Origin of the sequence: Agrobacterium sp. DE0009, from assembly GCF_007680755.1 — a bacterium.
GTDB classification, from domain to species: domain Bacteria; phylum Pseudomonadota; class Alphaproteobacteria; order Rhizobiales; family Rhizobiaceae; genus Agrobacterium; species Agrobacterium tumefaciens_B.
The window spans coordinates 1,184,924-1,240,440 of sequence record NZ_VEIU01000001.1 but is presented as its reverse complement, the minus strand read 5'-3'; the positions used below and the strand labels follow the sequence as shown (position 1 = coordinate 1,240,440).

59 protein-coding genes (1 of these 59 cut by a window edge) are annotated in these 55,517 nt (G+C 60.2%); 31 read left to right on the top strand and 28 right to left on the bottom strand.

The genetic code is table 11. The annotated features are described in order from the left end of the window. Nucleotides 1–191, top strand: partial view of a response regulator gene (locus tag FS804_RS06370; protein WP_186376736.1) — the end only. The gene continues 1,429 nt to the left of window position 1, outside the view; 191 of the gene's 1,620 nt are visible here — the last part of the coding sequence; the start codon falls outside the window, past its left edge; its stop codon occupies nt 189–191. Nucleotides 192–276: 85 nt separating this feature from the next. Continuing rightward, nucleotides 277–1,629, top strand: coding sequence for a bifunctional diguanylate cyclase/phosphodiesterase (locus FS804_RS06365; protein WP_144575670.1), 1,353 nt, complete (start codon nt 277–279; stop codon nt 1,627–1,629). Nucleotides 1,630–1,678: 49 nt separating this feature from the next. On the opposite strand, the gene FS804_RS06360 is transcribed toward FS804_RS06365, so the two are convergent. The 4 genes from FS804_RS06360 to FS804_RS06345 are packed head-to-tail and all read right to left on the bottom strand — an operon-like array spanning nt 1,679 to nt 4,900. After that, a complete protein-coding gene (locus FS804_RS06360) occupies nt 1,679–2,566 on the bottom strand; it encodes an SMP-30/gluconolactonase/LRE family protein (RefSeq protein WP_144575668.1) in 888 nt (295 codons plus the stop codon). Between the two features lie 4 nt (nt 2,567–2,570). Continuing rightward, the gene (locus tag FS804_RS06355; protein WP_144575666.1) at nt 2,571–3,200 is read right to left on the bottom strand and encodes a 2-dehydro-3-deoxy-6-phosphogalactonate aldolase; all 630 of its coding nucleotides are present in this window, start codon (nt 3,198–3,200) and stop codon (nt 2,571–2,573) included. A 15-nt stretch (nt 3,201–3,215) separates the two neighbouring features. Then, nucleotides 3,216–4,130 carry a 2-dehydro-3-deoxygalactonokinase gene (locus tag FS804_RS06350; protein WP_144575664.1) on the bottom strand — a complete coding sequence of 305 codons (915 nt, stop codon included), beginning with the start codon at nt 4,128–4,130 and terminating at the stop codon, nt 3,216–3,218. Beyond that, the gene (locus FS804_RS06345; protein ID WP_186376677.1) at nt 4,130–4,900 is read right to left on the bottom strand and encodes an SDR family NAD(P)-dependent oxidoreductase; all 771 of its coding nucleotides are present in this window, start codon (nt 4,898–4,900) and stop codon (nt 4,130–4,132) included. The genes FS804_RS06350 and FS804_RS06345 overlap by 1 nt, the downstream gene beginning before the upstream one ends. Nucleotides 4,901–5,010: 110 nt before the next feature. On the opposite strand from FS804_RS06345, the gene FS804_RS06340 reads away from it, so the two are divergent. The 15 genes from FS804_RS06340 (at nt 5,011) to FS804_RS06265 (ending at nt 19,431) form a co-directional block, all read left to right on the top strand. Further along, nucleotides 5,011–5,850 (top strand): IclR family transcriptional regulator, encoded by an 840-nt coding sequence (locus FS804_RS06340; RefSeq protein WP_144575660.1) that lies wholly within the window; start codon nt 5,011–5,013, stop codon nt 5,848–5,850. Between the two features lie 208 nt (nt 5,851–6,058). After that, entirely contained in the window at nt 6,059–6,799 is a 741-nt protein-coding gene (locus FS804_RS06335) for a LuxR family transcriptional regulator (RefSeq protein WP_063947727.1), read from the top strand. Between the two features lie 77 nt (nt 6,800–6,876). After that, nucleotides 6,877–8,100, top strand: coding sequence for a CmpA/NrtA family ABC transporter substrate-binding protein (locus FS804_RS06330; RefSeq protein ID WP_144575658.1), 1,224 nt, complete (start codon nt 6,877–6,879; stop codon nt 8,098–8,100). A gap of 119 nt (nt 8,101–8,219) precedes the next feature. Then, nucleotides 8,220–9,392, top strand: a complete 1,173-nt coding sequence (locus FS804_RS06325; protein WP_144575656.1) for an Mrp/NBP35 family ATP-binding protein — start codon at nt 8,220–8,222, stop codon at nt 9,390–9,392. A 336-nt stretch (nt 9,393–9,728) separates the two neighbouring features. Next, nucleotides 9,729–10,706 (top strand): magnesium transporter CorA family protein, encoded by a 978-nt coding sequence (locus FS804_RS06320; RefSeq protein WP_144575654.1) that lies wholly within the window; start codon nt 9,729–9,731, stop codon nt 10,704–10,706. 15 nt (nt 10,707–10,721) lie between these two features. Beyond that, complete coding sequence (locus tag FS804_RS06315; RefSeq protein WP_063947731.1) at nt 10,722–12,641, top strand: potassium transporter Kup; 1,920 nt, start codon at nt 10,722–10,724, stop codon at nt 12,639–12,641. A 365-nt stretch (nt 12,642–13,006) separates the two neighbouring features. Continuing rightward, complete coding sequence (locus FS804_RS06310; RefSeq protein WP_186376676.1) at nt 13,007–14,170, top strand: cell wall hydrolase; 1,164 nt, start codon at nt 13,007–13,009, stop codon at nt 14,168–14,170. 270 nt (nt 14,171–14,440) lie between these two features. Continuing rightward, nucleotides 14,441–14,806: an AtpZ/AtpI family protein gene (locus FS804_RS06305; RefSeq protein WP_063947733.1), complete on the top strand. Its 366-nt coding sequence runs from the start codon at nt 14,441–14,443 to the stop codon at nt 14,804–14,806. Nucleotides 14,807–14,867: 61 nt separating this feature from the next. Continuing rightward, complete coding sequence (locus FS804_RS06300) at nt 14,868–15,617, top strand: F0F1 ATP synthase subunit A (RefSeq protein ID WP_004440258.1); 750 nt, start codon at nt 14,868–14,870, stop codon at nt 15,615–15,617. A gap of 72 nt (nt 15,618–15,689) precedes the next feature. Further along, entirely contained in the window at nt 15,690–15,917 is a 228-nt protein-coding gene (locus FS804_RS06295) for a F0F1 ATP synthase subunit C (protein ID WP_003494147.1), read from the top strand. Between the two features lie 81 nt (nt 15,918–15,998). Beyond that, nucleotides 15,999–16,640: a F0F1 ATP synthase subunit B gene (locus FS804_RS06290; RefSeq protein WP_063947734.1), complete on the top strand. Its 642-nt coding sequence runs from the start codon at nt 15,999–16,001 to the stop codon at nt 16,638–16,640. A gap of 1 nt (nt 16,641) precedes the next feature. Next, a complete protein-coding gene (locus FS804_RS06285; RefSeq protein WP_063947735.1) occupies nt 16,642–17,127 on the top strand; it encodes a F0F1 ATP synthase subunit B in 486 nt (161 codons plus the stop codon). 177 nt (nt 17,128–17,304) lie between these two features. Further along, a complete protein-coding gene (locus FS804_RS06280) occupies nt 17,305–17,997 on the top strand; it encodes a permease (protein ID WP_246665854.1) in 693 nt (230 codons plus the stop codon). Between the two features lie 48 nt (nt 17,998–18,045). After that, the gene (locus FS804_RS06275) at nt 18,046–18,543 is read left to right on the top strand and encodes a pyridoxamine 5'-phosphate oxidase family protein (RefSeq protein ID WP_144575648.1); all 498 of its coding nucleotides are present in this window, start codon (nt 18,046–18,048) and stop codon (nt 18,541–18,543) included. A gap of 315 nt (nt 18,544–18,858) precedes the next feature. Continuing rightward, on the top strand, nt 18,859–19,431 hold the full coding sequence (locus FS804_RS06265; RefSeq protein ID WP_144576350.1) for a peroxiredoxin: 573 nt from the start codon (nt 18,859–18,861) through the stop codon (nt 19,429–19,431). A gap of 51 nt (nt 19,432–19,482) precedes the next feature. Here FS804_RS06265 and FS804_RS06260 read toward each other — a convergent pair whose 3' ends face one another. Further along, nucleotides 19,483–20,139 (bottom strand): ribonuclease HII, encoded by a 657-nt coding sequence (locus FS804_RS06260; protein WP_144575646.1) that lies wholly within the window; start codon nt 20,137–20,139, stop codon nt 19,483–19,485. Nucleotides 20,140–20,581: 442 nt separating this feature from the next. After that, the gene (locus FS804_RS06255) at nt 20,582–21,739 is read right to left on the bottom strand and encodes a PA0069 family radical SAM protein (RefSeq protein ID WP_186376675.1); all 1,158 of its coding nucleotides are present in this window, start codon (nt 21,737–21,739) and stop codon (nt 20,582–20,584) included. A gap of 286 nt (nt 21,740–22,025) precedes the next feature. Here FS804_RS06255 and FS804_RS06250 point away from each other — a divergent pair, with 286 nt between their 5' ends. After that, the gene (locus FS804_RS06250; RefSeq protein WP_063947741.1) at nt 22,026–22,544 is read left to right on the top strand and encodes a hypothetical protein; all 519 of its coding nucleotides are present in this window, start codon (nt 22,026–22,028) and stop codon (nt 22,542–22,544) included. Here FS804_RS06250 and FS804_RS06245 read toward each other — a convergent pair. From FS804_RS06245 to FS804_RS06235, 3 genes are all read right to left on the bottom strand, one after another. Continuing rightward, on the bottom strand, nt 22,527–23,987 hold the full coding sequence (locus FS804_RS06245) for an FAD-binding oxidoreductase (RefSeq protein ID WP_144575644.1): 1,461 nt from the start codon (nt 23,985–23,987) through the stop codon (nt 22,527–22,529). The two genes, FS804_RS06250 and FS804_RS06245, sit on opposite strands and share 18 nt — an antisense overlap. 46 nt (nt 23,988–24,033) lie before the next feature. Next, nucleotides 24,034–25,011 carry an L-threonylcarbamoyladenylate synthase gene (locus tag FS804_RS06240; RefSeq protein ID WP_144576348.1) on the bottom strand — a complete coding sequence of 326 codons (978 nt, stop codon included), beginning with the start codon at nt 25,009–25,011 and terminating at the stop codon, nt 24,034–24,036. A gap of 63 nt (nt 25,012–25,074) precedes the next feature. Then, nucleotides 25,075–25,683 (bottom strand): DUF6656 family protein, encoded by a 609-nt coding sequence (locus tag FS804_RS06235; protein WP_063947743.1) that lies wholly within the window; start codon nt 25,681–25,683, stop codon nt 25,075–25,077. Nucleotides 25,684–26,016: 333 nt separating this feature from the next. On the opposite strand from FS804_RS06235, the gene FS804_RS06230 reads away from it, so the two are divergent. The 4 genes from FS804_RS06230 to FS804_RS06215 all read left to right on the top strand — a co-directional run bounded on the left by FS804_RS06230 (nt 26,017) and on the right by FS804_RS06215 (nt 29,718). Next, nucleotides 26,017–27,261 carry an aromatic ring-hydroxylating dioxygenase subunit alpha gene (locus tag FS804_RS06230; protein ID WP_063947814.1) on the top strand — a complete coding sequence of 415 codons (1,245 nt, stop codon included), beginning with the start codon at nt 26,017–26,019 and terminating at the stop codon, nt 27,259–27,261. 7 nt (nt 27,262–27,268) lie between these two features. Further along, nucleotides 27,269–28,351, top strand: a complete 1,083-nt coding sequence (locus FS804_RS06225; protein WP_144575642.1) for a hybrid-cluster NAD(P)-dependent oxidoreductase — start codon at nt 27,269–27,271, stop codon at nt 28,349–28,351. Nucleotides 28,352–28,523: 172 nt separating this feature from the next. Then, a complete protein-coding gene (locus tag FS804_RS06220; RefSeq protein ID WP_144575640.1) occupies nt 28,524–28,985 on the top strand; it encodes a BA14K family protein in 462 nt (153 codons plus the stop codon). Nucleotides 28,986–29,202: 217 nt separating this feature from the next. Continuing rightward, entirely contained in the window at nt 29,203–29,718 is a 516-nt protein-coding gene (locus FS804_RS06215; RefSeq protein ID WP_144575638.1) for a BA14K family protein, read from the top strand. 59 nt (nt 29,719–29,777) lie between these two features. Here FS804_RS06215 and FS804_RS06210 read toward each other — a convergent pair whose 3' ends face one another. Beyond that, nucleotides 29,778–30,773 carry a transporter gene (locus FS804_RS06210; RefSeq protein ID WP_144575636.1) on the bottom strand — a complete coding sequence of 332 codons (996 nt, stop codon included), beginning with the start codon at nt 30,771–30,773 and terminating at the stop codon, nt 29,778–29,780. 220 nt (nt 30,774–30,993) lie between these two features. On the opposite strand from FS804_RS06210, the gene FS804_RS06205 reads away from it, so the two are divergent. From FS804_RS06205 to FS804_RS06195, 3 genes are all read left to right on the top strand, one after another. After that, nucleotides 30,994–32,778: an acyl-CoA dehydrogenase gene (locus tag FS804_RS06205; protein ID WP_144575633.1), complete on the top strand. Its 1,785-nt coding sequence runs from the start codon at nt 30,994–30,996 to the stop codon at nt 32,776–32,778. 10 nt (nt 32,779–32,788) lie between these two features. Further along, entirely contained in the window at nt 32,789–33,547 is a 759-nt protein-coding gene (locus FS804_RS06200; protein WP_144575631.1) for a crotonase/enoyl-CoA hydratase family protein, read from the top strand. A 188-nt stretch (nt 33,548–33,735) separates the two neighbouring features. Next, nucleotides 33,736–34,050, top strand: coding sequence for a hypothetical protein (locus tag FS804_RS06195; RefSeq protein WP_144575629.1), 315 nt, complete (start codon nt 33,736–33,738; stop codon nt 34,048–34,050). Here the strand turns inward: FS804_RS06195 and FS804_RS06190 are convergent, their stop codons facing one another. Together FS804_RS06190 and FS804_RS06185 are read right to left on the bottom strand one after the other, a co-directional pair. Beyond that, nucleotides 34,051–35,301: a class I SAM-dependent RNA methyltransferase gene (locus tag FS804_RS06190; RefSeq protein WP_144575627.1), complete on the bottom strand. Its 1,251-nt coding sequence runs from the start codon at nt 35,299–35,301 to the stop codon at nt 34,051–34,053. It lies immediately after the preceding gene. Further along, a complete protein-coding gene (locus FS804_RS06185; RefSeq protein ID WP_144575625.1) occupies nt 35,298–36,050 on the bottom strand; it encodes a TlyA family RNA methyltransferase in 753 nt (250 codons plus the stop codon). The genes FS804_RS06190 and FS804_RS06185 overlap by 4 nt, the downstream gene beginning before the upstream one ends. A 273-nt stretch (nt 36,051–36,323) precedes the next feature. On the opposite strand from FS804_RS06185, the gene FS804_RS06180 reads away from it, so the two are divergent. Continuing rightward, nucleotides 36,324–38,357 carry a methyl-accepting chemotaxis protein gene (locus FS804_RS06180; RefSeq protein ID WP_144575623.1) on the top strand — a complete coding sequence of 678 codons (2,034 nt, stop codon included), beginning with the start codon at nt 36,324–36,326 and terminating at the stop codon, nt 38,355–38,357. Between the two features lie 78 nt (nt 38,358–38,435). On the opposite strand, the gene FS804_RS06175 is transcribed toward FS804_RS06180, so the two are convergent. Then, on the bottom strand, nt 38,436–39,389 hold the full coding sequence (locus tag FS804_RS06175) for a nucleoside recognition domain-containing protein (protein ID WP_371417843.1): 954 nt from the start codon (nt 39,387–39,389) through the stop codon (nt 38,436–38,438). Between the two features lie 129 nt (nt 39,390–39,518). On the opposite strand from FS804_RS06175, the gene FS804_RS06170 reads away from it, so the two are divergent. Both FS804_RS06170 and FS804_RS06165 read left to right on the top strand, forming a co-directional pair. Then, complete coding sequence (locus FS804_RS06170; protein WP_144575619.1) at nt 39,519–39,971, top strand: Lrp/AsnC family transcriptional regulator; 453 nt, start codon at nt 39,519–39,521, stop codon at nt 39,969–39,971. 58 nt (nt 39,972–40,029) lie between these two features. Then, the gene (locus FS804_RS06165; protein WP_144576347.1) at nt 40,030–40,413 is read left to right on the top strand and encodes an ACT domain-containing protein; all 384 of its coding nucleotides are present in this window, start codon (nt 40,030–40,032) and stop codon (nt 40,411–40,413) included. Here FS804_RS06165 and FS804_RS06160 read toward each other — a convergent pair. Together FS804_RS06160 and FS804_RS06155 are read right to left on the bottom strand one after the other, a co-directional pair. Further along, nucleotides 40,398–40,712, bottom strand: coding sequence for a putative quinol monooxygenase (locus FS804_RS06160; protein WP_144575617.1), 315 nt, complete (start codon nt 40,710–40,712; stop codon nt 40,398–40,400). The genes FS804_RS06165 and FS804_RS06160 overlap by 16 nt on opposite strands. A gap of 5 nt (nt 40,713–40,717) precedes the next feature. Further along, the gene (locus FS804_RS06155; protein WP_144575615.1) at nt 40,718–41,512 is read right to left on the bottom strand and encodes a helix-turn-helix domain-containing protein; all 795 of its coding nucleotides are present in this window, start codon (nt 41,510–41,512) and stop codon (nt 40,718–40,720) included. Between the two features lie 108 nt (nt 41,513–41,620). Here FS804_RS06155 and FS804_RS06150 point away from each other — a divergent pair, with 108 nt between their 5' ends. Continuing rightward, nucleotides 41,621–41,983 carry a nuclear transport factor 2 family protein gene (locus FS804_RS06150; RefSeq protein ID WP_144575613.1) on the top strand — a complete coding sequence of 121 codons (363 nt, stop codon included), beginning with the start codon at nt 41,621–41,623 and terminating at the stop codon, nt 41,981–41,983. A gap of 57 nt (nt 41,984–42,040) precedes the next feature. Here the strand turns inward: FS804_RS06150 and dxs are convergent, their stop codons facing one another. The 7 genes from dxs to FS804_RS06115 form a co-directional block, all read right to left on the bottom strand. Further along, on the bottom strand, nt 42,041–43,960 hold the full coding sequence (gene dxs, locus FS804_RS06145) for a 1-deoxy-D-xylulose-5-phosphate synthase (protein WP_063947819.1): 1,920 nt from the start codon (nt 43,958–43,960) through the stop codon (nt 42,041–42,043). Between the two features lie 101 nt (nt 43,961–44,061). Further along, entirely contained in the window at nt 44,062–44,985 is a 924-nt protein-coding gene (locus tag FS804_RS06140; RefSeq protein WP_144575611.1) for a pirin family protein, read from the bottom strand. 101 nt (nt 44,986–45,086) lie between these two features. Next, nucleotides 45,087–45,341, bottom strand: coding sequence for an exodeoxyribonuclease VII small subunit (locus FS804_RS06135; RefSeq protein ID WP_003503059.1), 255 nt, complete (start codon nt 45,339–45,341; stop codon nt 45,087–45,089). A 2-nt stretch (nt 45,342–45,343) separates the two neighbouring features. Next, complete coding sequence (locus FS804_RS06130) at nt 45,344–46,279, bottom strand: histone deacetylase family protein (protein ID WP_144575609.1); 936 nt, start codon at nt 46,277–46,279, stop codon at nt 45,344–45,346. Nucleotides 46,280–46,301: 22 nt separating this feature from the next. After that, a complete protein-coding gene (locus FS804_RS06125; RefSeq protein ID WP_063947758.1) occupies nt 46,302–46,865 on the bottom strand; it encodes a biotin transporter BioY in 564 nt (187 codons plus the stop codon). A 32-nt stretch (nt 46,866–46,897) separates the two neighbouring features. Further along, nucleotides 46,898–47,503, bottom strand: coding sequence for an energy-coupling factor transporter transmembrane protein EcfT (locus tag FS804_RS06120; protein ID WP_144575607.1), 606 nt, complete (start codon nt 47,501–47,503; stop codon nt 46,898–46,900). Then, nucleotides 47,500–48,180 (bottom strand): energy-coupling factor ABC transporter ATP-binding protein, encoded by a 681-nt coding sequence (locus tag FS804_RS06115; protein ID WP_144575605.1) that lies wholly within the window; start codon nt 48,178–48,180, stop codon nt 47,500–47,502. Before FS804_RS06115 ends, FS804_RS06120 begins: the two co-directional genes overlap by 4 nt. Before the next feature lie 112 nt (nt 48,181–48,292). On the opposite strand from FS804_RS06115, the gene FS804_RS06110 reads away from it, so the two are divergent. Further along, a complete protein-coding gene (locus FS804_RS06110) occupies nt 48,293–49,486 on the top strand; it encodes a winged helix-turn-helix domain-containing protein (RefSeq protein ID WP_144576346.1) in 1,194 nt (397 codons plus the stop codon). A gap of 159 nt (nt 49,487–49,645) precedes the next feature. On the opposite strand, the gene ribB is transcribed toward FS804_RS06110, so the two are convergent. The 3 genes from ribB to FS804_RS24905 form a co-directional block, all read right to left on the bottom strand. Then, nucleotides 49,646–50,746 carry a 3,4-dihydroxy-2-butanone-4-phosphate synthase gene (gene ribB, locus FS804_RS06105; RefSeq protein ID WP_144575603.1) on the bottom strand — a complete coding sequence of 367 codons (1,101 nt, stop codon included), beginning with the start codon at nt 50,744–50,746 and terminating at the stop codon, nt 49,646–49,648. 11 nt (nt 50,747–50,757) lie between these two features. After that, the gene (gene aroC, locus FS804_RS06100; RefSeq protein WP_144575600.1) at nt 50,758–51,855 is read right to left on the bottom strand and encodes a chorismate synthase; all 1,098 of its coding nucleotides are present in this window, start codon (nt 51,853–51,855) and stop codon (nt 50,758–50,760) included. Between the two features lie 78 nt (nt 51,856–51,933). Next, nucleotides 51,934–52,278 (bottom strand): hypothetical protein, encoded by a 345-nt coding sequence (locus tag FS804_RS24905; protein WP_186376674.1) that lies wholly within the window; start codon nt 52,276–52,278, stop codon nt 51,934–51,936. A gap of 13 nt (nt 52,279–52,291) precedes the next feature. Between FS804_RS24905 and FS804_RS06095 the strand changes: the two genes are divergently transcribed. Next, nucleotides 52,292–52,552, top strand: coding sequence for a DUF1344 domain-containing protein (locus tag FS804_RS06095; RefSeq protein WP_063947821.1), 261 nt, complete (start codon nt 52,292–52,294; stop codon nt 52,550–52,552). A gap of 251 nt (nt 52,553–52,803) precedes the next feature. Here FS804_RS06095 and FS804_RS06090 read toward each other — a convergent pair whose 3' ends face one another. From FS804_RS06090 to FS804_RS06080, 3 genes are all read right to left on the bottom strand, one after another. Next, entirely contained in the window at nt 52,804–53,397 is a 594-nt protein-coding gene (locus FS804_RS06090) for a histidine phosphatase family protein (RefSeq protein ID WP_063947763.1), read from the bottom strand. A 35-nt stretch (nt 53,398–53,432) separates the two neighbouring features. Then, a complete protein-coding gene (gene fabI / locus FS804_RS06085) occupies nt 53,433–54,251 on the bottom strand; it encodes an enoyl-ACP reductase FabI (RefSeq protein ID WP_063947764.1) in 819 nt (272 codons plus the stop codon). A gap of 131 nt (nt 54,252–54,382) precedes the next feature. Further along, entirely contained in the window at nt 54,383–55,483 is a 1,101-nt protein-coding gene (locus FS804_RS06080) for a DnaJ C-terminal domain-containing protein (RefSeq protein ID WP_063947765.1), read from the bottom strand. Nucleotides 55,484–55,517: the final 34 nt, after the last annotated feature.

The following is a 55,517-nucleotide window of genomic DNA, read 5'->3' as shown; positions in this document are numbered from 1 at the left end:
GGATGCGCGGACTGGGCGGCGACAGGCATATTCCCATCGTTGGCGTCATCACCCACGCCTTCGACGGAGATCTCGATAAATGTCTCGCCGCGGGCATGGACGACATGCTGCTGAAACCCGTGAGCCCGGACATGGTTGAAGCCATTTTCCTGAAGCTGATCGGCGAGGACGCCCTGCGGCTGCACGCCTGAGAATTCCGTTCTTTCAAGGCTATGGCTTTTTTAATACTTGCCCTGCATTGTGTGCGCGTCGACACAGGATTCACGAGATGCAGGAATGAAACGGGCAGAGCCGCAGGCGTTGCAGGTCAGCCAGAATGAGCTGCAGGCCATGGCCTATAGCGATCCGCTGACGGGGCTCGGCAATCGCTACCGCCTGCGGGACAAGATCCGCATGCTTGCGAGCGAACGGTCCAGCGATCCTGCGCCCTTTACGGTCGGTATTGCCAATATCGACGGTTTCAAACCCATCAACGATCTTTTCGGCGTTCAGGCGGGCGATGAAATCCTTTGCCAGGTGGCGCACCGGCTAAAGGCCTGCATTCCCGATGGTGCCATCGTAACGCGCCATGACGGCGACGAGTTTGCCTTCGTGCTGCCGCTGGTTTTCGAGCGCACCGGCGCGGAGCGCATCGGCAACATGATCAAGGACGTGCTGTCGGCCCCTTACGATCTCGGCGACCGCAATGTCCGCCTGTCATCGTCTTTCGGTTTTGCCATCTATCCCTTCGCCGGCGATGAATTCGAGGATCTGCTGAAAAGCGCCGAGACCGCGCTCTACCGCTCGAAACGGCGCGGCCGTGGCCAGATCACCGTCTATTCGCGGGAAATCGCGCAGGAAATGAAGCGCGCCACGCAGCTGGAGCAGGCGCTCAGAAACGCCATCATCACCGATGCGATCGACGTGCATTTCCAGCCCATCGTCCGGCTGGAAGAAGCGAAGGTTATCGGGTTCGAGGCGCTCGCCCGCTGGAACGATCCGGACCTCGGTTTCGTATCGCCTGCCGTTTTCGTTCCGCTCGCCGAAGAACGCGGTTTCATCGATGCACTTTCCGAGACGCTGCTCAGGAAGGCGGCCGAAGCGGCGCTGTTCTGGCCGCGTGAGCTTTTTCTCTCCTTCAACCTGTCTTCGGCGCAGTTGATGGACCCCAGCACGGCGGACAATATCCTGTCCATTCTCGCGCGTGTGGGGCTCGATCCGCACCGGCTGGAGCTGGAAATCACCGAAACGGCCGTCATGACCTCGGCCGATACCGCCCAGCGCATCATCAGCGAGCTACAGGGGGCGGGCGTGCGCATCTCGCTCGACGATTTCGGCACCGGCCAGTCGAGTCTTGGCCGGCTGCGTGACTTTACCTTCGACAAGGTCAAGATCGACCGCGCCTTCGTGTCCCGCATCAGCAGTGACCGTCCTTCCGAACATATCATCAAGGCCATCGTTGCGATGTGCGAAGGGCTTGATCTCGAAGTGGTGGCGGAAGGGATAGAAGAGCGGGCGGAAGAGGAAAAACTGCGCGCGCTTGGCTGCGCTATGGGGCAGGGCTATTTTTACGGTCGCCCTGCCGATGCCGCTGCCACCCAGCGATACCTGCACGAAAACTATCGGGAAATATTGTCGGATATCTCCTGAGATGGTTTGCATCGGGCATTCGCTGGGATGCGCAATGCCCGATCTTCCGTCAGAGTTTGTAGAGCGGCTCGAACCTGCCCTTGACGTCGACACCGAGTTCGAAGGTCAAGCCGTGCTGCGGATTATCGGCAATCGCGTCCTCATCGAGATTCTCACGCGCTGATGTGACGAGCAGGCGCGAGGCATAAGGGCCGATAAAGGCGGGGCAGGTGGTCTGTCCGGCAGGCACTTCATATCGGGCAATATGGTTGCCGTTGGCATCATAGCGATCGACCGCGCCTTCGCCCCAGCGTGCATTCCAGATGTGCCCCTCGGCATCGCAGACCGATCCGTCGACGCCACCATCGGCCTCGCTGGAATCGTTAAAGAGCTCCGCCTTGCCGGTCGGCAGACCGGTCGCGGCATCGAGCGGCACGCGCATCAGCCTGTTGACGTCGGTATCGACGAAATAACCCGTCGCGCCATCAGGCGAGAAGCAGATCGAATTCGGAATGCTGATATCCGAAAACAGCGTTGTCACCGTGCCTTTGGCGACATGATAGATGCTGCCGGCGCCGGTCTCCGCCTTGCGGCCCATGGTGCCGATCCAGAATGCGCCGGAGGGGTGGACGCGTCCATCATTGGAGCGGTTGCCGGGCATGTCGCTTTCAAGTTCTGCATGCAGGCTCAGCACGCCTGTTGCCGTATCCCGCAGGAACAGGCCATCGTCGGAGGCGATCAGTTGCTTGCTGTCGCTCACCTTCGCAAGCGCGCTTCCCATGAAGGGCAGGGTGTGCACGGTCTTGCGGCCGGAGGCGAGGTGCAACTCATGCAATTCGCGGCCTATAATGTTGAACCACCAGGCGGTTCCCGTCGCCGGATCGAAGGTCGGCCCCTCGCCGAGCAGCATGGGGGTATCGTCAAGAACACGTCCGGTGAACGGAAAAACTGTTGCCACGCTGTTATCCTCCAATGGCTGCATCATAGGCTGACAGGGTGACGGTTGCGCGTTCACGCACGTCGGCAGCCGTCATGCCGGGCTTGTAAAGGCTGGTGCCGAGCCCGAAGGCAGTAATGCCGGCCGACGTGTATTCCGAAAAATTCCTGTCGGAAACGCCGCCGACAGCGGCAATCACCAGATCCTTGGGCAGGATGGTCCTGATCGCGTTGATACCCGCCGGGCCGATGATGCTGGCGGGGAAAAATTTGAGTCCGGTGGCACCTGCCTTCGCGGCCACCAGCGCTTCAGTTGGGGTGAGAACACCCGGCATGGTCACCATTCCCTTTTCACGCGCTGCGGTAATGACCTCAGCATCCGCATTGGGGCTTACCATCAGCTTGCCGCCGGCGGCGTCGAGAGAAGCGACGTCGTCGACGCTGAGGACCGTGCCAGCCCCGATCAGGCAATCCGCCGGCGCCATCTTTGCGGCGATTTCGATGGACTGGAAGGGGTCGGGTGAGTTGAGAGGGATCTCGATGGCGCGGAAGCCGGTCTCTATCAGCGCGCCGACGACGCCTTCGGTTTCCTCGGGTTTCAGGCCGCGCAGAATGGCGATCAGCGGATATTTGATGGACGGAAAGGGAATACGCATGGTCGATCTTTCTTCTTATGGCCAGATGGCACTGGCAGCGGCCAGCAATCCGCGCCGCACGGCGTCGTCGGCGTCAATGACCGTATAGTGGATATCAAGCGCGGTGAAGGCGGCTTCGTAAAGCGCGCCAAGCGCACCGGAACCGATCAGAACCACCGGCGTGTCTCGTGTTGCAGCCGAATGAGCGCCAGCGATTTCCAGTCCGATCATGATGCCGGAGAGCTTGGCTTTGGCGTCCGTGGCGGTGAGGCCGTGCAGCAATTGGCCGGAGCGCAGGGTGAAAAGGCGATTGGTCGCAAGCTGCGGCGTGGCGTAGATGTCGCGGACCGCTGCCGTGAAGGCGGCATGCTCGCCGGTAAAGGCGTCGGCGTCTGCCACCGCATGGGAAAGGATGGTCTGCTTCGAAATGACGTCGAAGAGTTCGCCGGTCATGAAGGTGGCAAATTCCGTCACGCCGTCATCCCGGACGGTAACCCATTTGGAATGGGTGCCCGGCATGCAGACCAGCGCTTCACCCGCCCCGGAGGAGGCGAGGGCGCCGAGCAATTGCGTTTCCTCGCCGCGCATCACGTCGGGCGCATCTTTATCCCGTTGCGCCAGCCCCGGCAGAATGCGAACATCCCGCACCTGCTCAGGGACGCGAACCGCGCCATCAAGCACCCGCGAAAGCGATGCCGGCACGTCGATATAGCCCGCTTCAACCCAGCCCTGTCGCGCGCCCGCCATGCCGCAGACAAGAACCGGCAAGCCTTCAGGCGCGCCGATGGCGTCGAGATGCGATTGCAGGACCTCGGCAAAACCGGTCCGCATGGCCGTGGTCATGCCCTCCGAACTTCTGCGTTCTGCCAGCACCGCGCCCGACCGGCTCAGGAGCCAGAGCCGGAAACTGGTCGTGCCCCAGTCGACGGCGATGAAAGCGGGTTCGGACATTATAGGAGGCCTCCGTCTACGATTATGGATTGCGCCGTGATGGCGCCTGATGCCGATGATGCGAGAAACAGGCACGGGCCCGAGAGATCGGCGGCGACGAGCGTGCGCTTCAGGCATTGCCGCGCGGTGGTGGCGGCAATGCCCTCATCCGTGAGCCACAGTTCCTTCTGTCGCTCCGTCACGATCATGCCGGGCAGCAGCGTGTTGACGCGGATATTCTCCGGCCCCAGCCGGCCGGCAAGGCTTTTCGTCAACCCGATGATTCCGGCCTTCGCCGCTGCATAGGACGGCAGTTCGCCCATGTTCAGCAAAAACGAGATCGACGAGAAATTGACGATGGATGCATCCGCCGCCTGTCTGAGATAGGGCAGGGCGGCCTGGACGGTAAAGAACATCTGCTTGAGATTGACGGCCTGATTGGCATCCCAATAGGCTTCCGTCACGGCGTCTATGTCATGACGATCGTCCCAGGCGGCATTGTTGACCAGGACCTTGATGCCATCGGTGGCGGAGGCCGCTGCCTCCACCGTCTTCCCGATCGCCGCTATATCCCGCAGATCGGCTTTGAAAAAATGGACCGGATGCTCGGCCGTCGCCGCAAGCCGCTTGACGAGTGCAACGCTCGGCTCTTCGGCGATGTCAATGAACGAGACCTTCGCGCCCTGCATGGCAAAGGCTTCCACCAGACTTGCCCCGATGCCGGACCCGCCGCCCGTGACCAGCACGCCCGCATCCTTAAGGTCTGGAAATCGGGCTTGTGTCATCGGCATCATCTCATCCAAGAACGCTTGATTGTTCCAATATTCGGAACTAGATTTTAATAAATGGAATTATTCTCTTGGCGTGACCGTCATGTCAAGGCAAATGGCGGTGGATTGTCATGTCCGATCATAAAAACCCCAATGGGCAGGAGCCTGAAGCGGTTCCAACCCCGCGGCAGAAACGCGGGACGGATACCGGCACGCTCGGCAAGGCCGTCTCGTTGCTTGAATTGATCGCCTTTGCCGAAAAACCCATGCGCTTTACCGATGTGGTCGACGCTTGCGGCCAGCCGCGCGGCACGGTCCATCGCCAGCTCTCCCATCTTGTTGCCGAAGGGCTTGTCGATCATGCGGCCGACCAGACCTACGCGGTTGGGCTGAGGCTGTTGCAATTGGCCGCAAAGGCATGGAGCGGCAACGACCTGCGCAGCGTCGCGGGTCCGCATCTGTCTGCCTTGCAGCAGGCGACGCAGGAATCCGTCCATCTCGCCGTGTTGAATGGTAATCAGGTCACTTATCTCGACAAGATGGAAGGTCAGCATACATTGCGCATGCACTCGCAGGTCGGCAAAACCTCACCGGTCTATTGCACCGGGGTGGGCAAGGCAGCGCTGTCGCTGCTGCCCGTTGAAGAGCTGACCCGACTGGCGGCGGAACTGGAGTATCACCGCTTCACCGACAATACGATTGTGACGGCCGAAGCGCTCGTTGCCGATGTGGAAGCGATTTTCCAGAACGGTTACGGTTTCGACCTTCAGGAGCATGAGCTCGGAATTCACTGCATAGCCGCGCCTGTCCGCGCGCCGGGCCGCAACTTCCGGGCGGCGATATCTGTCACTGGTCCCGCCTATCGTGTGGATATCGCCCAGCTTCGACGGTGGGCTCCCCTGTTGCGTCAAACCGCCGATAATATTTCCGCTGATCTTGCCTGCAGATTATCCCCGGTTGCAGGAAATTGAAGAAAACAAGCCGGTCAATCGGCAGACTTCGCTGGTGGAGCAGGCCGCAACGCGCTTCACTGACCATCTTCCAATACTATTTCCGACTATTCGAAATTTATTTTCAACTTTCGTTTGCGTGAATCGTTTTGTTGAGTAACATCCGCAACAATTTCCGCGCAAAGGCAGCCTTTGCAGCGGCATTTCTCTTTCTCGAAGAACAGCTTTCATGCAGAAAACAGAGGCGGCAGCCTTAAAGTCGATTGGTGTTGATTGCGTTCGCGAGATCGCTGGCCTTAACACGCAGTTCGATATTTTCCGCTTTTTGAAGCGGCTGACCGAAGCGTGGGAATTCAAGGCTTTCATGGTGCTTGACCTCTCCACCGAGGTCTCGAGCGAATTGTCGCAATACACTGTCATCACAAGCTGGCCGGCCGAACTGCTGCAACGTTATGATGAAGAAGGGGAGTTGCAGCACAGCCGGGTCATGGCGCAGCTCAGAAAATCCACCGTGCCCTTTTCCGTCTCGCTGGAATTTCTGGTCGAAGGCGAGGGGCACGTGCTGAAGAAAAGCGTGGTCGCGCTTTTCGAACGCTTCGAGATGATCAATTCCGTCTGGTTTCCGGTGCATGATGTCACGCTCACACGCGGTGCCGTCTCCTTTTCCGGCAACAAGACGGTGCTGCCCGAGGCGCGGCTGGCCGAGCTTTTTTACATCTCCGCGCATGTCTTTGCCCGCCTATCCGAGATCCGCCGTCTTGATCTGCGTGTTCCCGAAACATTGAGCGAGCGCGAGATTGACTGCCTGAACTGGACCGCCGCCGGCAAGACCAGTGCGGAGATCGCAGAGATCATGATGTTGTCGGAACACACCATCAATCACTATCTCAATCGAGCCACGAAAAAACTCGATACGGTCAACCGCACCCAGGCCGTTGCGAAGGCCCTGCGCGTCGGCATCATAAAGTAGCGAAACCGTAATTTTTTCATTGTGATAAAGCGCATCCTGGGCGATCCTCCTTCCGAATCACCGGAAAGGAGAAATCGTTGCCGGAACGGCATAGGATTAAAGCGGGATTTTCTCCGACTATCGATTGCGCCGTGCTGATAGCCGCTGCCGAAAAAGGCTTTGCTGCCGATGAAGGCATCGATCTTGATCTCTACAGACAGCCCTCCGCCTCCACTGTGCTGTCGGCACTCGGCAACGACGATATCCATGTTGCCCACCTTCCCGCACCGGTGCCCGTCGGCTCCGCCGTTGGCCTCGATGATCTGCCGGCCAATATCGTCGGCGTTTTCACGCTCTCCCTTGGCGGATCGGCAACGACCGTTTCCCATGATTTTTACGACGAGCTGTATCGCGAGGGGTTGAAGCTGCCCGATCCCGGCGCCTTCGGACGGGCCATGGCCCGCGTCTGTGCGGCGCGACGCACGGAGGGTAGAAAGCCCCCGGTTTTTGCCGTCGAAGACTTTGTTTCGACACCGCTTTACACCCTTCGATATCTGCTTGGCAGCTATGGCGTGCTGCTCGGCCGCGATATGGAAATCGTTGAAGCCTTGCCCAAGGCCATGCCGGGACTGCTGGAAAGTGGCGAGGTCGATGCTCTCTGCGCGGCAGAGCCGGCAGGCAGCGCCGTGGTGCTGGGCGGGAACGGCCGCATTGTTACGACGGGGGCGCTGGTCTGGCACAACGCCCCCGAAAAGATACTGGCGGTGAAAACGCCATGGGCGGAAAACAACGCTGCTGTTCTGGAAGCGCTGCTGCGCGCGCTTTACCGCGCCGGGGAATGGTGTGCGAATACGACGAATATCGAGGAACTCGCCGGCATTCTGGCCGCCCCGCAATATCTCGATGAAAATGGCGAATATCTGCTGCCGGCACTGACGGGCTATATTTCCACCTCGCTCAAGGACATGCAGCGTTTTCAGGAGTTTTTCGTCACCAGCGCCAAGGCTGCCAATTTCCCCTGGCAAAGCCAGGCCCTCTGGTTCTTCAGTCAGATGGTGCGTTGGGGCGAGGTCTCGGCCGACTACCGTAAAGATGCAGCCATGGTCGAGGCAGCCCGCAACGCCTACCGGCCGGATATTTTCCGCAAGGCCATGAAGCCGCTCTTCGTGCCGGTGCCCGGCGCCAATCTGAAGCTGGAGGGAACCCTGAAGGAACCCGTTCACGTCGGCGCATCCCGCACGGGCCTTGTCCTCGGCCCCGACTGTTTTTTTGACGGCCGCGTCTTTGATCCTGAAAGGCTGGCGATGGACGACGAAATCTGAAACCGCAGCGGTAAGTCGTCACGAATGCGTCGCCATGACGCTTTGCCATTGGCGAAGCGCCAAGGCTTGTCTATGGATGGCACGCAATAGCGATCGGATGAAGTAGCGGGAGCAGGATTATGGCAGAGGTCAGCAGAAGTCAGGTTGAAAAGGCGCTCGAGGCCGTCATTTATCCTGGCAGCGATAAGAACATCGTCGCGCTTGGCATGGTCTCGGAAATCTTCATCGCTGATGGCAAGGCGTATTTTTCGATCACTGTGCCTGCCGACAAGGCGTCGGAAATGGAACCGCTCAGGCTTGCAGCCGAACGGGCTGCCAAGGGTGTGGAAGGCATTGTCGGCGCGGTTGTGGCGTTGACGGCCGATCGCAAACCCGGCCAGCAGCAACCCGCCCCACCGCGCCCGGCCGCCGCACCCGGTCGGCCCGCCGCCGGACCCGGTCGGCCCGCCGCCGCGCCCGGTCGGCCCGCCACGCAGCCCGGCTCGTCGAAGGTTGGCGTTCCGGGTGTTAAGTCCATTATCGCCGTAGCTTCGGGCAAGGGCGGAGTGGGCAAGTCGACGACATCGGTCAATCTCGCGCTTGGCCTGCAATCGCTCGGCCTCAAGGTCGGTATGCTCGACGCCGATATTTACGGCCCATCGCTGCCGCGATTGCTTAAAATTTCCGGTCGCCCAAAACAACAGGAAGACCGCATCATTCTTCCCATGGAGAATTATGGGCTGAAGGTCATGTCCATGGGCTTTCTGGTGGATGAGGAAGCAGCGATGATCTGGCGCGGACCCATGGTGCAGTCCGCCCTGATGCAGATGCTGCGCGAAGTGGCTTGGGGTGACCTGGACGTGTTGGTGCTCGACATGCCGCCCGGCACCGGCGATGCACAGCTGACCATCGCCCAGCAGGTGCCGCTCGCCGGGGCCGTCATCGTCTCCACGCCGCAGGATCTGGCGCTCGCCGATGCGCGCAAGGGCATCACCATGTTCCAGAAGGTAGAGGTGCCGCTCCTCGGCGTCGTGGAGAATATGAGCTACTTCATCGCCCCGGACACCGGCGCGCGCTACGATATTTTCGGCCATGGCGGCGCGAAGGCGGAAGCTGAAAGGATCGGGGTTCCCTTTCTCGGCGAGGTGCCGCTCACCATCGCCATACGCGAATTGTCGGACGCGGGAACGCCTGTTGTCGTCGCCGATCCCAACGGTCCGCAGGCTGCGATCTATCGCGATATCGCTGAAAAAGTCTGGGCGCGCATCGGGACGAGCGAGCGAAAAGCCGCGCCGAAGATCGTTTTCGAATAACGCGCCGGGCATGGCTCATACTCGGCGACGCATCTGCCTTCTTTAAATAGATGTTCGAAAACAGAAGGTTATCCGGAGGTACGCGATAGCTTTTCTGGATTCGAGCGCAAGAAATGCTTCGCCTGCAATGCTGTTGCGAAAAAATATTGCTTGATTGCATTCCGCTTTGGGCGCATACGCCTGCGCCGTTTGGCTCTTGGTCCATCGGGCTTTCGGGATTGGGTGATCCCGCTCGTTCCGTCGTTCCCTGAAGTGTCGTCCAAAGGTTTGCCGACCGCAAACAGGATATGTTAAGCAGCATTGCGGTAAGCCTGCGATGCGGAGCGGAGAAACGGATTGATAAAAGCCTATCGCGCCAATTGCGAGGCGATCAGCCTGTCGGCACACGACGGCTCCGGACCGATTCCCGACGACATCGTCTGGATCGATCTCGTCAATCCGGACAGGGCGGAAGAGCAGCATGTGGAAAAGCTGCTGGGCGTCGAGCTGCCCACACGCGAAGACCTGAAGGATATCGAGCCCTCCAGCCGACTCTATATGGAAGACGCCAATGTCTTCATGACAGCGTCTCTGGTGTGGAAGGCGGATTCGGACGATCCGCGCCTGACCGACGTTGCCTTTGTTCTGGCCGGCAACCGTTTGGTGACGATCCGCTATGCAGAGCCGAAATCCTTCCATCTTTTTATCGCTGCCATTACCCGCGCGCCCCATGAGATGCGCAGCGGCACGGCGCTGCTATTGAAGCTGCTCGAAACCATTGTCGACCGCACGGCGGAAATTCTCGAAAATTCGGTCGCCGGGATCGATAATCTCGCTGCGGATATTCTCGGTAGCCAGGCCCGTTCCAAGCGCAAGGCACCGCGGTATCTCGAGGATCGTCTTACCAATATTGCTGCCTATCATCGGCTGATTTCGAAGGTCCGCGTCAGTCTTGCATCGCTGGCGCGGCTGCAAACGTTCTTTTCCACCAGCGCTCAGGCGAGCGCGGACAAGGGCGCAAGGGAGCAGGGCAAGTCCATCGGGCGCGATATCCAGTCGCTGAACGAACATGCCTCCTTCGTTTCGGGCAATCTGACGTTCCTGCTCGACGCCTCGCTTGGCATCATCAATATCGAGCAGAACGGCATCATCAAGATTTTCTCGATCGCTTCGGTCGTGTTCCTGCCGCCAACGCTGGTGGCCTCCATCTACGGAATGAACTTTCAGCTCATGCCGGAGTTGAACTGGACATTTGGTTATCCACTTGCGCTGATCGTCATGGTGCTGTCCGCAATCATCCCGTTTCTCTTTTTTCGTTGGAAGGGCTGGCTCTGAGGAGCCAGGATCATCATGTCCCAGATCGCTGACAAGGATGTTGCCGAGAAGCCGGATGCGGATGACGCGCACAAGAACAAGGGGCTCTATGCCGCCATCCTTGGTTCCATCGGCGTCGTTTATGGCGATATCGGCACCAGCCCGCTCTACGCCTTTCGCGAAGCTTTGCGCCCCATCGCCTATGACGGCGTGACGCAGGAGGAAGTCATCGGCCTCACATCGCTGATGATCTGGTCTCTGACGATCATCGTCACCTTTAAATACATCACGCTTTTGCTGCGCGCCGACAATGACGGCGAAGGCGGTACGCTGTCGCTGCTGGCGCTGTTGATGAAGACCGCCGGCACGCATCGCAGCGTCCTCATCGTGCTTGGACTCATCGGTGCAGCGCTGTTCCTCGGCGATGCCATGATTACCCCGGCGCTTTCAGTCCTTTCGGCGGTGGAAGGCCTGAAACTCGTCACGCCGGAAATGGACGCCTTCATCATTCCGATTTCGGTCGGCATCCTGATTGGCCTCTTCGCGATTCAGTCGCACGGCACCGGAACGGTCGCGAAATTCTTCGGGCCGATCACCGCGGTCTGGTTCCTTGTGATGGGCGGTGCCGGCCTCATCCATATCGCAGACGATTTTGGCATTCTCTTTGCCTTCAACCCCTGGCATGCGGTGGAGTTTCTGGCCAATGAAGGTTTTTACGGCATCGTCGTTCTCGGTGCGGTGTTCCTGACGATCACGGGTGCGGAAGCGCTTTATGCAGACCTCGGCCATTTCGGCCGCCGCCCCATCCAGTGGGCCTGGTTCTGTCTGGTGTTTCCCGCGCTGACGCTGAATTATCTCGGGCAGGGCGCGCTGGTTCTGAAGGACCCGGCGGCGATGTCCAATCCCTTCTATCTGATGTTCCCGCAATGGGCGATCCTGCCCGCCGTCATTCTGGCCACCGCCGCCACCATCATTGCCAGCCAGGCAGTGATAACGGGCGCGTTCTCGCTGGTTCGTCAGGCGATCCACCTCGGCTACCTGCCGCGCATGGAAATCCTCTTCACCTCGGAGACCAACACCGGGCAGATCTACCTGCCGGCCGTCAACACGATCCTGCTGTTCGGCGTTGTCGCGCTGGTGCTGACCTTCAAGAGTTCCGATGCGCTGGCGACCGCTTACGGTATTTCGGTCACCGGCGCGATGGTCGTCACCAGCCTGATGTTCTTCGAATTCGTGCGCAAGCGCTGGCAATGGTCGATCTGGCTTGCCCTTGCGGTGCTGACGCCGCTTCTGGTGCTGGAACTGATTTTCCTTGGGGCAAACCTGCTGAAAATCCACGATGGCGGCTATGTGCCTGTGCTCCTGGCGATCGCCTTCACCATCATCATGACGACCTGGCAGCGCGGCTCGAAAATCCTGTTCGCAAAAACCCGTCGTGGTGACGTGCCATTGAAGGCTTTCGTTGCTTCGGTTGAAAAGGAAAGCGCTCATGCGCCGGTGCGTGTGCCTGGCACCGCGATTTTCCTCACCGGCGATCCGGACGCAGCCCCAGCCGCCTTGCTGCACAATCTCAAGCACAACCACGTGCTGCATGACAAGAACGTCATCCTGACGATCCGCACCGAGGATCAGCCGCGCGTTCATCCTGAAGATCGCTACACGCTGACGAAACTCAGTGACCGGTTTGCTGTGGTCGAACTGCATTTCGGCTTTATGGAAACCCAGAACGTCACACAGGCGCTGGGCTATCTGCGCCGCACCGGGTACAAGTTCGACATCATGTCGACCTCGTTTTATCTCGGTCGCCGCAAGCTGGTGCCGGACCCGAAGTCCGGCATGCCGGGCTGGCAGAACCGCCTGTTCATCGCGCTCGCCGAAACCGCCGCCGATCCCTCGGACTATTTCCGCCTGCCCGCCAACCGCGTGGTGGAACTCGGTTCACACGTCGTCGTGTGACGGGGCAGGCATCTCCTCGATGTAGCTGGGCGATCTCGGTCTCTCCGTCATGCCGGCCTTGAGCCGGTATCCAGCCAGCCCAAGTCTTTGGGCTGAAAGGGGTCTTTACGCGCGCCGACGCGTCTCCGCTGGATTGCGGCTCGAGGCCGGAATGACGGATGTGGAGATGTCCTGCTTGGCAGTTAAGATCGGCACATGCGAAATAGACTTCAGACCTCGGCATCAGAATATCCTCACACATTAACGTGAAGACATCTTCCCTTTCGGCGTTAACCATCCATCAAGGTTAATAAGAGATTCTCGAACACCTGTAGAAAATTCGGTTGTCGGTGTTCGGAGTGCTGGTTTTGCGTTCGAAAAAAGTCATGCGTCGTCGGTCCCCCGTGTCCTTCCCGGGATGGGCGTCCAGCTGGACGTCACCCGTCGTCTTCGGCCTCGCGGCCTGGCTTGTCTTTCCTTCGCTTGCCGCGCGGGCGGATCTTGCCTCGCTACTGGCAGGCCTGGATAAAGGCGGCGAACAATGGCGCATGGTGCTGACCGCCTCTCCGGCCGGCTCCACGCACAATGCCTCCCTCACATTCAACGATGCGCAGGGCGACGAGGCGCTGCATGGTGGTGGCATGACCCTGCCGGATGGCAGCAAGGTTGCTTTCGTCACCAACAAGAAGGGAGAGACGACAACGCCTGACAGCGAACGCGTCAACCGTGCCGCCAAGAAGGGCCGCATCGTCGCCACCGAAATCATGCAGCCGCCGAAGGCCTTCACCGCGGGTTCGGTGCTGCAGCGCACCTCGATGCTGGATATAGAGCCGCTGAAGCGCAAGGATCGCACCGCCTTCGTCAAACCGAAGCGCGGCAAGGATATAGAGCTCGCCTCCTTCTATTTCCGCCGCGACGAGAAGAAGGCGGATAAGAGCGTCTCGCCGATGCTGGCCGAACTCATTACCAACCGCACACCGGACATTCTCGCCACCGCCTATGCGCCGGCCGAACCGGACTTCGCCCGCGAATCCCCATTCGACGCCATTCTTAAAAAGCCGGAGACCGGCCGCTTCGTGCCGCAGATCAACCCTGATGACCACGCCTGGGCCGCAACGCCGTTGCCGGCAGCCGTGTTCTCTCCGGCCGAACAGCAATGCCTCGCGTCGGGCATCTATTTCGAGGCGCGCGGTGAGTCCGTTAAAGGTCAGGCGGCGGTGGCCCAGGTCATCCTCAACCGCGTGCGCAATCCCGCTTATCCAAAAACCATCTGCGGCGTGGTTTACCAGAACAAGGACTGGCGCAACCGCTGCCAGTTCTCCTTCGCCTGCGATAACATCAAGGACCGCGTGAATTCCGAGCGCCATTGGAAGATGGCGCGCGAAGTGGCGATGGCGACCACCGCTGGCAAGATCTGGCTGAAGGAAGTTGGCTCCGCCACCCATTATCACGCCGTCTATGTGCGTCCGGCCTGGGGCAAGACCATGAAGAAGGTCGGCAGAATCGGCCTGCATGTCTTTTACCGTACCTATGGTGGCGGCTGGAGCTGATACCACCGGCAATTTGTCGCATTTTGCGTGTCAAAAATGCCGATTCCCCCGCGAAACATCGCCCTTAAACTGGGATTTTGAGTCAAGCCATTGTTTTTGCGTCATTAATTTGTGCTGAAACAACCGTCATCTGTGCCTTGACTAGAGAAGCCCCTAAAACTATGTTGCGCGCGACTTCAGAGCGGGCTGGAACAGGCTTAATCCGTCACCGTTTACAACTCCAAAGGGTTCTGGCATGGCTGGAACGGAGAAAATGGGTGGGATTCTAAGATGACTGGCAACCGTGACGATAGTCTGGACGAGCGCCGCAAGCGCCTAGCCGACGAGTTGGCAAAGGTGAAGGCGGATGATGAGGCGGAAGTGAGGGCGGAGACAAATGCTGCGGAAAGCCGGAAAGGCTTTGCGATGGCGGTAAAGCTCTCATCGGAGTTCATTTCGGCCATCGTGGTCGGCGCTATGCTGGGTTATCTTCTGGACTATTTTGCCGGCACGTCGCCGTGGGGGATGATCGTTCTTCTTCTTCTCGGTTTTTGCGCAGGCGTATTGAATGTGTTGCGCTCGACCGGAGCGGTGGCCAAGCCGCCGCTGCTGGAGAAAGCGGACAGACAGGACGAGGGTGGAAAACGCGGCCTTTAAGGCTGTTTTTCCTTACAGTTGAGATGCCGCGACAGGCGGCGACAGGTAAAGAGGGCAGCCGGTGGCAAACGATCCGACCCATCAGTTCTTGGTGCAGCCGATCATTCCGATCGAAATTGGCGGCGTCGATTTTTCCTTCACCAATGCGTCGCTCTTCATGGTCGCGACCGTGGCTGCTGCTTCGGGTTTCCTTTATTTCGCAACGTCGAACCGCGGTCTTATCCCGACCCGCATGCAGTCCGTTGCCGAAATGTCCTATGAGTTCATCGCCTCCATGCTGCGTGAGGGCGCCGGCAAAAAAGGCATGGTGTTCTTCCCCTTCGTTTTCTCGCTGTTCATGTTCGTGCTGACGGCAAACCTGCTCGGCATGTTCCCGTATTTCTTCACGGTCACCAGCCAGATCATCGTTACCTTCGCGCTTGCCTGCCTCGTTATCGGCACGGTCGTCGTTTACGGTTTCTACAAGCACGGCCTGCATTTCTTCGGCATCTTTGCCCCCTCGGGCGTGCCCAAGGCGCTTCTGCCGCTTGTGGCGTCGATTGAAATGATCTCCTTCCTGTCGCGTCCGATCAGTCTTTCCGTCCGTCTTTTCGCGAACATGCTGGCCGGCCACATCACGCTTAAGGTTTTCGCAGGCTTCGTCGCCTCCATGAGCGCGCTCGGCGCGCTCGGCGTCGGCGGCGCAGTCCTGCCTCTCATCATGACGGTCGCCATGACCGCTCTCGAATTTCTCGTTGCCTTCCTGCAGGCTTATGTCTTCGCGGTACTGACTTGCATGTACCTGAACGACGCCGTGCATGGCGGTCACTGAGAAGTAAAGTCGCTGGCCCCGGAAACGGGCGTCAAAAACAGCCGCAACAACCTATATCTCAAGGAGTCTCACATGGAAGCGGAAGCAGCAAAGTACATCGGCGCAGGTCTCGCATGCCTCGGCATGGCTGGTACGTCCCTCGCACTCGGCCGTATCTTCGGTGATTACCTGTCCGGCGCACTGCGCAACCCCTCTGCTGCCGACAGCCAGTTCGGCCGTCTGGTATTCGGCTTCGCCGTTACGGAAGCTCTGGGCATCTTCTCGCTGCTCGTTGCTCTCCTTCTCCTGTTCGCTGTCTGATAACGGCATCAGGTCTGGATCACGGCCCGCAACGATAGCGTGCCGTGATCCTTCGCATTTGCAGTCCCCCTGGAGGTGAGCATGTTCGTGACCGAGGCTTATGCCCAGTCAGCACCGACCGTAGGTGAAACGCATACGGAAACTCCGGCCGTTGGCCAGCCGCAACCGGAAGCCACGCACACGGAAACCGGTGTAGCGCATGGCGCCGAGCACGGTTCTTCCGGCGTTTTCCCGCCGTTCGACCAGTCTACTTATGCATCGCAGGTCCTTTGGCTGGCGATTACGTTTGGCCTTTTCTACCTGCTCATGCAGAAGGTCATCGTTCCGCGCGTTGGCGGCATTCTCGAAAACCGTCACGGACGCATTGCACAGGATCTCGACGAAGCGGCACGGCTGAAGGCCGAAGCCGACGCAGCCGTCGAAACCTATGAAAAAGAACTCGCGGCAGCCCGCGCCAAGGCAAGCTCGATCGGCGCCGCGGCCCGTGACGCCGCTAAAGCCAAGGCCGATGCCGACCGCGCCGCTATCGAAGCCGGTCTGGCGGAAAAGCTTGCCGCCGCTGAAAAGCGCATTGCAGGCATCAAGGAACAGGCATTCGCTGATGTCGGCGCAATCGCCGAGGAAACCGCGACCGCAATCGTCAACCAGCTGGTTGGCGCCAAGGTCAAGGACACGGACGTGAAGGCAGCGATTGCCGCCGCTTCGAACGTGAAGGGAGCCTGACATGGCATTTGATGCATCATTTTTCGCTCTCGTCGGTCTCGTTCTCTTCTTCGTCCTGATCGCTTACCTCAAGGTTCCGGGCATGCTCTCCAAGTCTCTGGACGAGCGCGCGCAGAACATCCAGGACGAGCTGGCCGAAGCCAAGCGCCTGCGTGAAGAAGCCCAGCACCTGCTGGCTGAATATCAGCGCAAGCGCAAGGAAGCTGAAGCTGAAGCCGCCGGCATCGTCGCCGCCGCAGAGCGCGAAGCAGCAGCACTGACCGAAGAAGCCAGGCAGAAGACGGAAGAATTCGTCGCCCGCCGCACGGCTCTTTCGGAACAGAAGATCAAGCAGGCCGAAGAAGACGCCATCGGCGCCGTCCGCGCCGCCGCCGTCGACATTGCCATCGCCGCTTCCGAGAAGCTGCTGGCGGAGAAGACGACGGCCGCCGCAAAGGCCAAGCTTTTCACCGCCACGATCGGCGAAGTGAAGTCGAAGCTGAACTAACACGCGACCATAAGGCCTTGGATGGTCTTGAAATTGGAAACCCCTCCAGTCCGCTGTGAGGGGTTTTCTTTTGATCATCTGCCTCACGCATGTTGACGATGGTGACTGCCCTCGTTTGCGCTGCTAGCATCGTCAGGTGGTGGATGCACGAGTGACGGAGGTCGAAGTTTGGATTTCATGAAGGTACTGAAATCCCTCGAAGAGCTGCTTTATGAGCTGGTTTCGTGGCTTGTGTTTTATCCGATGACCATGTGGCGATCCGTCGTCAGTCCACTCAGTATGATGCGTTATGCCGATACGGAACTCGATGACCGGCTTGAAGATCAATATGACGATACGCTCAGCCCGCCGCTCTTTCTGCTGATAACGTTGCTTCTGTCCCAAGCGCTCACCGCATCGCTCCCCTCGATATTCGATGCCAACCTCGCGGCCAGGCAACTGGGCTCCGGGTCGAACCTGCTTATTGCGCGAGGGGTCATATTCAGCGTCTATCCTCTGTGCATGGCGGTCGCTGCGCTGCGTTTGAGAAAGATGCGCTTGACACGCAACTCGTTGCGACCTCCATTCTTCAGTCAATGCTACGTAACAGCACCCTTTACGCTGATCCTGGTCCTCGGGTTGGATGTGGTCACCATGCCGGGTGGACAGGGAATGACTTTCGGTCTCATGATCGTTGCACTTGCCGCCCTCTGGTACGCCCAGGCGGAAATTCGCTGGCTGCGCGGCGAACTCCGCATTGGCCTCATCAAGTCGGGCCTGATTTTCGCCGCTGCCTTTGTTGCGGCGAGTTTCGTGGCGCTCGCGCTTGCGCTGCTCATATCGATTGAAGCGAGCACCATCTTCTCGACCATAAGCGGGCAGGCCGGATGATATGACCCATCATGCTCGGGGCCATCGCGCAAAAACGGGAGGAAAGCCATGAAAATCAACGATGCGATCAAAGTTGACCTGCAGAACTCAGTGCTCTGCTGGCTGGCAACCATCGACGACGATGGTACGCCCAGTGTAACGCCAAAGGAGATATTCACCAGCTACGGTGACGACCACATCGTCATCGCCGATATCGCGTCGTCGCATAGCGTTCACAACGCTCTAGCCCGACCAAAAGTGTGCGTTAGCTTCATTGACGTGTTTCGTCAGAAAGGCTTCAAACTCACCGGCCATGCCACGATTCTGGCTCCCAGTGACGCCGATTTTGACGCGTTTAGTGTCGATCTGCGCCGTACGGCAGGCGATGATTTTCCAATCCGGAATGTCATCGCGGTCAAAATCGACCGCGTTTCCCGAATTTGGGCGCCCAGCTACAAGCTCTTTCCCGAACGCAGTGAGAGTGAAAGAATGCAAAGCGCTTATGAGACCTACGGCGTGCGGCCTATACAGGCGCTTCCATATCAAGAATCTTCATCGGAGCGATAGTCCGAACACGATGGGTTTCTGTCCAAGGCGAAATTAGTCTCGTCGTGGCCGATCGCGTGCAAATCTTAGCAATTCTCAATCCTATCAGACGTGGTTGGCGATCAATCTGAAAGGTTCGTCATGCCTCTTCTCGACAATATCGCTGTGTCACCCAATTATACAGGCCGACGGTACCTTGTATGGGGATGCTGTGTGTCTGAAGAATGTTGTTGATCATCCGAGAATGGAGATGGGGACTTTGGCTATTATACCCACCCCGGCAGGATAGAAGACACCGCGTTTATCCTCGCGCCCAGTAACGACGATGAGGCCGCAATGAATGTGACGGAGAATGATAGTACCGAACTGTGGCCCCAAGACGATGGAAGCGCGGATCACCTGCTTGGCATGGAAGTGCCACGCATCGCTTTGCAGGCGACAGATGGAACTACCGTGGATCTTTGCAGTCCGGGGCTTTCCGTGGTCTATGCCTATCCTCGGACGAGCCCTCCGGGAGGGAGAGCACTTGACGGGTGGGACGCGATCCCCGGGGCGAGAGGTTGCACACCGCAGTCCTGCGCGTTCCGAGACCATTTCGTTGAATTAAAAGAATTGGGTGTCAGTCATCTATTCGGCCTGTCGACCCAAACCACGGAGTATCAACGCGAAGCCGCGGAACGGCTCCACCTTCCGTTCCCACTTCTTTCCGATCATTCGCTTCTCCTTGCATCGGCCCTTGGCTTACCAAGGTTCCACGCCGGTGGCCTGATCCTGTTACGAAGGCTTACGATGATCATCCAGGCCGGTGTTATCAGGCATGTCTTTTATCCCGTGCACCCGCCGGAAAAGAATGCAGACGCGGTGATCAGTTGGTTGAAAACCAATGGTGTTGCCGAGACGGGTCCATGACTTGTCTGCGTCGATGGCGGAAGTTTTAGGTGGAGCCGCATCACCCGGCCACTATAATTCCCGCTTCAGCGGCCGAAAGCTCATGCGGTGCAGCGCGCAAGGCCCGTGGCTTTCGATGGCGCGTAGATGGGCGGGCGTGCCGTAGCCGGCGTGGCCTTCGAAGCCATAGGATGTGTGCACCACGCCAGCGCGTTCCATCATCCGGTCGCGGGTCACCTTGGCGATGATCGAGGCGGCGGCGATGGAAAGGGAGCGGGAGTCGCCCTTGATGACGGCCCTGGATTCGCAAGTAATGCCAGGTGGCCGGTCGCGACCGTCGGCCAGCACGAGGGCAGGAGGGATTTCGAGGCCGAGCACGGCGCGGCGCATGGCGTCGAGGCTGGCGCGCAGGATATTCATCGTGTCGATCAGGCCTGGGCCGGAGGAGGCGACGGAAACAATCGAGCTTTCCATGATCTGGACGAACAGGCTCTCTCGTTTCTGCTTTGTCAGCTTTTTGGAATCGTCCAGACCCTTGGGGATATTATCGGGATCGAGAATGACGGCGGCCGCAACCACAGGGCCGGCAAGCGGTCCCCGGCCGGCCTCGTCCGTACCCGCGACGGGCCAGAGACCTTTCTTTTTTGCCTCCAGTTCGAACGAGAAATCCGGGCCGGTTTCGGCGAGATCGAAAAGGGCAGGAGAATCGGGTGTGGCCGTGCGTTTCATGCGGCGAAACTCGCATACACACCCGATCTCCTGCAAGCCCCCGGAAGCGGGCGATGACAGGCGCGGGGAGCCGGGGTCAAGGGGCGTGGCTCACCGTGCCCTTAAGGTCGTCATGACCTCGATCCTCCAATGGGGCGGCGGAGGAAAACGATCGCACGCGAGGCGGCGGATCCGGGGGCTGTGTCCGGCGGGCCAGGGAAACCAGCCGGGCATGTCATCGAGAGCAACAGGTGAAAAGGTTGCTGCTCATCTTTTGGAATTCCGTTTATGAGAGGCTCAAAAAGCCTCCTGTTGTCGGCGAGTTACCATCCTGTTCGACAGCCTCTTCGGGCTGGAGCCGGGAGTCGCTATCGCGCTCGAATAAGATCCTCGGCTGAAACCAAAGGGGAGGTTGAATTCTTCCGTGCATCGATTACCCCCAGTCACTTTCAGCGTCCGGCTCTCAAAGCAACGACAATTGCACGCCCGAACCACCGGGTGGCACGAAGAGATCGTCGCGCAGGTGAATGGCCCGTCGGACAAGTCCAAGCCGCTTCGTCGCCATTTCGAAACGACGACCGATCTGCCAGGCATAGGGGCCTTCGCCTTTCATGCGCTTGCCAAACTCCGCGTCGTAATCCTTACCGTCCCGCATGGATCGTACCAGCGACATGACATGGCGGTACCGGTCGGGATAGGTGCGCAGCAGCCAGTCGCGAAACAGCGGGCTCACTTCCAGCGGCAGGCGCAACAGCACGTAGGAGGCCTCCGTCGCGCCGGCGGCCTTGCCAGCCTCGAGAATGCGCTCGATTTCGTGATCGTTAAGGGCTGGAATGACAGGCGCCATCATCACGGCCACGGGAATGCCGGCCTCTGTCAGAGCCTTCACGGCCTCCAGCCGCTTTTCAGGTGTCGCGGCGCGCGGCTCCATGTTGCGTGACAACTTGCGGTCCAGCGTTGTCACGGACATGCCGACCTTGGCGAGCCCCTTCTTGGCCATCGGCCCGAGAATATCGATATCCCGTTTGATGAGCGCTGATTTTGTGACGATAGCGACGGGGTGATCGGCCTCTGCCAGCACTTCCAGTATCTGCCGCATGATGCGCCATTCGCGCTCGATCGGCTGGTAGGGGTCGGTGTTGGTGCCGATGGCGATCACACGCGGCTTGTAACCCGGCTTTGCCAGTTCGCGTTCCAGAAGTTTCGCGGCATCCGGTTTGGCGAAGAGCTTCGATTCGAAATCGAGCCCGGCGGAAAGCCCCATATAGCTGTGCGTCGGCCGAGCGAAACAATAGATGCAACCATGTTCGCAGCCGCGATAGGGGTTGATGGAACGGTCGAAGGGGATGTCTGGCGACTCGTTGCGGGTGATGATGCTGCGCGGTTTTTCCACCTGCACTTCCGTGCGGAACTCCGGCATATCCTCGAGCGTCTGCCATCCGTCGTCGAAAACCTCGCGCTGCAAGGCTTCGAAGCGCCCCTCGGGGTTCAGTCCGGCGCCCCGACCGCGGCGGCGATCGATCTCGATGCGCAGGCCGGATGCATCGGCGATCGCATTGGCCATGTCAGGCATATGGCCTGGCTGAAAGGCAGCCTGCCCGTCAAGCGTATGGTTTCTCATCTGGATGCTCCCAGAGCGCCACGCGCCGCAAAAGGCACGCTCAACGCCCTAAACCGTGTCCTTCGGAAGCGACAGTCAGTCGCTCTTCCAATGATTAAATTCCTACATCATCAAAGAGAACAATACAAGAACAAAAATCAAGAAAAGGCCGTTCCTGGATGGGTCGCCCCACCCGTTGGTTCATTAAACGCTATTAATGACCGGCCTGAACCGGTGTAACGAGACGCGGATTTTCCCCTTGTTGGCCCAGTGGCAATTTATTGTGCGATGCGTTAGAGCTATGCCTATGTTGACAGTCATCATGGAATGCCGGGATCAGGAACCGGAGCTGGCGCACACGCTATCTGCGCTTGTTACCGGAGCCGTGGAAGGCCTTGTAAGCGACGTCGTTATCCTCGATCACGGGTCGCGCGATGGATCATCGCGCGTCGCGGATGCGGCCGGCTGCCGCTTTTATGGGCAATGGAATATTGAGGAGATCGTGCAGTCGGCGCGTGGCGGGTGGCTGTTGCTGATCGAGCCCGGTGCGCGCCCGCAGGCGGGCTGGATCGACGAAATTCTGGAGTATGTCGCGATCTGCGCTGAGCCTGCCCGGTTTTCGCCGTCGCGATACCATCGGCGGAATATCTTCAGCCGCATGCTGCGCCGCACGCCACCACTGGAGAACGGCTATCTCCTCCCCAAAAAACAAGCGCTGTCCATCGCAAAGCCGGGCATGGGGCTGACGCAACTGGTAGCCGGGACGAAGTCGCGCCGCCTGAATGCGGAACTGGCGCCCGCCTGGGCGCTACGGACGCTGGCTTAGCGCGAGTGGTAACCCCGCCAGAACCTTGCCGGGGTTCATGATACCAACAGGATCGAAGGCGTGCTTGATGCGCCGCATCAGCTCCATTTCGATACCGGGCCGGATGGCGGCGAGTTCGTCGCGCTTCAGCTGGCCGATGCCATGCTCGGCCGAAATCGAGCCGCCGAGCGACAGCACGATGCCATGCACGATTTCGTTCATCTCCCGCCAGCGGCCGATGAATTCTGCCTTGTCGGCACCGACGGGCTGGGAGATGTTGTAATGGATGTTGCCGTCACCGAGATGGCCGAATGCGCAGATGCGGGCGCCGGGAATGGCGGCAAGCACGGCCTTTTCCGCCGTCGCCATGAATTCCGGTATTTTTGACACAGGAACGGAAACATCGTGCTTGATTGAGCCGCCCTCTGGCTTCTGTGCATCCGATATACTCTCGCGCATGTGCCAAAGCGCCTGTCTCTGCGCCTCAGATGCGGCGATGACCGCGTCCTGAACCAGCCCCGCCTCAAATCCGCGCTCCAGCAGCGACTGCATCATCGTATCGGCCGTTTCGGCCGAATCGGAGGTAGAGATGTCGATCAGCGCGTACCAGTCATGGCGCTGTTCCAGAGGATCACGCACGCCGGGAATGTTTCTGGCGGTAAATTCGACGCCGATTCGCGGCATAAGCTCGAAACCGGTCAGCGCCGTGCCGCAGAGATTGGAGGCCATCTCGAACAGTTTCAGGGCGTCCCCGGTTGAGGCAAGTCCGGCAAAAGCGACCTGATGGCCGAGCGGTTTGGGGAAAAGCTTCAGCACCGCGCCGGTGATGATGCCGAGCGTGCCTTCCGAACCGATGAAGAGATCGCGCAGATCGTAGCCCGTATTGTCCTTTTTCAGCCGGCGCAGCCCGTTCCAGATTTCGCCTGTCGGCAGCACCACCTCGAGCCCGAGGCAGAGCTGGCGCATGTTGCCATAGGCCAGCACCGCCGTGCCGCCGGCATTGGTGGCGAGATTGCCGCCGATGCGGCAGGAACCCTGAGAGCCGAGCGACAGCGGAAACATGCGTTCCACTGAATCCGCGGCCTTGTGAATGTCGTCAAGAATGCAGCCGGCATCGGCGACGATGATATTGGCGACGGGGTCGGTGTCACGGACGCGGTTCATGCGCTCCAGCGATAGGATGATATCGCCCCCATCGGCGCGCGGCGTCTGGCCGCCCACAAGGCCGGTATTGCCGGTTTGCGGCACGATGGGCGTGCCGGTCTCGCTGGCGAGTTTCAGGATGGCCGAGACCTCTTCGACGGAACCGGGCTTCAGCAGCAGCGGCGAAGCGCCGCGATATAGCCCGCGGTTTTCGACAAGGCGCGGCGCCATTTCCGCCGGGTCGCGCACCGCGTTCTTTTCGCCGACAATGGCGGTGAAGCGGTCGAGGAGTTCGGAGGAGGGGATGGCGGTGGTCGTCATGGGCATCTCGCTGTCTTTAAAACGGGGGCGAAGCGGGTAAGCGACGTCAGCCTCGCGGCGCGGCGGCGCGGGATAGGCGGTCGTTGATCGCCTCTCCGAGGCCATGGGTGGGAATGGTGGTGATGGCGATCGTGTCCGCACCGCTCGCATCGGCGGCCTTCAGATAATCGAACAGATTGGCCGCAGCCTCCGCAAGATCGCCAGCGGGGCTGAGATCGAGAACGGCATGCGCGCGCTCCTCGCCCGATATGGCGATGCCGCCGAAGCGGATCAGCGCTTCACCGGGCAGAACCGAGGTGGCATTGAGGCGCACAGTGGCGCCCGGCGCGTAATGCGAAGCAAGCATTCCCGGGGCCTCGATGGCGGCCGAGGCTTTTTCCGGCCGTTCCAGCCTGAGACCGGCAACACGCTCAATCTCCGCGGTGACGATGCCGCCGGGGCGCAGCAGCCGCACCCGGCCATCCGCTTCCACCTTGACGATGGTGGATTCAACACCAACGGAGGCGGCCCCGCCGTCGAGAATGAGATTGATCTTCTGGCCGAGGTCGGCTTCCACATGGGCAGCACTCGTCGGGCTGATCTTGCCGGAACTATTGGCGCTCGGGGCCGCGAGCGGCCTGTCGAAGCGGCGGATCAGATCGCCGGCAAAACCCTGGGGAACGCGGATGCCGACGGTATCGAGCCCGGCCGTCGCCAGCGAATGAATGCCGCTGCCGGCTTTCAGCGGCAGCACCAGCGTCAGCGGGCCGGGCCAGAAGGCCTCCGCGAGCGTCCGCGATACCGGGTCGAAAACCGCGTAACGTTCTGCCATGGCGAGATCGGCCATGTGGCAGATCAGCGGATTGAACTGCGGCCGGCCCTTTGTCTCGTATATGCTGGCAATTGCCGCCGGGTTCGTAGCATCGGCGGCAAGGCCGTAGACCGTTTCCGTCGGCAGGGCGATGGGTCGCCCGGCGGAAAGCTCGGCAACAGATGCCTGCAGGGCGGTGTCCCGCTCGGTTTCAATGTTGATATGACGCGCCATGATGCTGCCTTTCAGGCCGCTCAATAGCGTATTTCGGGCCGGAATGGAAAGCGCAATCCTGCCTTATATCGCCCTGATGATCTTGCGCATCTCTTCGGACCGCGCCCCGAGCATCAGCACGTTTTTCAGCGCTACCCGCGGGTCGTGGGTCTGGAATAGCAGGCCGCCGCGATGGAAGGAGGTATCGACCGCCACCGGCCGGTCCGGAAGCGTGTTGATCGCAACGGCGAAATACATGCGGGAATACCGCGCATCGATGTTTTCGAAGAAGTTGTCGTTGCCGCTCAATTCGGCAAAGAAATTCGCGAAATAGAAGGACCAGAGGACATGGCGCTCCGCATCGAAACTGGTCTTCGCCGCCGTGACGTGACAATAGCCAAGATGCGGACGGTCGTTCAAAAGATGGTGGAAGACCATTTTGGGGAAACGGATGGAGTCGTGAAAGGCGTTGAGGCGGCTGTGTGTGGCATCGGCCGCCGCCTCGAGCTTGCGACCGGTCAGTGCAGCCACTTCCTCGTGGCTGTAATAGACGCGTTCGCGCGGCAGCCAGCGTTCCTCGTAACGGCTTATACGGCCGGTGCGCAGAAAGTCTGAATGCGCCGTTTTCGATCGAATGGGTGTGATCGAATGCCTGCTCGCATCGAAATAGCGTATGCGTGTCGCCTTCTCCACCGGAAGCGTCCCCGTTGCTGTCGATGCGACAAGATAGTTTAGGGCGCGTTAATACTCCGTTGCGCGCCGCCTCCCGTTTTCTGTCGGGTGAACGGCAACGAGCGCGACATGATGCGTCATATTGCGACGTTATCTGCGGCATTGAATAGCCGCCGGATTTCCCGGCGGAACAGGCTTCAGACGGGGAATTGCGCATGTCGCAATTTGTCGCCAATGCGGAAGGTAATGTCGCTGTTTGTGCTGCCGCAAATGACCGCCGGTGTTTAGATGAGGACATGGTTCCGCAACCCCGCAAATGGTGCCGGGCAAAGCGGTTTGATCGAGGATTTGGCCATGGAATTGCGTGATACCGTATTGCGCCAGCTGAAAAACCGCCGCGAAGGCTTCAGCCTGGAACAGCCCTTCTACACGGACCCGGATTACTTCAAGCTCGATATGGAGACGATCTGGTATCGCGACTGGCTGTTTGTCGGCCATGACTGCGAAGTGCAGAAGTCCGGCAGCTATTTCACCGTGCAGGTCGGCGCCTATTCCGTCGTGATCGTTCGTGGTCGCGATGGCCAGATCCGCGCTTTTCACAATTCCTGCCGCCATCGCGGGTCCCGTGTCTGCACCACGCAGAAGGGTCAGTCGGCCCGTCTGGTCTGTCCTTACCACCAGTGGACCTACGATCTCGACGGCAAGCTCCTCTTCGCGCGTCACATGGGCGAGGAATTCGACAAGGGCGATTTCGGCCTGAAGCCGGTCGCCTGCGAGACGGTTGCCGGTTACGTCTTCATCTGCCTTGCCGATCAGCCGGCGGATTTCGAGCCGATGCGCAAGGAAGTCGAAAGCTACATGGCGCCGCACCGCATCTGGGAGGCGAAGGTTGCCCATGAGAGCACCATCATCGAAAAGGGCAACTGGAAGCTCGTCTGGGAAAACAACCGCGAGTGCTACCATTGCGCTGCAAACCACCCGGAACTCTGCCGCACCTATCCTGAAAACCCCAGCGTGACGGGAACGGATGGCGGCGCCAGCGACCCCGAAATCGGTGGTCACTGGGCTCGCTGCGAGGCCGCCGGCCTGCCGAGCCGTTTCAAGATCGACCCCAAGGGCCAGTTCCGCGTTGCACGGATGCCGCTGATCGGTGAGGCCGAAAGCTACACCATGTCCGGCAAGCGTGCCGTGCGTCGGCCGCTGTCTGACGATGTCAGCATAAGCCACATCGGGGCTCTGCTGCTGTTCCATTACCCGACGACGTGGAACCACTTCCTCGGCGATCACACCATTTCCTTCCGCGTGCTGCCGCTGAGCGCCACGGAAACGATGGTCACCACCAAATGGCTGGTGCACAAGGATGCCGTTGAAGGCGTGGATTACGATCTCGAAGACCTGACCCACGTCTGGAACGAGACCAACGACCAGGACCGCCGCATCGTCGAGGAAAACGCCTTCGGCATTCGCTCGCCTGCCTACGAGCCCGGACCATATTCCATGGAAGACGAAGGCGGGGTGATGCAGTTCGTCAACTGGTATGCCGATTTCATGGTCGACCGGCTGTCCGGCGACAAGGCCCGGCTCTCGGCTGTAGCGTAATGTGAAGATGAATATGGTTGTGACGTACAAGCACATAGACGAGATGAAGCCGTGGAGCGACAAGCTCCAGCTGCTGGAATGCATTTCAGTGACGCCGGAAACACCCGACGTTATGACGTTTCTGTTCCGCTCCGAGGATCAGAACTGGTTCCGTTATCTGCCGGGCCAGTTCGTCACACTGGAATTGCCCGTGGGTGCGGAGCCGCTTTACCGCACCTACACCCTGTCTTCCAGCCCGTCGCGGCCCTATGCGCTCTCGGTCACGGTCAAGGCGCAGGCCACCAGCATTGGCACGCGCTGGATGTTCGACAATCTGAAGCCCGGCATGAAAATCCGGGCGCTCGGACCGCTTGGCGACTTCTCCTACGTTAAGCACCCCGGCGACAAATATCTCTTCATCTCGGCCGGTTCCGGCGTCACGCCGATGATGTCGATGGTGCGCGATATGAGCGACCGCGCCCCACAGAGCGACATCGCCTTCATCAACTGTTCGCGTACCCCCGGCGATATCGTCTTCCGGCATGAGCTGGAATATCTCGCCCGCTTCATGCCGAACCTGTCGCTCGGCTTCATTGTCGAAAAATGTGGCCGCACCGACCTCTGGTCCGGCCTCAAAGGCATGGTCGACAAGGCCAAGATCGCGCTTCTGGCGCCCGATTTCATGGATAGGACCGTCTTCTGTTGCGGGCCGGAACCGTTCATGGCCGCCGTCCGCTCGATGCTCGACGCCTCCGGCTTCGATATGAGCCGGTTCCATCAGGAGAGCTTTGCACCGGCCGCTCCGGTGTCGGTCGGAGAAACAGTTCTCACCGGTGCTGATGGCGAAGCTGTGTCGATGGTGGGTTTCACGCTTTCCGGAAAGGAGCTGGCCTGCCAGCCAGGGCAGACGGTGCTGATGACGGCGCGCGCCGCTGGCGTGCGCATCGGCGCTGCCTGCGAATCCGGCATCTGCGGCACCTGCCGGGTGCTGAAGCTCTCCGGCGAAGTGGAGATGAACCATAATGGCGGCATTCTCGATGAGGAAATCGAGGAAGGCTACATTCTTGCCTGCTGCTCGCGGCCGTTGACCGACGTCAAGGTGGAGGCCTGACGCCACCGGCGTCTCGCTCCATCCTCTTGTACCCGGATAGTTAGCTGGAACCAAATTTTCCGAAACTCGTTTGCACGTCATCGAATTCTTTTCGGGCGGGGGGCTCCCTGATCTCCGACTAGAGCACGGTGAAAGGCGCTGACAAAGGCGTCAAAGCAAATGGAGGAAGATCATGCTGAATTTCCGGACAACGAGCGTCGCTACCGCGATAGTCGTGTTCTTCACTAGCTTCACGCCATCGCAGGCGTTCCAGGTACCGGTTCCGATGACCAAGCCGGCTGTCGCGACTGAAAACGTCGTGCCGGTCCAATATCGTGAATGGGATCGCCGCCGCCATTGGGATGGCCGCCATATGCGTCGCCCGCCTCCGCACCGCGACGGCTTCTATAATGGCCACCGCGGCTATCGCGACCGTCGCCCGGGCTACCGTTACCACAATGGCTACTGGTTCCCGCTTGCTGCTTTCGCTACAGGCGCCATTATCGGCGGCGCGATGCAGCAGCCGCGGCCGGCCTATGGCGGCAGCCATGTGTCGTGGTGTCAGAACCGCTGGCGCTCTTACCGCGCCTATGACAACACGTACCAGCCGAACAGCGGTCCGCGTCGGGTCTGCGTCTCGCCCTACAGCCGCTAATTGCAAAAGCAAAAGCCCGGTTTTCACCGGGCTTTTGTCTGCGCCCGCAAACGCCGGGTTTTTGATAAACGAAGCGTGATCGGGCCGTTAATCGTAGGTTCAGCCATACGTCCCTAGGCTGTAGAGGTATACGACGCCGCCCGTACAAAGGCGGAAAACAGAACAACAGAAATTCACGTCTTACGGCCTGTCGACCGTCGTGAATGGAGGAAGTCAGATGAAAAGCTATGTGAGGAATATACTGGCTGTCGGTCTTTCTGCAATCGTGGTTGCAGGGGCGATTGTGCCGGCAGAAGCGGCCATGCCGCTGCCGGCGGCGCCGAAGGCAGTCGAAACCACCGGCAATGACGCCAGCAAGAATATCGTCAACGTCCAATACTGGCGCGATCGCGATGGCTGGGGTGATCGACGTGGCTGGTACCGCGGCCATCGTGGTTACCGGGATTACCGTCCGGGTTATCGTCACCACGACGGTTACTGGTTCCCGCTTGCAGCCTTTGCAACGGGCGCCATCATTGGCGGCGCTATTTCGCAGCCGCGCGAGGTATATCGCCCGGTGCCCGAATACCGTCCGCGTCCGGTGTATCGCGAATATCGCCCGGTCCGTCGCGGCGGTCTCAATCAGGCGCACGTCAACTGGTGCTATGGCCGCTATCGGTCCTACGATGCCTATAGCAACACGTTCCAGCCCTATCATGGCCCACGCCAGACCTGCTATTCGCCTTACGGCTGATAGACTGGCGAACCAGAATTGAAGAAGCCGCTCGGTCGTCCCCGGGCGGCTTTTTGCTGTCAGAGGATGCGCGCGCGCTTCAACGCAAACCATGCCAGCGCCACTGAAATGACGATGAAGATACTGGCCGGCATGGTGCCGCCCGTGCCGACCGTGAACGGCAGTTCATCCGTGTTCATCCCGAAAAAGCCTGTTACCAGCGACGGCGGCAGCAGAAATGCGGTCATCAGCGACAATATATAGAGATGTCGATTGGTTTCTGACGAGAGTTTGGAATCGATTTCTTCGTGCAATAGTCGTGCCCGGTCCTGCAGCGCGTAAACGTCGTGGTCGACAGCTTCCAGCCTTCCCATCAGGCGGGAGGCGACGTCCTCGAAACCAGCGGGCATTTCGTCCACGTCAGCGGCGGAGGCACGCCGCATCAAAGTCAGCACGGTGCGCAAATGGCGGTGCAGACGAACCACCGTACGGCGTAGCGGCGCAAGCCGGCGGCGCTCGTCTCGGGTCTCGCTGTCATAAACAAGATCTTCGATGGCGTTCAGCTCTTCCGTCGTCTCCATCACCAGATTGATGAGCGAGCGCTGGAATTCGGCGACGAGACCTTCAAACACATGCGAGGGTGTCAGGTAACGATTGGAGTTTTTGTCGATTGCTGCCTTCAACCGGTCTACCGAATGCAGCGGCTGCAGGCGGGTGGTGATGATGAAGCGATCGCTCACGGCAAAATGTAGCCAGCCGAAATTGCGCGTTTCCTGGTCGAACTCCCGCTGGAAGTCGACCAGCGTGCCATAGAGAGATTTCTCCTCCACGACGATGGAGGGATGTGTCTCATGGGTGGTGAGGCTCGCCCTTGCGGCTGGGTCGAGGCCGACGATGGTTTCAAGAAAGCCCGCAACGCGCTGGTCGGCGAGGTTGAGATGCAGCCAGTAGAACCCCTCATATCCAGCCATCTCCTCGAAACCGGCATCGGGCGCCATCCGCCGGCACGGGGCGTTGCCTGGATGGAAATGATAGGCCCAGACAAGGCCGGGAATGGCAGGTGTTATGAGGTCCATCGTGACAGTCCTGACCGGCTGAATGGAAAGAGGGGAGGCGTCGTCGTTCCGGTCGTGGGGCGGCAGCGGCGAGGCGCTTGTCTGCGCATGCTGAGCAAATTCACATGACAGTTTTATAACAATCCCCTCGAAGTCGCGGGAATTTTCAAATTGACGTTTACGTAAAAATCATTTAGCCCGAAGTCAGTAGCAGGATACAAGAGCTTCGGGAGGACGCAGCATGTACAGCGCGCCGGTGGATGATATCGCCTTTACACTCAAGCATGTAGCGGGTCTTGAAGACGCGCTCTCGCAGGGTGTGCTGGGAGACCTCAGTGAAGATCTCGTCGATGCCATTCTTCAGGAAGCCGGTCGTTTTGCCACGGGAGAAGTTGCACCGCTTGCGGATATCGGTGACCGTCAGGGCGCGACGCTTGCAGACGGCAAGGTCACAACGGCTGACGGTTGGGCTGATCTTTATCGCCGCTGGGCAGAAGCGGGCTGGAACAGCTTGACCGCGCCGGAAGAATTCGGCGGCCAGAACCTGCCGCATATGCTCAACGTCGCAGCGCTTGAAATGTGGAATTCCGGCTCGATGGCCTTTGCGCTGGCGCCGACGCTGACAATGGGCGCGGTGGAGGCCCTCATCGCCCACGGCAGCAATGATCTCAAGCGCACCTATCTGCCAAAACTCGTGTCCGGCGAGTGGACCGGCACCATGAACCTTACCGAACCGCATGCGGGATCGGACCTTGGCGGGTTGAAGACGCGGGCGGAAAGAAACAGCGACGGTACCTACCGTATCTTTGGCCAGAAAATCTTCATCACCTGGGGCGAACACGACGCGGCCGATAATATCATCCACCTCGTTCTCGCCCGCCTGCCGGATGCACCGGCGGGCACGCGCGGCATTTCGCTTTTCCTGGTGCCGAAGTTTCTGCCCGATGAAAACGGCGCGCCGGGCGGCCGCAATGACCTGTTCTGCCACTCGCTGGAACACAAGCTTGGCATTCACGGCTCGCCCACCTGCACGATGATTTTCGGCGATGGCAAATTTGGTGATCAAAAAGGCGCGCTCGGCTGGCTGGTCGGCGAGGAGAACAAGGGTCTTGCCTGTATGTTCACCATGATGAACAACGCCCGCCTTGCCGTTGGCATGCAGGGCGTGGCGATCTGCGAAGCGGCGACGCAGAAGGCGGTCCAATACGCAAAAGAGCGCACGCAGGGCAAGGCGCCCGGCTGGCAGGGTTCCGGCATGAGCCCGATCATCGAACATCCCGATATCGCCAGAACCCTTCTGACGATGAAGGCACTGACACAGGGATCACGGGCGATTTCTTTCAGCTGCGCACACGCCATTGACATGGCACATGCCAGCGAAGACGCCCGGCAGCGCGCTCACTGGCAGGAGCGCGCTGCCCTTCTTACCCCGATTGCGAAGTCCTTCTCGACAGATGCCGGCGTCGATGTCGCGTCCATGGGCATTCAGGTGCATGGCGGCATGGGCTTCATCGAGGAGACGGGTGCTGCGCGGTATCTGCGGGATGCCCGCATCGCGCCGATCTACGAAGGCACCAACGGCATTCAGGCCATCGATCTGGTGCTGCGCAAGCTGCCGCTCTCCGATGGCGCGCAGGTGCGCGGCTTCATCGCCGAACTGCACGAGATCGCTGCCCGGACGGCCGCTTCGAACCGCGACGATCTCGGCGAAACGGCCCGCTATCTCGAAACAAGCCTGACCGATCTTGAATCGACGACCGACTGGCTTCTCGATCGCATGAAGGCGGGCGAAACCGAAACCGCACTTGCGGGCGCGACGGCCTATCAACGTCTCTTCGGGCTGGCGCTCACTGGTGCCTATCTTGCCAAGGGGGCTTTGGCCGCCGTCGATGATGGCAGGGGCGCACATCGTGCCGCGCTATGCCGTTTCGCGGCGGAAAACCTGCTGGCGGAAACCGCAGCGCTGAAGGACCGTGTAGTCTCAGGGGCTGGAAGCCTTGCCGCTGCGCGCTCCCTCTTGGCGTAAGGAGTTTCAGATGTCGGACGATCACATTCTTATCGAGCCGGTTGGCCATGCGCCCGAGGTTCTGACCATCCGCTTCAACCGGCCCGAGAAGAAAAACGCCATTACCGATGCCATGTATTTGCGCATGGCTGAGGCGCTCAACGCCGCCAATGCCAATCCCGACATCCGCGTCGTTGCCTTTCTCGGCACGGAAGGCTGCTTTTCTGCCGGCAACGACATGGCTGATTTCCTCGCCTTCGCTATGTCGGGCGGGAAGGGCAAACTCGCGGCGCTCGACCTTCTGAAGGCGCTGGTTGCCTTCGAAAAGCCGCTGGTTTCCGGCGTGGACGGGCTCGCCATCGGCATCGGCACGACGCTGAACCTGCATTGCGACCTCACGGTCGCCTCCGGCCGCAGCCTGTTCAGGACGCCCTTCGTCGATCTCGCGCTCGTTCCGGAAGCGGCCTCCAGCCTGCTTGTGCCGAAACTCATCGGACACCAGCGCGCCTTCGCCCTGCTTGCGATGGGCGAGGGCTTTTCCGCCGAGCAGGCGTTGCAGGCGGGGCTGATTTGGAAGGTCGTCGCGCCCGAACACGTCGAAGCGGAAACGCTGGCGCTCGCCACCCGGCTTGCCGCCAAACCACAGCAAGCGCTGAAGATCGCCCGCGATCTCGTGCGCGGCAACCGGGACGAGATCATGGCACGCATCGAAGAAGAAGGTCGCCATTTCGTCGCGCAGCTGCAAAGCGCCGAAGCACGCGCTGCCTTCGAGGCCTTCATGCGGCGTTAAGCCACTAGAAGACGATAAGTCGCTCTCTGCTGGGAGCGCGCCGCAGGTTTCTTCTCCCCGCCGGGGAGAAGAAACAGTCGGCATCGTCGAGTGTTTGAAGCCGCTGTCTTTGCGCACGCCTATTATGTATGGTCGGTGCAACCGGTCCAGCAAAGCCGGATCACAACCTCCGTCCGAAGGCTTCTCGCATGCGTCACGTCGTTTTCGCCCTGTCCGTGTTTTTTTCCGCCGCGACTGCCGCAGGGGCAGCAGCGATCACGCCGTTGCCGGTTGCGAGTAACAACGTCATTCTGGCGCAGTCTTCGGACGAGGACAGCCCGAATTTCTATTCCCGCAACACTCGCGACCCCCAGCGCCGCGCACAATTTGTCTGCGTCATCACCCCGCCCGATAGCGCCAATCGCCGTCGGCCCTATGTGTGCCCGCTGGAGCGCGGGCGCGTTGGCGGCGCCTGCCGCTGCTCCGGTGTGGTCGGCAGCGGCACGGTCGATACGGCCTGGTGATTATTTCTCCAGCGTCGCCACCGCTTCCACATGCGGCGACCACAGAAACTGGTCGACCGGGGTCACGCGCGTGATGCGATAGCCGCCCTCCGTGAGGATGGCGAGGTCGCGCGCCAGCGTCAGCGGATTGCAGCTGACGGCAACGATCTTCTTGACTGTGCTGCGCGCCAGTTCCTTGCACTGGAACTCCGCGCCGGCGCGCGGCGGATCGAACACGACGGCGTCATAATTCTTGAGTTCGCTTGTCATCAGCGGCCGGCGGAAAAGATCGCGCTTCTCGACGCTGACGGGTTTCAGACCCTGCGTGTTGCGGGCGGCGAAATCCAGCGCCTTTAACGGCTTGTCTTCAGCCTCCACGGCATGCACCCTGCCGATGCGCGCGAGCCGCAGCGCAAAGGTGCCGGAACCGCAGAAGAGATCGGCAATGCGTTTGGACTTGCCGACATGGGCAAGCACGAGTTCGGCCATGGCGTCTTCGGCCTGTTTGGTCGCCTGCGTGAAGCTGCCGGCGGGCGGCGATACCGACACGCCACCGAACTCGATAATCGGTTTTTGCGGTTCGATCAGGATTTCCCCTGAGAGCGAAACGCGGGCAATGCCGCGCATTGCAAGAACCGTCTCCGTGAGCGTCCGGCGCTGCTTGTCACTGACCGACTTGATGCCCTCGACAGCGATATCGAGGCCTGAAAGCGTTTCGAGAACCGTGATGCGGAACGGTTCGGCGTTCGCAACTATGGAAAGACCGATGGCTTTGATAGCATCCAGCCGGGAGACGATGCCCGGCGATGTGACGGGACATTCCTCAATGGCGACGATGTGATGGCTGTTCGCCTGGCTGAAACCAAGCAGCAGGCCCTTCTCGGTCTTGCGGGCGGCAAACACCGCGCGGCGGCGCTCGCCGGGACGACAGATGACGAGATCCCCGACATCGGGCGTCAAGCCCTTCGATTTTAGCGCCGAAACGACCAGTTCCCGCTTAAAGGCATGGTAAGGCTGGTCTGCGAAGTGTTGCAGGGAGCAGCCGCCGCAGGTGCCGTTCTTGCCATCGGGGCCGAAGTGGCGGCAGGCAGGCTCGCGCCGGTCCGCGGAGGCTTGCGTAACCGACATGACGGCGCCCTGGTCCTTTACCTTCGCGATCGCGACGGTTTCACCCGGCAGCGTGAAGGGCACGTAGACCGGCCCTTCGGGACAGTGGGCGATGCCATCGCCCTGCGCGCCGAGGCTCTTGATGGTAACGGTCTGCGTGCTCATGGCTTTTCGCCTCCGAGAAGAAATTCGACATTGCCATCGCCACCGGCAATCGGCGACGGAATGAGGCCGAGGCTTTTCCACCTCATGTCCTCGATAAGCCAGCGTTCCAGCTCCGCCGCCACGGCGGGCGCGGTTTCCGGTTCTTTCAGAAGCCCGGCCTTGCTGATGGCGTCCCGTCCGGCCTCGAATTGCGGCTTGACCAGCAGGACGGCGAGTGCACCCGGCTCGGCAAGTTCGAGTGCCGGGGCAAGAGCAAGCTTCAGCGAAATGAAGGACACGTCCGAAACAATGAAGCCGACCGGCCTTTCATCGATATCCTCGGCCGTCAGAAACCGGGCGTTCAACCCTTCGAGACTGGTGACACGTGGATTGTTTTCGATCCTTGGGTGGATTTGGCCGTGGCCGACATCGATGGCGACGACATGGTCTGCCCCGCGCTCCAGCAGCACCTCGGTAAAGCCGCCCGTGGATGCGCCGACATCGAGACAGTCGCGGCCGGAGGGATCGAGGCCGAAATGATCGAGCGCTGCAACAAGCTTGAGCGCGGCGCGCGACACATAGGCCTGCGCCGGGTCGCTGATGGCGATTTCGGCATTTCCGGCGACAGCCTGGCTGGGTTTTGTAACGATCTTGCCGTTGACGCTCACGGTGCCGCGCGACACCGCGTCGCGCGCGCGCGAGCGGCTGGCAAAGTGGCCGAGCGAGACGAGAAGCTGGTCAAGCCGTTCATTTTCAGGTGTTTTGGACATGGTCCCGTGTCAATGACCGCCAAACTTCGCCGATGCAAGCGATTTATCACGCCCAGGCGCCTTCAGCGCCTGCGCGACCGCCCTATGCGGCTTTTGCGCCGCAAAATCCGCATATCAGATTAATCCAATATAAAGGCTTGTATTGCAGGGTGTGGCCAGGCCCGTGCGGCCCTTCGGAACCCGCCATGATGGCATCTTCTCCCATTCCTGAAATTGCGACCTTTGCCGCGCAGCCTCTTGCTCGAAGGCATCGGGTCGCCGAGAGAGTTTGCGATGTCGCTGAAAAATCTCCCCATTAACCTGAAGCTCATAGCCACCTTCTGTGCCTTGATGGGCGTGTGTCTGCTCGCGTCCGCGGTCGTGTACTGGCAAACGCTGGGGAGCGAGCGTGTCGCGATCGAGAGCAACCGCACCAACACCATCATGCATGCCGTGGATGGCGCCACCGCCGCGATGCTGGAGCAGGCGGTCAACCAGCGCGGCTTCCTGCTGTTTCGCAGTGACAGCACCTATAATGATGTCTTCGCCCAGCGCGACATTATGCTGAAGAAGCTCAATGAAGCGCGCGCCCTGGCCGCCGGCGAGCCCGAAATTCTGAAATCCATCGACGATATGGAGAAATCCGCAACCGTCTTCTTCAAGGAACTGGCGGAACCCCAGCTCGCTGCCCGCAAGACCACTGAAGCACCGATTTCCGAGATCATCGAAATCGGTCGCAACCAGGCGAAAGGCCAGCTTGACGGCTTCCGCGCGGCCGCTGCCAAAATCAAGGAACAGCTGAACACCCTCTCCACCGGTTATGCGGTCGAACAGCAGGCTGCCGCGCGCAATCTGGAATATGCGCTTCTGGGCGGCGGTGCCGTTGCCGGCCTTCTTGCTGTGATCCTGATCTGGGCGCTGTCGCGTTCCATCGTGACGCCGATCGTCGGCATGACGGCGGCCATGAGCCGGCTTGCCGATGGCGATCTCACCACGGAAGTTCCCGCAACGGATCGCGGAGACGAAGTCGGCAAGATGGCAAAGGCCGTGATGGTCTTCAAGGAAGCCGGACTTGAGAAAGCCCGCCTTGCCGGCGAGACGGATCGCATGCGCTCCGCAACCGAGGCGGAACGCCGCCGCAACGAGGAAGAAAAGGCGCGCGACGAGGCCGCCAGCGCCTTTGCCAGCGCCGAGCTCGGCAAGGGTCTCGCCGCACTGGCGGATGGCGATCTTTCCTATCGCATCGAAACACCATTTGCGCCTGCGATCGATCCGGTGCGCGTAAACTTCAACAGCGCGGTCGAAAAGTTGCAACAGGCACTGCGCACGGTCGGTGAAAACGCCGCCGCCATCAATGCCGGCGCCGCCGAAATGCTCTCCGCCGCCGACGATTTGTCGCGCCGCACCGAACAGCAGGCGGCCTCCATCGAAGAGACCGCCGCGGCGCTCGAAGAAGTCACCACCACCGTTCGTGATAGTGCACGCGGTGCGGAAGATGCCGGCAATCTGGTCCAGCGCGCCCGTGCAGGTGCTGAAAAGTCGGGTGTTGTCGTTCGCAAGGCCGTCGCCGCCATGCGCGAAATCGAAAAATCGTCTGGCGAAATCGGCAATATCATCGGCGTTATCGATGACATCGCCTTCCAGACAAATCTGCTCGCGCTGAACGCTGGTGTGGAAGCGGCCCGCGCCGGTGATGCCGGCAAGGGTTTTGCGGTGGTTGCGCAGGAAGTTCGCGAACTGGCGCAGCGCTCGGCCAATGCCGCCAAGGAAATCAAGACACTGATCGGCGCCTCCAGCCAGCAGGTGGAAAACGGCGTCAATCTCGTTGACGAAACCGGCAAGGCTCTCGAGCTCATCGTGTCGGAAGTCGAAGAGATCAACGCCCATGTGAGCGCAATTGTCGTTGCCGCCCGCGAACAGGCGACGGGCCTTCAGGAGATCAATACGGCCGTCAATACAATGGATCAGGGCACGCAGCAGAATGCGGCCATGGTGGAACAGCAGACCGCTGCCAGCCATTCGCTGGCCCGCGAAGCGCAGGCGCTGAACAGCCTGCTTGGCCAGTTCAACATGGGCGGCGCCCGGATGGCCGTTGCAAGTGCCGGTAACGGTGCCGGCGGATATTCCGCTCCGCGCCAGACTTCGGCCAAGCCTGCCTTCCAGCCTGCGTCTGCCGCGCCGGTCCGCAAGGCTCCGGTTAAGTCCGCCTCCGCAACCGCAAGGCCCGTCGCATCACCCGCCCGCGCACTCGGCCAAAGCCTCGCCCGCGCCTTCGGCGGCGGCTCAGAAGCGCCGGCTGCCAAGGAGCAGGACTGGACGGAGTTTTGAGCGCGGCTTCAGATTGAACCGACGGATCGGGGGCCGAAAGGCCCCCGTTTTGTGTCGGCATTTTCAAATTGAAGGTCATTAGGCGCGCTGTTGCCGGAACATCCGTGCAAAGAAAATCTCATCCGACAGGCGATGAAGCAGGGCAGAGATGACTGCGGTGGCGGCGACAGCGAAAACGAGGCGCCCGAGAAGCACGCCATAGACATCCGCGCCGAGCGACATCACGACGAGCGTGTCCTCAATCACGCTATGGGCAAACCCCATGAGGACGCAGGACAAAAACACCTGCCGGGGTGATATCGCCCCCGATTGCGCCTCGCGGATCAGGAAACCCGCACCATAGGAAATGCCGAGGAACAATCCGATAGCCGTGAGATGTTCGGCCTCGCCGCGAATGCCCGCAAGACGCAGGAGGGGCGACAGAGCTTTCATCATCAATGCCAGAAGGCCGGTGAGCCTCAGGAGTTCAAGCCAAAAAGAAAGGGCGAGAAGGATGACGAGCATCCAGAGCATTGTTTCACCGAGACCAAGCAAATAGGCGGGCCAATCGGGCGAAGCACTCATCGCAATCCAGACAGGACTTACCGGACCTGATAACCAGCCTGTCCCTTGCAGAAGCTGGTGCAGGAGAAAGGCATAGATCAACCCGCCACCGACACGCAGCGTCGTGGTGATCAGCACGCCCGGGCCGGCCCTTTCGATGATCTTCTGTTCGATGGGCAGACCATGGGCGAACAGGATGAGCGCAGAAAAAACGGTGATATCCGCAGAGGTTAGCGAAGATACGGGGACAAGCGTGAAGATAAGCGGTACGGCCCCCCAGATACCGATCAGCATCGCGGTCAGCCATGCGAGACCAAGTTCCGGCGGCAGGCCGATGAGGCTCATGACCGGCGCAAAAGCGGGCGCCACGGCTTCGATCGCTCCCATCCGCGACAGCACTTCGGTCGCAATCGCAATCGGAACGGTGATGCGCAAGAGGAGCCAGTAGATGACAAACGTTTCCCGCATTGTCTTCCAAAGCAGCGGCATTAGTGACATGTGAACCTCTCCGAGACCTGTTTCCATTCACTAACCGCAGCCCATTCGCATTTGCGGTCAAAGATTGCAGCTTTATGCAATTTTATTGCAAAGATGATGTTGGACGATAGGATGCCGTTCATGGATCGGATCGACCGAAAATTGCTCAATCTTTTGCAGAGTGATGCATCACGTACCAATGTGGAGATGGCCGATGCGGTGGGCCTGTCCGCGTCGAGTTGCCTGCGGCGCGTCCAGCGGCTGCATAAATTGGGTATCATTGATCGTATCGTGGCCATTCTCAACCCGGCAAAGGCGGGACGCGTCCTCAAGGCGCTGGTGACCGTGGAGCTGAAACAGCACGGAGAGCAGCAGATGCGCCGCTTTCTGGACCTTGCGAGCGCTGAGGAAGCGGTCTCGCATGCCTACGCGGTGACCGGCGAAACAGACGTGGTGCTGATGCTGCGGCTGCGCGATATGGAAGAATATGACGCCCTCTGTGACCGGTTGTTCCGCGACCAGAATAATGTAGCGCGCTTTTTTACGATGGTCGTTATCAAGACGGCGAAAGAGGAAACAGCCATCAGGATTTGAAACCGGTGGCATACAGCGGGGAATGTCTTTTAATTTCAAGGAACCGAAGGGATATGAGATGGCGGCTCGCGTTAAGTTAAGGCTCTTGGAGGGCGCCTACGGGGTGGCCCGGCTTCCTGCCGATGCATCCATTCCAGCCTGGGCCGATGGTACAGGTTTTCTCAGTATCAGCCGGACTGATGATGAGCTTTCCGTCGTCTGCTGCCAGGAGCGTATCCCTCAGGATGTCAAGGCCGACACCGGCTGGAATTGCCTCAAACTTCAGGGCCCGTTCGCCTTTGATGAGACCGGCATCGTGCTTTCGGTGATCGAACCGCTATCGACCAATGACATCGGGATATTCGTTGTTTCGACTTTCGACGGCGATCACCTGCTGGTGAAATCGAAAGATCTGGAGAAGACGTTTGAACTGCTGGCGAATGCAGGTCATTCGATCGTTTGATGATCCGACCGCATTGGGTGCCAGACGGAAATATCGCGCGGCGCTTCCAACAGAGCGGGCAGGGCATCGTGCCATACCTGCCGATAGGGCCGGTGGATCTGAACGTCGATGACGTCCTGATGGTCACCCCAGGTCTCATGCAGCAGGAACCGGTTCTGGTTTGTGCCATCCCGGTGCAGGGTTGCGTTCACAAAGGTCTTTTCGTGCCTCATGGCGTCGAGCAGCGCGTTCAGCAATTCGAGAAAACGCTCGCGCTGGCTGGGGCGCACCTGAAAGCCGATGAGATAGGTGGTGTGCACGGTTCTTACTCCCCGGGACTTTGCAGCAGTGCCGCGCGGGTCGCCGCGTCGGCAGGGTAGAAACACTCCAGCACGAGTTCGGACAGCGTGACGTCCGTCGCCGTTCCGAATACCGTGGTGGTGGAAATGAAGCTCAGGATAGCGCCCGAAGACGGATCACGAAGCTGGAGCGGTATGGCCAGAGGGTCGGCCCCGGTCGCATGGGGCGAGGCCTTTGGCGCGGGATAGGCCGCAAGCTCCGCATGTAGCCGGGAAAGCACCTCGTCCCCCGTCTCTTCGACCTGACGGCGCAGGCGTTCCAGCAGATGATGACGCCATTCGGCAAGATTGACGATGCGCGAACCCAGGCCCTGCGGATGCAGGCTCACCCTCAAGGCGTTGAGCGGCGGGCGAAGCAGCTCTTCTGAAACGCCGGCCAGAAGCGACGTGATCGCGCCATTGGCGAGAACGACGTTCCAGTGCCGATCAACGGCAAGGGCGGGGAAGGGCATGTGCCCATGTACCACGGTTTCGACAGCTTGCCGGGCTGCCGCCATGTCAGGTGCATCCATCGGCCGTTCGGAATGAACGGGTGCGTAACCCGCCGCCAGCATCAGCCGGTTGGCGGCGCGGGCGGGCATGGAAAGCTGCTCCGCCAGTTTCACGAGCATCTCGCGACTGGGGGAGGAGCGCCCGCTTTCCACAAAACTCAGGTGACGCGTGGATATTTCAGCCTTCACGGCCAGATCGAGCTGGCTCAATCTGCGGCGGGCTCGCCATTCCTTCAGCACCTGGCCGACATGTTCTCGATGATGTGTCATGCCCCGCAGCCTAGCAGAAGATATCGCCAATGCGATTACCTCGCAGGTAATTGTTCCGCTTCCCGGACCCCGGCATGCTCAAGGCCGTCAACCCAGAGGAGCACACTCATGACACAGCATCTCGCAATCGCCGAAACCTATCTCGCGGTCTGGAATGAGGAAGACGGCGAACGCCGCAAGCAGATGGTAAACAAAGCATGGGCCGAAACAGCCCGTTATATCGACCCCCTGATGCAGGGCGAGGGCCAGAAGGGGATAGCCGCAATGATCGAGGCGGCGCGGCAGAAATTTCCCGGATATCGCTTCGTGCTGACCGGCACCCCTGACGGACACGGCGATTTCACCCGTTTCTCATGGCGCCTGATTTCGCCTGACGGCGACGACGTCGCTGGCGGTACCGATATCGTCAGCCGCGATGCCGACGGCCAGATAAACAGTGTCGTCGGTTTTCTTGATGCCACGGCAGCATAAAACCAGTGACGAGGGGCGGGACCAAATGCCCGCCTCCTTCTCCTCGGACAGCGTGCTTCAGCCTGCAAATCCTACACCGGCCTGACGCTGGCCGAGTGCATTGAACACGGTGGAAACGATGCCGGCGCGGTCGAGGCCGGCATTGGCATACATGGTCTCGGGCTTGGCCTGTTCCACCCATTGATCGGGCAGGGTTAGGGTGCGGACCTTCGGGCCATGGTCGAGCAGGCCCGCGCTCGCCATGAAATGCAGCACATGTGCTCCAAAGCCGCCAACGGAACCTTCCTCGATGGTGACAAGAACCTCGTGATGGGCGGCAAGCTGGCGGATGAGGTCGAGATCGAGCGGCTTGGCAAAGCGCGCATCGGCAACCGTGGTCGAAAGTCCGGCGGCATCGAGGTCTTCGGCGGCCGCGAGGCATTCCGCCAACCGGGTGCCGAAGGAGAGCAGCGCAACCTTGGTGCCTTCCTTGATGATGCGGCCCTTGCCGATCTGGAGAATCTCGCCGCGCGCGGGCATCTCGACGCCAACACCTTCTCCGCGCGGATAACGGAAGGAAATCGGGCCTTCGTCATAGGCCGCTGCCGTGCGGACCATATGTTTCAGTTCGGCCTCGTCAGACGCCGCCATCACCACCATGCCGGGCAGGGTGGCAAGGAAAGTGGTGTCGAAGGAGCCGGCATGGGTCGGGCCATCGGCACCGACGAACCCGGCGCGGTCGATGGGGAAACGCACGGGCAGGCTCTGGATCGCCACGTCATGCACCAACTGGTCGTAACCGCGTTGCAGGAAAGTGGAATAAAGCGCGCAGAACGGCTTGTACCCGTCAGCCGCAAGTCCGGCCGCAAAGGTGACGGCGTGCTGTTCGGCAATGCCGACATCGAAGGTGCGGGCCGGGAAAAGCTCGGCCATCTTGTCGAGGCCGGTGCCGTTGGGCATGGCCGCCGTTACACCGATGATCTTGTCGTCGAGGGTCGCTTCCTGGATCAGGGCCTCGGCAAAGACGCTGGTGTAGCTCGGCGCATTCGGCTTGGCTTTCGCCTGCGCGCCGGTGATGACGTCGAACTTGTTGACGCCGTGATATTTGTCCGCTGCCGCTTCCGCCGGGGCGTAACCCTTGCCCTTCTGCGTCACCACATGGATGAGGACGGGGCCTTTCTGGTTGTCGCGCACATTGCGCAGCACCGGCAGCAGGTGATCGAAGGAATGACCGTCGATAGGCCCGATGTGATAAAAGCCGAGCTCCTCGAACAGGGTGCCGCCGGTCACATAACCGCGCGCATGGGTTACGGCGCGGGTAATGGCGCGGTCGATGGTCTTGCCGAGATAGGCCGTCAGTTTCTTGCCGAAATCACGGAAGCCCATATAGGTGCGGCCGGAGGCAAGACGTGCCAGATAGGCACTCATAGCGCCGGTCGGCGGTGCAATCGACATGTCGTTGTCGTTCAAGATGACGATCAGCCGCGCATCGAGCGCGCCGGCATTGTTGAGCGCCTCAAACGCCATGCCGGCAGACATGGAACCGTCACCGATGACAGCGATCACCTTGCGGTCGCTGCCATCGAGACCCGCCGCCACCGCCATGCCGAGACCGGCGGAAATGGAGGTGGAAGAGTGACCGGCGCCGAAATCATCATATTCGCTTTCGGCCCGCCGGGTGAAACCGGAAAGCCCGTTTTCCTGGCGCAGCGTGCGGATGCGATCACGCCGGCCGGTCAGGATCTTGTGCGGATAACATTGATGGCCAACATCGAAGATCAGCCGGTCTTCCGGCGTATTGAATACTTTGTGGATGGCAATCGTCAGTTCCACGACGCCAAGGCCGGCACCCAGATGGCCGCCGGTCTTCGACACGGCGTCAATCATCTCGTCGCGCAGTTCCCTGGCCAATTCCGGCAGGTCGCGATCGTCGATCTCCTTGAGATCGGAGGGAAAATTCACCCGGTCAAGCAATGGTGTCTGTGGCATTCCGGTCAATCGTTCGGCCTTTTCTGGTGGTCCCCGGGCGGCGCGTGAGAACGTCCTTCGTCGCGAAAGCCGTCGGGTGAGCCATGCATGTCGTATACTTCTATAGAATTTCAACCTTCCGGCAAAGGGACAAACTCTTCTTCGTCACCGGGAACGATGTCGAAGCGACCTGTTCTCCACTCCTGTTTGGCCTGCTCTATGCGTTCTTTTGATGACGAAACGAAGTTCCACCAGATGTAACGGCGCTCATTCAGTGCTGCCCCGCCAAAGATCATGATGTGACAGCCATTGCTGCCGGCCTGCAGTGTGATGTCGTCGCCGGGCCGGAAAACGAGCAGCTGGTCGGCGGCGAAGATATCGCCGGCCACATCCAGCGAACCGGACAGAATATAGATCGCCCGCTCTTCATGATCGGCGGAGAAGGGGAACTTTATGCCCGGCTCCAGGGTCAGGTCGACATACAGCGTGTCGGTAAAGGCCGAAACGGGGGAGGTGAGGCCTTCGAATTCGCCGATCACCACCCGGCCGGATGCGCCCTTGATATCGATCAGCGGCATCTCTTCTTTCGCGGTGTGCGCAAAAGCCGGGTCGATTTCCTCCATATGATCGGGCAGGGCAAGCCAGGTCTGCAGGCCGGACATGGACAGCGGATGGCCGCGCAGGTTTTCCGGCGTGCGTTCCGAATGCACGATGCCGCGCCCGGCCGTCATCAGGTTGATGTCGCCGGGGCGAATGACAAGCTCGGTGCCGAGACTGTCGCGATGCTTGATTTCGCCGTCGAACAGATAGGTCACCGTGGAAAGCCCGATATGCGGGTGCGGCTTGACGTCGAGCGCCTCACCCGCCTTCAGGATCGCCGGCCCCATGCGGTCAAAAAAGATGAACGGGCCGACAAGCCGCCGCTGCCGGGTCGGCAGCGCCCGGCGCACGGCAAAACCGCCAATGTCGCTGGTGCGCGGAATGATGAGGTTCTCGATGGCGTCGCAGGCAAAGGCATCGCCCGCGACGGGGTCGTTGCCGGGAAAGAAGGACATGGTCAGCTCCTCGTATTGTTACGCGGAAGCTTAACACGAATGGAACGGGACGGGAGCGCTGTAATGATGAACGCAGCGTCACACCGTTCAACAGGACGTGTTTATTCCCCGTCGAGCGGCTCCACACCCTGCGGCTTGCCTGCGCGGTCGAGACGGATCTTCTCGATGCGCTTTTCGGCAGCGTTCAGCAGCGTTTCGCAATGCTTCTTCAGGGCTTCGCCGCGCTCATAGATGGCGATGGATTCGTCCAGCGCCACGTCTCCGCGTTCCAGGCGTGCGACAATGCTTTCCAGCTCGGCGACGGCTTTTTCGAACGAATAACCGCTGACATCGGCTGTGTTGGCATTTTCCGTCATGTTCAACCCTTCATCATTCTCAAGATATGCATGGCTGCCGATTCCGCCAGCCCTTCCAGATCATAACCGCCTTCCAGCAGGCTGACGACCCGGTTCGATGTGTATTTATCCGCCATCTCCAGAAGCCGGCCCGTCGCCCAGTCGAAATCCTCTCCCACCAGATTGATCTGCGCGAGCGGATCGCGGTGATGCGCGTCGAAACCGGCAGAGATGAGAATGAGATCAGGCGAAAAATCCGCAATCGCCGGCAGCACGCGCGATTTGAAGGCCTCGCGAAAATGCTCGCTACCGGTATTGGGCGAAAGCGGCGCGTTGACGATGTTGTTCTTCACGCCGGTTTCGTTCTTGTCACCGCTCCACGGGTAAAGCGGCATCTGGTGGGTGGAGCAGAACAGCACGGATGTGTCGTTCCAGAAGATATCCTGCGTACCGTTGCCGTGATGCACGTCCCAGTCGATGATGGCGATACGCTCCGCGCCGTGCGCCTTCTGCGCATGGCGGGCGGCAATCGCCACATTGTTGAACAGACAGAAACCCATGGCCTTGGCGGTCTCGGCATGGTGGCCGGGCGGGCGGGATGCGACGAAGACGTTGTCGGCGGCACCGGTAAACACGTCATCCACGGCCGCCATGGCGGCGCCGATGCCGGTCAGCGCAGCCTGAAGGCTTTTGGGGGAGAGATAGGTGTCGGACTCGATCCGGTTGATCTCACCGTCCTCTTCGGGAACCTGCCGCATCACGGCAAGAAGATGCTCTTCCGGATGGGCCAGCAGCACCGCGTCTTCATTCGCCTGCGGCGCTTCCTTCCGGTCCAGCCGCTCGAAATTCGGATGTTCAAGCGCGATGTTCAGCGACCGCAGGCGGTCTGGCCGCTCGGGATGGCCGGAAGGCGTGATATGCTCAAGGAAGATCGGATGTTCGTAAAGTCGGGTCGCCATTCTTTCCTCCCTGAGACTTCAATCAGGCGCGCTGCGGCAGAAGCGGATAACCGGCCATCACCGCACGGCCGGCAAGGGCGGCAAGAACGGCTTTCAGCGCATCGCCGGGAATGAAGGCGAGCGAACCCATGAAAGCCTTTTCAAAACCGAGTCCCACGACGACAGCCAGATAGGAGATGCCGAAAGCATAAAGCACCACCACGCCGCCGATCAGGCTGGCGATGAAGAAACCGACGCCCTGTGCCAAAGCCGACTGGCCACGATGGACGAATTTTTCCGAGAGGAAACCGGTGACGAAAGCGGCTGCGATCCAGCCGATCAGGAAGCCCGTTGTCGGTGTCGTAAAGATCGAAAGGCCGCCGCGTCCGCCCGAGAGCACCGGCAGGCCGATGGCAGCGATCAGGATCGTCAGCAGAACCGCAAGCGTGCCGCGCTTCGCGCCCAGCACCACACCGGCCAGCATCACGCCGAGCGACTGCGCGGTGATCGGCACGGGAATGAAGCCAAGCGTGATGGGCGGCAAAAGACCGAGCGCAATGATGATGGCGGAAAAAAGAGAAATCAAAACAAGATCGCGGGTCGTCATGACACTAAAAACTCCTGAAGATTATATGCCTGTCAGCTTTGGCCTCTGAAACCGCGGGCGTCAATGGCGTCGGCAATGGCATCGGCATCCTTCAACGTCATAATGACGAGCGGCACGACGATCGTCGCCATCCGCACGGGCAGGCCACGGGCGCGATGTGCATCACGCACCGCGTGGTAACGGTTGACGATTTCAGGCACGAAGCGCACCACCAGCCCGACGGCAAGCCCGATATCGGCGGCCTTGAGCAGCCCCAACCTTTCCAGAGGCCCAGCAGCGAGCGTGATTTCGTCCATGAACTGCGAGATGCTGACGGTGATGGTGACGGCGGTCGCAAGCAGCGCGAGTGCCGTGAGGCGCAAAAGATTGACACTCGCATCATTGACGGGAAGCAGGAGATAGCTGAAGGCGGCAACGAGGAAGATCGTCAGCATCACCGGCCGCAGCCGCAGGGCGATGTCGCGCAGGGGCAGGCGCGTCGCGCTGAGAACGCCGGCAGCCAGAACGGTCGCGGCAACAAGCGCCGCCAGATCGCGGGTGAGAAAGAGCGCGATGCTGAAGCCCATGAGCGTCAGGAGTTTGAGGCGCGGTGAGACGCGGTAGAGCCAACCGGTTCCGTCGACATGCAGCGATTTCATTGCAATGCCACCTCCAGATAGTGCGCGACCGCTTCTTCGGGCGGGGCGTCAGCGATCAAGGCCCCCTCGTGAAACACCAGCACGCGATCGAAGCCGGTAAGGAGCGGCAGATCGTGGGTGATGACAACAAGCGCCTGCGGCAGCGCCGCCATGGTTTTCTCCACGATGGCCCGGTTCTTGAGATCGAGCTGATTGGTCGGCTCGTCGAGAATGAGGATTTGCGGTTGGGTGATGAGAAGCGCTGCGAGCGCCGAAAGCTGCAATTCGCCGCCGGAAAGCTCATGCGCGCGCCTTTCCTCCAGATGCGCAATGCCGAGCCGGGATAGAACGGCCTTCACTCTGCTTTCCGTCTCGGTCTTGCTCAGGCCGAGCCGTTTCAGGCCGAAGGCGACATCGTCACGGACGATGGGCAGGATGATCTGGTTCTGCGGGTTCTGGAAGATGAAACCGACCATCTGCAAGACAGCCCTGGCATCGGTCACGGTGTCCAGGCCGTTGACCGTCACTTTGCCCGCGTCCGGCTTGTTCAGCCCGTTGATCAGCCGCGCGAACGTCGTTTTGCCCGATCCGTTAAGGCCAATCACGCCGATTCGCCGCTCCGACAATGTCAATGACAGCGGCTGCAGCACCTGCCGGTCTTCGAAAACGACACTGGCGGCGTTAAAACGGATTTCCAAGTCTCTATCCTCGCGCTCGTTGCCGGTTCTATACCGCTTCATCAACAGAAGTAAAACAAGGAACAAAAAAAGAACATTGCAATCGCAAAAAAGCCGTTCTACCTTCGGTCGCATGATGGTCAAGGTTTCGAACGAGGCGGCAAGGCGGATTTTTCTGGCGCGGCAGGGGCTTTCCTCTCCGCCCGGCAAGGCGCTTTCCAAAGAAGGGCTGCTGCAGCTCATCACCGATCTGGGTTTCGTACAGGTGGACAGCATCGGCACGGTGGAGCGCGCCCACCACCAGATCATCTTCTCCCGTAACCAGACCTACAGGCGCGGTCATCTGACGACGCTGCTGGAAAAGGACCGGGCGCTTTTCGAACACTGGACGCATGACGCCTCCATTGTGCCGACGGAATTTTACCCCTATTGGAAACACCGCTTCCGCCGCCGCGAACCGATCATTCAGGAGCGCTGGCGCAAATGGCACGGCGAGGGCTTCGATGCGGCTTTCGGCGAAACGCTGGAGCGAATCGCCGCCGCCGGTCCGGTTTTGGCGCGTGAACTGAAGGAGGAGGGGCACCAGTCCGGCGGCTGGTGGAACTGGCATCCCTCCAAGACCGCACTGGAATATCTCTGGCACACTGGCAAGCTCGCAATATCAGGCCGTGTGAACTTCCAGAAGGTCTATGACCTGGCCGAACGTGTCATTCCGGGCGAACATCACGAAACCGAAGTGGCGCACGACCAATTCATCGACTGGGCCTGCCGCGAGGCACTGAAACGGCTGGGGTTCGCCACCCATGGCGAAATCGCCGCGTTTTTCGATCTTGTGACGCCGCAGGAGGCGAGGGACTGGGTCAAAGGCCATCGTGACGAACTCTGCGAGGTTTCGCTTCTGTCCGTTGACGGCGAAACGGCCCGCCCGTCCTACGCTTTTGCCGATTTCACGGCTGACCTGACGGACGTGCCCGAACCGTCGTCCCGCGTCCGTGTCCTGAGCCCGTTCGATCCGCTGCTGCGCGACCGCAACCGCACCGAACGGCTCTTTGGCTTTTATTACCGGATCGAAGTCTTCGTGCCGGAGCCGAAACGGCAATATGGCTATTATGTTTTCCCGCTTCTGGAAGGCGACCGTCTGATCGGCCGCATCGACATGAAGGCGGAGCGAAAAGGCAGCACGCTGGATGTGCGTCGCCTGTGGCTCGAGCCCGGCGTGCGCGCCTCCGCCGGACGGCTGGAAAAGCTCGACGCGGAACTATCGCGGCTGGCAAAGTTTACTGGCGTGGAGCGCGTGAATTATCTGGAGGGGTGGCGGGAGGAGTAGGTCGGTCGCCCAGGATATTGTGAGAGGCGCGGGTCCGGACACCTTACTCTCGCTCTTGAGGAGTCGCGGCGTTGCGGCATGTTTCTTCTCCCCGGCGGGGAGAATGCCGCACCCGCTCGCCTCACGATTACGCGATGGGACTAGGCAAAAACCCAAAGCTCACCCTATATCCGTCGCCGAAATCTGGATGCCGAAACCTTCCAGCCCGACATAGTGGCGCTCACGCGTTGTCATCAGTTTGATGGAGCTGATACCGAGATCTTTCAGGATTTGCGCGCCGAGGCCGATTTCAAGCCACTCATTCTCGCGCGAACGGGCCTGGGCGTGCGCTTCATCGGGGTCGCGTGCCTTGCGCCGTCCGGCGACCTGGCCAACGCCAACGGAGCCTTCACGCAGGTAAACGATGACGCCGCGGCCTTCCTCGGCTATTTTCTGCATGTAATGCCGCACCGGCTGGCGATCGCCGAACACGTCGTCGGCGACGTTTTCCGGGTGAAGGCGAACGGGAATGTCGATGCCATCCCTGATGTCACCGAAAATAACAGCCATATGCTGCATCGGGTCCCAGGGCAGGGAATAGGTCTGCGCCTTGGCAGGCCCGAAGGGCGTTTCGATGGTGAAGGAGGATTCCATCTCCACCAGCGTTTCCTTGCGCTGGCGATAAGCGATGAGATCGGCGACCGACACGTGTTTCATGCCGTGTTTTTCGGCGAAATCCAGAACCTGGGGGCCGCGCATCACCGTACCGTCGTCATTCACCAGTTCGCTGATGACGCCGATAGGCGGCAGGCCTGCGAGCCGGCAAAGATCAACCGCGGCTTCGGTGTGACCGGAGCGCATCAGGACGCCGCCCTCGCGGGAAATCAGCGGAAAAATATGGCCCGGCCGGGTAAAATCAGATGCGCCGACATTGGGATTTGCAAGATTGCGAACGGTCAGCGTGCGGTCATCGGCGGAAATGCCTGTCGTGGTGCCATGCTTGAAATCGACGCTGACGGTGAAGGCTGTGGTATGGGCGCTGTCATTTTCCGCCACCATGGCGTTGAGGTTCAGCCGCTTGGCCTCCTCGCGCGGCATGGGGGCGCAAACGATGCCTGACGTGTGGCGCACGATCAGCGCCATTTTCTCGGGCGTGCAGTGAAGCGCTGAAATGATCAGGTCGCCTTCGTTCTCGCGGTCGTCATCATCGGTCACGACGACGATTTCGCCGGCTTCGAAAGCGCGGATGGCGTCGACGACGCGTTTCTGATCATAGGCCATGGTGGTCCCCTTTATTTCAGTCGGCCGGTCTGGCCGCGGTCCCTCAGGTAATGGTCGGCAACGGTGCAGGCGATCATCGCTTCACCGATCGGAACGGCCCGGATGCCAACGCAGGGGTCGTGGCGACCCTTGGTGCGAACATCGACATTATTGCCGTCGGTATCGATCGACAGGCGCTCCGTCAGGATAGAGGATGTGGGCTTGATGGCGAAGCGGGCGATAACAGGTTCGCCGGTCGCAATCCCGCCCAGAATGCCGCCCGCATGGTTGGACAGAAAGATCGGCTTGCCGTCATTGCCCATGCGCATCTCGTCGGCATTTTCTTCGCCTGAGAGCTCGGCCGAGGCAAAACCTTCGCCTATCTCCACGCCCTTGACGGCGTTAATCGACATCAGGTTGGAGGCGATATCCTGGTCGAGCTTGGCATAGATTGGCGCGCCGATGCCGGCGGAAACGCCTTCCGCAACCACTTCGACCACGGCGCCGATGGAGGAGCCGGCCTTGCGGATGCTGTCGAGGTATTCTTCCCAGACCGGCACCATTTCGGGGTCCGGGCAGAAGAACGGGTTCTGGTCGACCTGATCCCAATCCCAGTTTTCGCGGTTGATTTTGTGCTTGCCGATCTGCACCAGCGCGCCGCGCACATTGAGACTGGGCACCACCTTGCGGGCAATTGCGCCCGCAGCGACACGCGCTGCCGTTTCACGCGCCGACGAGCGGCCGCCGCCACGATAATCGCGAATGCCGTATTTCAGGTCATAGGTGAAATCCGCATGGCCGGGGCGGAAGCGCTTGGCGATCTCGCCATAATCCTTGGAGCGCTGGTCGGTATTTTCGATCAGCATCGAGATCGGCGTGCCTGTCGTGATCATCGTTTCGCGGTCCTCATCCAGCATCACGCCGGAAAGCACCTTGACGATGTCGTCCTCACGGCGCTGGGTCACGAAACGGCTTTGCCCCGGTTTGCGCTTGTCCATCCAGTGCTGCACCTCGGAAAGGGTGAAGCGGATGCCGGGCGGGCATCCATCCACCACACAGCCAAGCGCCGGCCCGTGGCTTTCTCCCCAGGTGGTAACGCGAAAAAGATGACCGAAACTGTTATGCGACATAATTCTCAAACCGGAAAGCGGGGCACCTGTGGACGGCGCCGTTTGAAACAAGCGGATTTGTCTTAGTGGAAAATCCGGTCAAGACAAAAGCCTTTCTTTCATAGCCCGCGGGATAACAAGGCGCGGCGCGGGCCACGACTTCACCAGAGGCGAGATGCGACAGCCTTGACGGGAAGACATGCAGCTTGATTCGAGCTCGTCTGCGGGTTCCGGAAATGACGATTTTGTAAAGTCGCGGCTGTTTTCCACCGCAATCAATGGTTTTCCAGCATTGCCGGAAAATGCGGTGTAGAAATCACTAACGGCTTGAACAGGATTTGAAATCCGTTCATCAATTGGGCTGAAAATGTCATGGTTGCGGGCAATTTCCGCCACATTCGAAAGGCAATTCTTCATGCATGTAAAGTTTTCACGCAAATCCACGAAAGCTAGATCGATGCGTATGATGATTGCCGCCCTTCTGGCCACCGCCAACCTCCTGATGCCGATCAACAGTTTCGCCCAGAGCGTCGACGTGGAAGGCACGATCAGCAAGATCGATGCGAATGGCCTGAGCATTACGCTGAGCGACGGCAAGACCTACCGCGTGCCGGAAGAATTCAATTTCGAAGGGCTGAAAGCGGGCGTGAAGGTCGTGGTTTTCTACACGGAAGTGGATGGGAAGCGCGTGGTCGACGATCTGCAGGTTGTTGAGTAAGCACCAGCCCCTCACGCCAAAACCTTCGTTGGGAAATGAGCGGATGCCTCTTGTTTCTTCTCCCCGCCGGGGAGAAGGTCGCGGTAGCGGCATGAGGGGGCGAGGGTGCTGTCTATAGCTATCGTTGCCCCCTCATCCGACCCTTCGGGCCACCTTCTCCCCGGCGCGGAGAAGAATTAAGCGGCGGCCTTTGCGCCAAATATACGGGCTGCTCGAGTAGGACGATGCAGAGGGTTATGCCCCGTGATCTCTCACAAAATCCACTCCGCACTATTCCTGTCGATCTCGACCTTCAAAATCCGGTCCTGCGGAATTTGCGTTCTCGATGCCTCGTCCTTGTCCATGCCGGATACCAGCCGGAAGATCGAGCGGATGACGCCGCCGTGGCAGACGCAGATTGTCTGCCTGTCCACGGAGGAGAGCCATGCGCCGATGCGCCAGGAGAGGATTTCGTAGCTTTCGGCATCCTGGCCAGGGGGGATGAAGTCCCACTTGTTGGCCTTGCGCGCCTTTACACGGTCGGGGAATTCCTTCTTGAGCTCGGGCAGGGTCTGCCCCTCCCAGTCGCCAAAGGAAACCTCGATCAGGCGATCATCGGTGCGGTATCCCGTGGGATCGAGGCCCATCGCGCCGCGCATCAACTCCATTGTCTCGCGCGTGCGCCCGAGCGGGCTTGCCACGTAGTCGAAGTCTTTTGCCGTCTCGCCGAGAAGGCGGGAAAGGATGAGGCCGTTGCCGACCGCCTGCTGGCGGCCGAAATCATTGAGCGGAATGTCTTTCTGACCCTGAAGCCGGCGTATCGCATTCCAGTCCGTTTGTCCGTGCCGGATCACATAGACGAGCAAGGCGATACCCCTGTTTCAAGCCGTTCCCGAAATGGTCAGTCCTTGACCACGGAAATATCAGGCGCGTCCACCGCCTTCATGCCGATCGTGTGATAACCCGAATCGACATGGTGGATTTCGCCGGTCACGCCGGTCGAAAGGTCGGACAGCAGATAAAGCGCCGACTTGCCGACTTCTTCGATGGAGACGGTGCGCTTCAGCGGCGCATTATATTCGTTCCACTTCAGAATGTAACGGAAATCGCCGATGCCGGACGCTGCAAGCGTCTTGATCGGGCCGGCGGAAACGGCGTTGACGCGAATGCCGCGATTGCCGAGGTCGACCGCGAGGTAACGCACGCTCGCCTCGAGTGCAGCCTTGGCCACGCCCATGACGTTGTAGTTCGGCATGACCTTTTCGGCACCGTAATAGGTGAGCGTCACGATCGAGCCACCGTCATTCATGACGGGCTCCGCCCGCTTGGCAACGGCGGCCAGCGAGAAGACGGAGATGTCCATGGTGCGGTTGAAGTTGTCGCGGCTGGTATCGAGGTAACGGCCGGTCAGCTCGTCCTTGTCGGAAAAAGCAATCGCGTGCACGACGAAGTCGATCTTGCCCCAATGCTTTTCCAGCGCGGCAAAAACGGCATCAATCGTCTCGAGATCGGTCACATCGCAATGGCCGGCCATGAAGGCGCCGAGTTCCTGCGCCAGCGGCTCGACGCGCTTCTTGAGCGCATCGCCCTGCCAGGTGAGTGCGAGTTCCGCGCCAGCGTCCGCACATGCCTTGGCAATGCCCCAAGCGATTGAGCGGTTATTGGCGACACCCATGATGAGGCCGCGTTTGCCAGCCATAAGGCCGGATGCCTGAGCCATTTTATGCTCCCTGATACTTTCGATTGATCCTGCCTATGGCATAGGCTGCAATCCTGTTCAAGATTGCCAAAGATCATCAACTGTTAGGGAGCGTAACAAAGGGTGCGTTGTCCCGGCTATTCGCAAAACTTTCACAAATAAAGGCCTTCGCGCATGTGGCGCATCAGGTCGGTCACCTTTTCATCCGGTTTCTCGTGCAGGACGATGCGCAATTCGATGACGAGATCGCCCGAGCCACCCTTGCCGTCGGCAAGGCCCTTGCCGGCAAGCCGGAGGGCGCGGTCCGAGCCTGACCAGGCCGGAATGGTGATGGTTTCTTCGCCGAGCGGCGTCACGACCTTCGCGTCGCAACCCAGAACCGCATCGCTGAGCGAAATGGCAAGCGTGGTGTGAATATCGAAGCCACGCAGCGAAAACACATCGTCGCGCGCGGCAAGCAACGTGACTGCAAGATCGCCGCGCGCCATGTTGGGGAGCTTCAGCCCCTGTCCCTTCAGCCGCACAACATGGCCATCGGTCATCCCGGGCTCGAGCTGGAACCGGACGTCCCGCTCGTCGGCAAGAGAAACGGTAATCCACTTCTTCTCGAGCAGATCGGCGACCGTAACGATGGCTTCTGCGGTGATATCAGGCACTTTTTCCGGAGCCGGCTGCGGCGCACGGAATCGCCGCACCAGCGCGCTGAAAAGATTGGCAGCGAGCGAGGCGGGCGCAGTCTTGTCATCGCCAGTGGCTGTGGCTGCGGGCATGTCGCCTTTCGCAGCGCTCGCGGCCGCCTTTGCGGCTTCCGCTGCCTGCTGCACCTTGGGATCATTCTGGGCGTCTGCGCCGAAGATGCGCTCGACGATGTCTTCGGCGCTTTCCGGTTTGCTATCGGCTTTGTGGCCGGTCTGCGCCCGGTTGCGGGCGTCCGCGCGGGCCAGTTCCTCCATCAGCTTTTCGGCGGCCTTGGCACGTTCGGCAGCCTCGCGCGCGGCTTCCCGCTGCTGCATGATGGTTTCGCCGGCCTTTTTCTTTTCCGCTGCCTTGCGGGCCTGATCGTAGAGATCGCGCTTTTTCGGGTCTTTCAGAAGGTCGTAGGCCTGACCGATCTCGGCAAAGCGCGCCGACGCATCGGGATCGTCGCGATTGGCGTCCGGGTGAACGGTTTTCGCCTTCGTGCGCCAGGCGGCCTTGATCTCGTCGTGGCGGGCGTCACGTTTTACGCCGAGGATAGAATATGGATCGCGCATGCGAAGCACCAGCTACGTTGGCTCAGGCGCTGCC

Coding starts and splice junctions, on each gene's coding strand:
- FS804_RS06170 (WP_144575619.1), top strand. CDS start 39,519: ATGGATCGGATCGACCGAAAATTGCTCAATCTTTTGCAGAGTGATGCA.
- FS804_RS06230 (WP_063947814.1), top strand. CDS start 26,017: ATGGAATTGCGTGATACCGTATTGCGCCAGCTGAAAAACCGCCGCGAA.
- fabI (WP_063947764.1), bottom strand. CDS start 54,251: ATGGCTCAGGCATCCGGCCTTATGGCTGGCAAACGCGGCCTCATCATG.
- FS804_RS06150 (WP_144575613.1), top strand. CDS start 41,621: ATGACACAGCATCTCGCAATCGCCGAAACCTATCTCGCGGTCTGGAAT.
- FS804_RS06340 (WP_144575660.1), top strand. CDS start 5,011: ATGTCCGATCATAAAAACCCCAATGGGCAGGAGCCTGAAGCGGTTCCA.
- FS804_RS06140 (WP_144575611.1), bottom strand. CDS start 44,985: ATGTCCTTCTTTCCCGGCAACGACCCCGTCGCGGGCGATGCCTTTGCC.
- FS804_RS06165 (WP_144576347.1), top strand. CDS start 40,030: ATGGCGGCTCGCGTTAAGTTAAGGCTCTTGGAGGGCGCCTACGGGGTG.
- FS804_RS06130 (WP_144575609.1), bottom strand. CDS start 46,279: ATGGCGACCCGACTTTACGAACATCCGATCTTCCTTGAGCATATCACG.
- FS804_RS06295 (WP_003494147.1), top strand. CDS start 15,690: ATGGAAGCGGAAGCAGCAAAGTACATCGGCGCAGGTCTCGCATGCCTC.
- FS804_RS06190 (WP_144575627.1), bottom strand. CDS start 35,301: ATGAGCACGCAGACCGTTACCATCAAGAGCCTCGGCGCGCAGGGCGAT.
- FS804_RS06305 (WP_063947733.1), top strand. CDS start 14,441: ATGACTGGCAACCGTGACGATAGTCTGGACGAGCGCCGCAAGCGCCTA.
- FS804_RS06365 (WP_144575670.1), top strand. CDS start 277: ATGAAACGGGCAGAGCCGCAGGCGTTGCAGGTCAGCCAGAATGAGCTG.
- FS804_RS06120 (WP_144575607.1), bottom strand. CDS start 47,503: ATGAAATCGCTGCATGTCGACGGAACCGGTTGGCTCTACCGCGTCTCA.
- ribB (WP_144575603.1), bottom strand. CDS start 50,746: ATGGCCTATGATCAGAAACGCGTCGTCGACGCCATCCGCGCTTTCGAA.
- FS804_RS06240 (WP_144576348.1), bottom strand. CDS start 25,011: ATGGCGCGTCATATCAACATTGAAACCGAGCGGGACACCGCCCTGCAG.
- FS804_RS06205 (WP_144575633.1), top strand. CDS start 30,994: ATGTACAGCGCGCCGGTGGATGATATCGCCTTTACACTCAAGCATGTA.
- FS804_RS06325 (WP_144575656.1), top strand. CDS start 8,220: ATGGCAGAGGTCAGCAGAAGTCAGGTTGAAAAGGCGCTCGAGGCCGTC.
- FS804_RS06185 (WP_144575625.1), bottom strand. CDS start 36,050: ATGTCCAAAACACCTGAAAATGAACGGCTTGACCAGCTTCTCGTCTCG.
- FS804_RS06195 (WP_144575629.1), top strand. CDS start 33,736: ATGCGTCACGTCGTTTTCGCCCTGTCCGTGTTTTTTTCCGCCGCGACT.
- FS804_RS06310 (WP_186376676.1), top strand. CDS start 13,007: ATGCGTCGTCGGTCCCCCGTGTCCTTCCCGGGATGGGCGTCCAGCTGG.
- FS804_RS06250 (WP_063947741.1), top strand. CDS start 22,026: ATGTTGACAGTCATCATGGAATGCCGGGATCAGGAACCGGAGCTGGCG.
- FS804_RS06095 (WP_063947821.1), top strand. CDS start 52,292: ATGCGTATGATGATTGCCGCCCTTCTGGCCACCGCCAACCTCCTGATG.
- FS804_RS06265 (WP_144576350.1), top strand. CDS start 18,859: ATGAATGTGACGGAGAATGATAGTACCGAACTGTGGCCCCAAGACGAT.
- FS804_RS06155 (WP_144575615.1), bottom strand. CDS start 41,512: ATGACACATCATCGAGAACATGTCGGCCAGGTGCTGAAGGAATGGCGA.
- FS804_RS06180 (WP_144575623.1), top strand. CDS start 36,324: ATGTCGCTGAAAAATCTCCCCATTAACCTGAAGCTCATAGCCACCTTC.
- FS804_RS06315 (WP_063947731.1), top strand. CDS start 10,722: ATGTCCCAGATCGCTGACAAGGATGTTGCCGAGAAGCCGGATGCGGAT.
- FS804_RS06225 (WP_144575642.1), top strand. CDS start 27,269: ATGAATATGGTTGTGACGTACAAGCACATAGACGAGATGAAGCCGTGG.
- FS804_RS06290 (WP_063947734.1), top strand. CDS start 15,999: ATGTTCGTGACCGAGGCTTATGCCCAGTCAGCACCGACCGTAGGTGAA.
- FS804_RS06275 (WP_144575648.1), top strand. CDS start 18,046: ATGAAAATCAACGATGCGATCAAAGTTGACCTGCAGAACTCAGTGCTC.
- FS804_RS06345 (WP_186376677.1), bottom strand. CDS start 4,900: ATGCCGATGACACAAGCCCGATTTCCAGACCTTAAGGATGCGGGCGTG.
- FS804_RS06350 (WP_144575664.1), bottom strand. CDS start 4,130: ATGTCCGAACCCGCTTTCATCGCCGTCGACTGGGGCACGACCAGTTTC.
- FS804_RS06335 (WP_063947727.1), top strand. CDS start 6,059: ATGCAGAAAACAGAGGCGGCAGCCTTAAAGTCGATTGGTGTTGATTGC.
- FS804_RS06280 (WP_246665854.1), top strand. CDS start 17,305: ATGAAGGTACTGAAATCCCTCGAAGAGCTGCTTTATGAGCTGGTTTCG.
- FS804_RS06125 (WP_063947758.1), bottom strand. CDS start 46,865: ATGACGACCCGCGATCTTGTTTTGATTTCTCTTTTTTCCGCCATCATC.
- FS804_RS06110 (WP_144576346.1), top strand. CDS start 48,293: ATGATGGTCAAGGTTTCGAACGAGGCGGCAAGGCGGATTTTTCTGGCG.
- FS804_RS06175 (WP_371417843.1), bottom strand. CDS start 39,389: ATGCCGCTGCTTTGGAAGACAATGCGGGAAACGTTTGTCATCTACTGG.
- FS804_RS06215 (WP_144575638.1), top strand. CDS start 29,203: ATGAAAAGCTATGTGAGGAATATACTGGCTGTCGGTCTTTCTGCAATC.
- FS804_RS06255 (WP_186376675.1), bottom strand. CDS start 21,739: ATGAGAAACCATACGCTTGACGGGCAGGCTGCCTTTCAGCCAGGCCAT.
- FS804_RS06220 (WP_144575640.1), top strand. CDS start 28,524: ATGCTGAATTTCCGGACAACGAGCGTCGCTACCGCGATAGTCGTGTTC.
- FS804_RS06355 (WP_144575666.1), bottom strand. CDS start 3,200: ATGCGTATTCCCTTTCCGTCCATCAAATATCCGCTGATCGCCATTCTG.
- aroC (WP_144575600.1), bottom strand. CDS start 51,855: ATGTCGCATAACAGTTTCGGTCATCTTTTTCGCGTTACCACCTGGGGA.
- FS804_RS06245 (WP_144575644.1), bottom strand. CDS start 23,987: ATGACGACCACCGCCATCCCCTCCTCCGAACTCCTCGACCGCTTCACC.
- FS804_RS06260 (WP_144575646.1), bottom strand. CDS start 20,139: ATGAAACGCACGGCCACACCCGATTCTCCTGCCCTTTTCGATCTCGCC.
- FS804_RS06285 (WP_063947735.1), top strand. CDS start 16,642: ATGGCATTTGATGCATCATTTTTCGCTCTCGTCGGTCTCGTTCTCTTC.
- FS804_RS06200 (WP_144575631.1), top strand. CDS start 32,789: ATGTCGGACGATCACATTCTTATCGAGCCGGTTGGCCATGCGCCCGAG.
- FS804_RS06135 (WP_003503059.1), bottom strand. CDS start 45,341: ATGACGGAAAATGCCAACACAGCCGATGTCAGCGGTTATTCGTTCGAA.
- FS804_RS06080 (WP_063947765.1), bottom strand. CDS start 55,483: ATGCGCGATCCATATTCTATCCTCGGCGTAAAACGTGACGCCCGCCAC.
- FS804_RS06210 (WP_144575636.1), bottom strand. CDS start 30,773: ATGGACCTCATAACACCTGCCATTCCCGGCCTTGTCTGGGCCTATCAT.